Origin of the sequence: Megasphaera vaginalis (ex Bordigoni et al. 2020), assembly GCF_900240295.1 — a bacterium.
In the GTDB taxonomy this organism is placed as follows: domain Bacteria; phylum Bacillota; class Negativicutes; order Veillonellales; family Megasphaeraceae; genus Megasphaera; species Megasphaera vaginalis.
Window position 1 is genome coordinate 1 of record NZ_OEQB01000006.1, and the last position, 54,289, is coordinate 54,289.

Genomic DNA, 54,289 nt, shown 5'->3' on the forward strand with positions numbered 1-54,289 from the left:
CGATTGAAGTAGGACTTCGATTCGCTATTCGGGAAGGCGGCCGTACCGTCGGAGCCGGCGTCGTATCGGAAATCGAAGAATAAGCAGGGAAGCAGTGCCAGAATAAGCGAAAAGCACTTACGTTGTCAAAAGACAACGTAAGTGCTTTTTTTTGTCTTACATTCGGCGGCAATTGACGGGGTAAGTACGCGTTTTACTGATGCAAAAAAAAGCGGGAAAAGGCCTTGTTAAAGGGAAAATAATCCTTGCATAACGGCCGGATTTGTAGTAAACTAATCAAGTACGCAACAGTGGGATAGGTGCGCCTGTCTGCCTGTTCGTATGACAACTATGATATAGGATGTTGCCTGCATGGCAGGGAAACTTCTATGGAGCAGTCTATTCAGTGAAATAGACGTTAGGAGGAATTGAGTAATGGCAAAACAGGAAAGAATCAGAATTCGCCTCAAAGCGTATGATCACAAGACCTTGGATCAGAGCGCGGCGAAAATCGTCGATACGGCGAAACGGACAGGTGCAATGGTATCCGGTCCGATTCCTTTACCGACGGAAAAAAACATTTTCACGATTCTGCGTTCACCACATGTAAACAAGGATTCTCGTGAACAGTTTGAATTGCGCACGCATAAGCGTTTGATCGACATTTTGGAGGCTTCCAATAAGACGGTCGATGCGCTGATGCGGCTGGATCTTCCGGCAGGCGTGGACATTGAAATCAAATTATAGGAGGAGGTGCGATTATGTCTAAAGCTATTTTGGGTAAGAAATTGGGGATGACACAGGTTTTCACAGAAGAAGGCGCTGTCGTTCCCGTAACAGTTGTTGAAGCTTCCCCGAATGTAGTTGTACGCGTTAAGACAGTTGATACAGACGGCTACAATTCCATTCAGCTCGGTTATGGCGAAATAAAAGAAAAACATTTGACCAAACCGGTAAAAGGACAGTTCGACAAAGCAGGTGTAAATCCTGTTAAGTATCTGCGCGAATTCCGTTTGACAGATACGCCGGAATATACGGTAGGCCAAACTCTGGCAGCTGATATTTTCGCAAACGGCGATCTCGTCGACGTAATTGGCACCAGTAAAGGAAAGGGTTTTGCTGGTACGATCAAACGTCACGGTTTTCACCGTGGGCCAATGGGTCACGGCTCCAAGTCTCATCGTGAACCCGGTTCTCTCGGACCCATGACCAGTGGTGGCGGCGGTAAAGTCATCAAAGGTAAGAAACTTCCTGGACAATTGGGCGGTAATCAGGCAACGATTCTTCATCTGTCTGTCGTCAAAGTTGACATGGACAAAAACCTGATTTTGGTCAAAGGCGGCATTCCGGGCCCGAAAGGCAGCCTGGTAATGATTCGTGAAACCGTAAAACCCCAATAGTATTGTCAAACAGGAAGGAGGATATCAATAATGCCAAAAGTAAATACGTATGATATTACCGGCGCACAGACCGGTGAAATGGAATTAAATGAAAGCGTATTTGGCGTTGCAGTCAATGAAGCCGTCATGAGACAGGCCGTACTGCGTCAACTTGCCAATGAACGCTTGGGCACACATGCAACTAAAACCAGAGGCTTAGTTCGCGGCGGCGGCAGAAAGCCTTGGAAACAAAAAGGAACCGGCCGGGCCCGTGTAGGCAGCAGCCGCAGTCCTTTGTGGGTTGGCGGCGGTACCGTTTTCGGTCCTCATCCCCGTTCTTACGAACAGAAAATGCCGCGGAAGGCAAGACGTCTTGCCGTTAAGTCCGCTTTGAGCGACAAAGTGAATACGAATGAATTGTTTATCCTTGATGAAATCAATTTAGCTGCTGCAAAAACCAAAGAAGTTGTAGCCATCGTCAATAACTTTAAGTTTTCCGGAGAAAAAGTTCTCTTTATTACGGACGGCGATGAAGTAATGACGCGTTGTGCGCGCAATGTACAGGGAGTTAAAGCGATTTCTGCGGAAGGTATGAACATCTTCGACTTGCTCCACTATACGAAATTATTCGTCACGAAGAGCGCTGTCGCCAAGATTGAGGAGGTGCTCGCATAATGGATATGCATGATCTCTTGTTAAAACCGGTTATTACCGAAAAATCGACAATGATGATGTCAGACGGTAAATATACCTTTAGAGTGCCGCTCCATGCTAACAAGATCGAGATTCGCAAGGCCGTTGAGAAGATTTTTGACGTAAAAGTTAAAAGTGTAACGACGCTTCGTATAATGGGAAAATACAAACGCATGGGTAAATTCGTAGGTAAACGCCCGGATTACAAAAAAGCTATTGTTACCCTCAAAGACGGCGAAACAATCGAATTCTTTGAAGGCTAAGCATAACGGATAAAAAGGAGGAGGCACTATAATGGCCATAAAATCATTTAAACCGTATTCTGCCGGCCGTCGTTTCATGACTGTTTCGACATTTGATGAAATCACGACGTCCAAGCCGGAAAAATCCTTGCTTTCAAAAGTTACCAGCAAGGGCGGCCGTAACAACAGCGGCAGAATGACGGTTCGTCATCAGGGCGGCGGTCATAAACGCCGTTACCGGTTAATTGATTTCAAACGCACGAAGGATAATATTCCAGCAAAAGTAGCTACTATCGAATATGATCCGAATCGTTCCGCCAATATTGCATTGCTTTTCTATGCAGATGGCGAAAAGAGATATATTATTGCTCCGAACGGGTTGAAGGTTGGCGATACTGTTGTCAGCGGTCCCGAATCGGATATTAAGATCGGCAATGCGTTGCCTTTGGGGAATATTCCTCTCGGTACGCAGGTCCACAATATTGAACTGAAAATCGGCAAAGGTGCACAGCTCGTTCGCTCCGCCGGTTCTTCCGCACAGCTTGTGGCTAAAGAAGGAAATTACGCGCTGCTCCGTCTTCCTTCCGGCGAATTACGTCAGATTCATGTAAACTGCCGTGCTACCATCGGCATTGTCAGCAATACGGATTATGAAAATCTGACAATCGGTAAAGCCGGTCGCTCCCGTTGGCTCGGCATTCGTCCCGGCAACCGCGGCGTTGTTATGAATCCCTGTGATCATCCTCATGGCGGTGGTGAAGGCAAGTCCCCTGTCGGTCGTAAACGTCCGGTTACACCTTGGGGCAAGCCTGCATACGGCGTGAAGACGCGCGATGCTAAAAAAGCTTCCAGCAAGTTTATTGTGAAGAGACGTAAATAAGTTCGGAGAAAGGAGATAGTTAAGTGTCTAGATCCGTTAAAAAGGGCCCATTCGTGGCAGCGCATTTGTTAAAGAAAATCGATGCGATGAATGAAGCAAATGAAAAGAAAGTTGTTAAAACTTGGTCTCGGTCTTCGATGATACTGCCGAGTTTTGTAGGCCATACCATTGCCGTTCATGACGGACGCAAGCATGTGCCTGTATATATTACGGAAGATATGGTAGGCCATAAGCTTGGTGAATTCGCACCGACGCGTACCTTTAAAGGCCACGCCAAAGCCGAAAAAGTAACAGGATAAGGGAGGTAAATATTGATGGAAACAAGAGCTATTACTAAGCATATCCGCATAGCCCCCCGTAAAATCCGAATCGTTGCTAATTTAATTCGGGGTAAAAAAGTCGGCGAAGCCTTTGCTATTTTAAAATTTACGCCGAAAGTGGGATCGCGAGTCGTTGCCAAAACCCTTCGTTCGGCAGTAGCCAATGCGGAACATAATTTTGATATGAACGTTGACAGCTTGTACATCTCGGAAATCTTTGTCGATCAGGATTCGACGATGAAACGTATTCATCCGCGCAGCCGCGGACAGGCTTTCAAAATTTTGAAAAAATCCAGTCATGTGACTGTCGTAGTAAAAGAAAGAGCATAAGGAGGGAAACGTAGTGGGTCAAAAAGTTAATGCCCATGGATTCCGAGTTGGCGTTGTCAAACCTTGGGATGCTAAATGGTATGCTGAAAAAGATTATGCAGCACTCTTGAATGAAGACGTACGGATCCGTGAATTCTTGAAGAAACAGTTGTTCATTGCAGGCGTTTCTCGTATCGAAATCGAACGTTCTGCGAAACGCATCAAATTAGTTATTCATACGGCCAAGCCGGGCATGGTTATCGGTCGCGGCGGCGCCGGCATCGAAGATATCAAAAAAGCCCTTAAAGCGTTTACGGATAAAAATGTTGATGTAAATATCGCTGAAATCAAGCAGGCTGAATTGGATGCCACCTTGGTGGCTGAAAACATTGCCGGACAGCTCGAACGCCGTATCGGCTTCCGCCGTGCCATGAAACAGAGTATCGGTCGCACGATGCGCATGGGCGCCAAGGGCGTTAAAATCATGTGCTCCGGTCGTCTGGGCGGCGCCGAAATCGCTCGTTCCGAAAGCGTTCGCGACGGTTCCATTCCTTTGCATACGATTCGTGCCGATATTGATTACGGTGTGGCGACAGCGCATACGACTTATGGCTGCATCGGCATTAAATGTTGGGTTTACAAAGGGGAAATCTTGCCGGAAGCTAAAAAAGCTCCGCAGAATAAACGCGAAGGGAGTGATCGCTGATGTTAATTCCAAAACGAGTAAAGCATCGTAAACAGTTCCGCGGCCGCATGAAGGGTAAAGCGCAGCGCGGCAATAAAGTTGCTCACGGCGAGTATGGTTTGGTTGCTTTGGAACCGGCTTGGATTACCAATCGGCAGATCGAAGCATCCCGTATTGCCATGACGCGTTATATCAAACGTGGCGGTAAAGTTTGGATTAAAATTTTCCCGGATAAGCCGATTACGGCAAAACCGGCGGAAACTCGTATGGGTTCCGGTAAGGGCTCTCCCGAATACTGGGTAGCCGTTGTCAAACCGGGCCGTATACTTTTTGAAATGGGCGGCGTGAGTCCGGAAATCGCGCGCGAAGCTATGCGTCTTGCCGGTCATAAGCTGCCGATCAAAACGAAGTTTGTCATAAAAGGTCAGGAATTAGGTGGTGAACAAAATGAAGGTTAAAGAAATCCGCGCCCTCAGTGCTGCCGAAATGGATGAAAAGGTAGTCAGTCTTAAAGAAGAATTGTTTAACCTCCGTTTTCAGCATGCAACCGGCCAATTGGAAAATCCGAAGCGCATTGGCGAAGTCAAAAAGACCATTGCCCGCATCAAGACGGTGCAGCGTGAAGCAGAACTGAAAGCGCAAGCGTAAGTATATAATTGGGAATCTGAAAAGGAGGTTGTACGCACAGATGGAAAGAAATGAACGGAAAATTCGTTTAGGTAAAGTTGTCAGCGATAAAATGGACAAGACCGTTGTTGTTGCTGTCGAATATAAAGAGCAGCATGATCTGTACAAGAAGCCGATGATCACAACTGTCAAATTCAAAGCGCATGATGAAAACAACGAATGCCATGTCGGCGATATCGTACGTATTGAAGAAACGCGTCCCTTATCCAGACAGAAACACTGGAGAGTCGTAACAGTCGTAGAAAAAGCTCAGTAAGCTTATATTTTAGGAGGTTAAACCATGATTCAGCAAGAAACTATGTTGAATGTTGCCGATAACACCGGTGCCAAAAAGATTTTGTGCATCCAGGTCATGGGTGGCTCATATCGTAAATATGGCAATATTGGCGATATCATCACTGCGTCTGTTAAAGATGCAACACCCGGCGGCGTTGTCAAGAAGGGCGACGTCATCAAGGCCGTTATCGTTCGTTCTAAAAAAGGATTACGCCGTCCTGATGGTTCTTACATTCGTTTTGACGAAAATGCAGCCGTCGTAATCAATGCAGATAAGAGTCCTAAGGGCACTCGTATTTTTGGGCCCGTTGCCAGAGAGCTGCGTGAAAAAGATTTCATGAAGATCATCTCCTTGGCTCCGGAAGTATTATAAGCAGGGGAGGTGTTCTATAATGGATAAAATGCATGTTAAAACAGGCGATACGGTTATGATCATCGCCGGTAAAGATAAGGGCAAGAAAGGTAAGATCATTGCGGCATATCCGAAGAAAGACCGCGTAGTCGTAGAAGGTCTCAACCAGGTCAAACGCCATACAAAACCGACACAGAACAATCCTCAAGGCGGCATCATTACGAAGGAAGCGCCTATTCATGTTTCCAATGTAATGCTCGTCGATCCCGAAAGCGGCAAACCGACCCGTGTGAAAATGGTTCAGCAAGCCGACGGTACAAAAGTTCGCACTGCCGTAAAGAGCGGCAAAGCTATCTGATAAGAAGGGAGGGCCTTGAGAGTGTCCAGATTAAAAGACAAATACCTTTCCGAAGTAGTGAAAGGATTACAGGAAAAATACAATTATAAAAACGTCATGCAGATTCCGAAAGTCACGAAAGTCGTCATCAATATGGCTGTCGGCGAAGCCGTTACGAATGCCAAGGCTTTGGATGCTGCTGTCAATGACATGACCATCATTTCCGGTCAGAAACCGATCATTACGAAAGCCAAGAAGTCCATTGCCGCATTTAAGATTCGTGAAGGCATGAATCTCGGCTGCAAAGTTACGCTTCGCGGTGAACGCATGTATGAATTTCTCGATAAGCTGATGAACCTGGCATTGCCTCGCGTGCGTGACTTCCACGGCATCAGCGCTACCGGTTTTGACGGCCGCGGCAACTATACGCTCGGTTTGAAGGAACAGCTGATTTTCCCGGAAATCGAATATGATAAAGTTGATAAAGCGCGCGGCATGGATATTACCATTGTTACGACTGCTGTCAGCGACGAAGAAGGCCGCGACATGCTGACCATGATGGGCATGCCTTTCGAAAAGCAATAAGGAGGAAATACATAGATGGCAAAGAAGTCAATGCTTGAACGTGAAAAGAAACGTGAAAAAATGGTTGCCAAATACGCTGCACTCCGGGCTGAATTAAAGGCGAAGGGTGACTATGAAGCTCTTTCCCAGTTACCTGCCAATGCTTCACCGGTGCGTCTGCATAACCGCTGCAAAGTAACGGGCCGTCCGCACGGGTATATGCGGAAATTCGGTATCAGCCGTATTACGTTCCGTGATTTGGCCTACAAGGGGCAGATTCCCGGCGTTCGCAAAGCTAGTTGGTAACTCATTAACGAAGGGAGGTTTTAAATTATGTCAATGTCCGATCCGATTGCGGATATGCTTACCCGCATCCGTAACGCCAATTCGGCATATCACGAAAAAGTGGAAATGCCTGCTTCGACGATGAAAGCCGCTGTGCTGAACATCTTGAAAGAAGAAGGGTTTGTTAAAAATTACGAAGCCGTAAACGAAGGAAAAACGTTGAAGGTCACGTTAAAATATGGTTCTAACAAAGAAAAAGTCATTACCGGCATTAAAAGAATATCGAAACCGGGGCTGCGTGTGTACGCTAAAACGGAAGAGCTTCCCCGCGTTCTCGGCGGCTTAGGTATTGCCGTTATCTCTACATCCCAAGGTGTTATGACAGATAAACGTGCTCGTAAATTAGGTCTGGGCGGAGAAGTTATCGCTTACGTCTGGTAATTATTTGGAGGTGTCAATATGTCTCGTATAGGTAGAATGCCTATTGATATCCCGGCAGGCGTAAACGTAAACCTCGACGGCACAACGATTACCGTCAAAGGTCCTAAGGGTGAACTTACCCGTACGCTCCACCAGGATATGAAGGTTACAATTCAGGACAACGTCATTACGATCGAACGTCCGTCCGAAGATAAAGAACATCGTGCATTGCATGGCTTGACCCGCGCGCTTGTTGCCAACATGGTTACCGGTGTTACGGAAGGTTTCAAAAAGGAATTGGAAATTGTCGGTGTCGGGTACAGAGCGCAGATGAAAGGAAAGAAACTCGCGTTGACGCTCGGTTTCTCCCATCCTTTGGAACTTGACGCTCCCGAAGGTATTTCCGTAGAATGCCCCAGTGCTACGCAGATCATAGTATCTGGCGCCAATAAAGAACATGTCGGCGAATTTGCCGCTAAAATCCGCGGCTATCGCCTCCCTGAACCGTATAAAGGAAAAGGGATTCGCTATGCAGGTGAACATGTACGTCGTAAGGCCGGCAAGGCTGGCACGAAGAAATAATCCCATTTAGTCCACGAAAGGAGTGAATTCCTTGAAATCCAGTAAAAATGCGATTCGCGTTAAACGCCATTGGCGTATACGCAAACATATAACAGGGACTGCCGAACGTCCGCGTTTGAATGTATTCCGCAGCCTTTCCAATATGTACGCTCAGGTCATTGATGATGTAAATGGCGTTACGTTAGTATCAGCCAGCACGCTTGACAAAGAAATTAAAGGGCAGACTGACGTCCGCGGCAATGCGGATGCGGCCAAATTGGTCGGTACGCTGGTTGCCAAACGCGCTATGGAAAAAGGCATTACCACCGTTGTCTTTGACCGCGGCGGTTACGTATATCACGGCCGTGTTGCTGCACTCGCCGAAGCTGCTCGTGAAGCAGGCTTACAATTCTAATCAAGGAGGAAATAACACATGGCAAAAGTTGACCATGCAGGTCTCGAATTACAAGAAAATGTCGTATTCATTAACCGTGTTGCTAAGGTAGTTAAAGGCGGCCGCCGTTTTTCCTTCAGTGCATTGGTTGTTGTCGGTGATGGCAACGGCAGAGTGGGTGCCGGTTTGGGCAAAGCCGGGGAAGTTCCCGAAGCTATTCGCAAAGGCGTTGAAGATGCCAAGAAAAACATGGTAACCGTTTCTTTGAAAAACGGTACAATTCCTTATCAAATCACCGGCGTTTTCGGTGCCGGCAAGGTTCTCTTGAAACCGGCTGCCGAAGGTACCGGCGTTATTGCCGGCGGTCCGGTCCGTTCCGTCCTGGAATTGGTCGGCGTTCGTAACATTCTCACTAAATCCCTCGGCTCTTCCAATCCGAACAATATGGTTCAGGCAACCATTTCCGGCTTGCGTCAATTGAAAGACGTTCGTACAGTTGCCGAACTCCGCGGGAAGACTGTAGAAGAAATTTACGGTTAATAAGGAGGATATACGACATGTCGCAAGTAAAAGTTACACTCGTAAGAAGCTTGGCCGGTCGACCCGCTGATCAGCGTGCGACGGTTGTGGCTCTCGGTCTGCATAAGACCAATTCTCAAGTCGTTAAAGAAGCGACGCCGCAGATCAAAGGCATGCTTCACAAGATAGAGCACTTGATCAAAGTAGAAGAAATCTAAAAAAGGAGGTGCAATGAATTGAAACTTCATGAAATGAGCGTAGTTCCAGGTTCCAAGAAAACTCGCACCCGTGTTGGCCGCGGTATCGGCTCGGGAAACGGTAAGACTGCCGGTAAAGGCATGAAAGGTCAAAATTCCCGCAGTGGCGGCGGTACGCGTCCCGGTTTTGAAGGGGGACAGATGCCGTTATACCGCTTGCTTCCCAAGCGCGGTTTTAAAAATGTCTGGGCTAAAGAATATGCAGAAGTCAATGTTTCTACACTGAATCGTTTTGAAGATGGTGCAACTGTCGATCCGGTAGCGTTAGTAGAAGCGGGTATTTTAAAGAATGTCCGTGACGGCGTTCGCATTTTGGGCAACGGCGATCTTGAAAAGAAACTGACTGTCCAAGCTCAGGGCTTTACCAAAACGGCCCAGGAAAAAATTGAAGCAGCCGGTGGTAAAGTTGAGGTGATCTAAGGTGTTAGAAGGCATCCAGAATGTTCTGAACGTTACGGAATTCCGGAAACGCGCAGTATTCACCTTGATCATGTTTGTTATTTTTCGGCTCGGCGTTCATATCCCGGTGCCGGGCGTAGATTCCACCGTTATTGAAAACTTGTTCAGCAGCGGCAACTTATTCGGCTTGTTGGATCTGTTTTCCGGCGGCGCATTAAGTAAGTTTTCCGTGCTGGCCATGAGTATTACACCGTATATCAATGCGTCTATCATCATGCAGCTCTTGACCTCCGTTGTGCCGAAGTTTGAACAATGGGCCAAAGATAACCAGGACGGGCGCGAAAAGATACAAAAAGTCACGCGCTACGGCACGGTTCTCTTAGGTCTCATCCAAGCGTTTGCCATGAGCTATGCGCTGAAAGTGAACAATGCCTTGGTCAGTAATAGCTGGACGATGGTGATCATGGTAGCGTTGATTCTTACGGCAGGAACCTGTTTCCTGATGTGGCTCGGAGATCAGATTACAGCCGGCGGCATCGGTAACGGCATATCGCTGATCATTTTTGCCGGGATCGTGGCCCGTTTCCCTAATGGCGTGCAGACGATGTATCAATACGTTCAGGCCGGCACCGTCAATGTCTTTCAGGCCTTGTTGTTTGCGCTGATCGCATTGCTGATGATCGTCGTTGTTATTGAAGTTACGCAAGGGCAGCGGCGTGTATCCGTACAGTATGCCAAGCGTGTAGTCGGCCGGAAGATGTATGGCGGACATACGACGCACATCCCTTTAAAGGTTAATCAGGCCGGCGTTATTCCCATCATCTTCGCCTCGTCCGTATTGATGTTCCCGATCACGGTGGCACAATTCGTCCAAAACGAAACGATTCGGGCTGTTGCGGCGTTTTTCGCTTGGGGAACGATGGCAAACACTATCTGTTATGCTTTCTTGATCATTTTCTTCACGTATTTCTACACGGCGATTTCGCTGAATATTCCGCAGTTGACGGAAAATATGCAGAAGTACGGCGGGTTTATTCCCGGTATTCGTCCGGGGCAGCCGACGGCGAAACATATTGACAGAATTATGACGAGAATTACATTAGCAGGTGCTTTCTTCCTTGCTTTTGTCGCCATTCTGCCGAATTTTATCGGCTGGATAACCGGTATTCAAGGTGTCTACTTCGGCGGTACAGCCGTACTGATTGTTGTCGGTGTGGCCATCGATACGATGAAGCAGGCGGAGTCATTGGTGCTTAATAAACAGTATCAAGGCTTTATGAAATAAAGGAGGTAGCTGGATGTACATTCTTTTAATGGGGCCTCCCGGTGCCGGTAAAGGCACACAGGCCGAACGATTAATCGAGAAGTATGGGATTCCGCAGATTTCCACCGGCGATATGTTCCGGGCGGCAGTGAAAGAGCAGACGCCTCTCGGCTTGGAAGCCAAAAAATATATGGACAACGGTCAGCTGGTTCCCGATGCCGTTACCGTCGGAATCGTTAAGGAGCGGCTGGCTAAGGATGATTGTAAGAAAGGGTTTATCCTTGACGGATTTCCTCGTACGACGTCACAGGCGGTTTCTCTCGATGCCATTCTTCGTGATCTGGGCATCAAACTCGACGGCGTTATCAATATCGCCGTTCCCGATGAAGAATTGATCAGGCGGACGACGGGGCGACAGATTTGCCGTTCCTGCGGCGCTACGTATCATTTGACATTTAAGCCTGCCAAGAAGGAAAATGTTTGCGATAAATGCGGCGGTCCTTTATACCAGCGTGACGATGACAAGATGGAAACCGTAAAAAAACGTCTCAGCGTGTATGCCGCACAGACGAAACCGCTCATTGACTACTACAAAAGCTCGAATCTCTACTTGGAAGTCGATGGACAGCAAGGTATGGAGGCTGTGTTTGACGCGATCGTGGCCAGTCTCGAAAAGAGCAAATAAAATGATCATACTGAAATCGAAACGGGAAATCGAATACATCAGGGAAGCCGGACGGATTACGGCGGACGCGCTGGTCTTAATGAGACAGCTCGCCAAGCCGGGCGTCACGACGGCGGAACTTGATCAGCGCTGTGAAGAATATATTCGCAGCCGCGGTGCTTTTCCGAGTTGCAAGGGCTACTACGGGTACCCGGCAACGATTTGTGCCAGTGTAAACGAAGAAGTCGTACACGGCATTCCCGGTCGGCGCAAGTTGAGAGATGGCGACATCATCAGCGTTGACTTGGTAGTAAATAAAGACGGCTATCACGGTGATTCGACGGTAACGATTCCTGTCGGTCGTGTCAAACCTGCCGTCCTGCAGTTGCTGAAGGTGACGGAAGAATGCCTCTATAAGGGCATTCAGCAGGCTGTTGCCGGTAATCATATTGGAGATATCGGTCATGCCGTGCAGTCCTATGCCGAATCCTTCGGATATGGAGTCGTTCGTGACTATGTCGGGCACGGTATCGGAACGGACATGCACGAAGAACCGGAGGTGCCGAATTACGGAACTGCAGATCACGGCGAATTATTGGAAAACGGCATGGTCCTGGCAATTGAACCGATGATTAATATGGGCACGGAAAAAGTTCGTCAGCTGAAAAACGGGTGGACCGTCGTTACGCAGGACAAGCAGTGGGCCGCTCATTTTGAGCATACCATTGCGATTACGGAAAACGGTCCGGAAATCCTGACATTACCGTCGTAATGGAACGGGATCAGATACGGGCAGGTACTGTCGTACAGAGCCTGGCCGGAAAAGATAAAGGTGTCCTGTATGTTGTTGTCGACAGACTGACTTATCCGTATGTGCAAATTGCTGACGGTCGAAAGTACAAATTGGATAGGCCGAAAAAAAAGAACTGCCGGCATCTGAGGATTTTGGGAGCTGTTGAAACAGTTCCTGCCAATTACAGCGACGAATGGATACGGGCCGCCGTCAAGCGGACTGCTGTGGAATTGACCAGGGAGGTATTACATGTCTAAAGAAGATGTCATTGAAGTTGAAGGCATCGTCGTTGAAGCCTTACCGAACGCCATGTTCAAAGTTAAGTTGGAAAACGACCATATTATTTTGGCACACGTTTCCGGAAAAATGCGGATGAACTTTATTCGTATCCTGCCGGGCGATCGCGTCACTATGGAACTGACGCCGTATGATCTGAGCCGTGGCCGTATTACATACCGCTTCAAGTAAGAATTACGCAGGAGGTTAACTATGAAGGTAAAACCGTCAGTAAAGAAAATTTGCGAAAAATGCAAGATTATTAAACGCAAAGGCCGTGTAATGGTTATTTGCGAAAATCCGAAACATAAACAGAAACAAGGTTAATAAACAAGGAGGTGGATGAATAGATGGCACGTATAGCCGGTGTGGATTTACCACGTGATAAACGAGTTGAAGTGGGTTTAACGTATATCTTCGGGATCGGTCTTTCTTCTTCCCAGGAGATTCTTAAGAAAACAGGGATCAGCCCTGATACCCGCGTTCGTGATTTAACGGAAGAGGAAGTACAGAAGATTCGCGAAACGATCGGATCTGACTATAAAGTAGAAGGCGATCTCCGACGTGAAGGCGCTCTTAATATCAAACGCCTGATCGAAGTTAATTCGTATCGCGGCAAGCGGCATCGTTCCGGTCTTCCTGTTCGCGGCCAGCGCACAAAGACCAACGCTCGTACTCGCAAGGGCCCGAGAAAAGCAATTGCCGGTCATAAGAAATAATACTTTTTGAGTAAGGAGGGAAACGATTTTGGCTAAAACTAATGTAAGAAGCAACAAAAGAAAAGAAAAGAAACATGTAGAATCGGGCTCAGCTCATATTCGTTCTACTTTCAATAACACGATCGTTACGATCAGTGATACTCGCGGCAATACACTGTCCTGGGCCAGCGCCGGTGAAATGGGCTTCCGCGGTTCCCGCAAGAGCACTCCTTTTGCAGCACAGATGGCTGCTGAAACGGCTGCCAAGGCTGCGATGGAATATGGGCTGCGTCAAGTGGAAGTATTTGTTAAAGGACCTGGATCCGGACGTGAAGCGGCGATTCGTGCACTGCAGGCTGCAGGTCTTGAAGTAAATGCAATCAAAGATGTTACTCCTATTCCGCATAATGGTTGCCGTCCGCCCAAGCGCAGACGCGTCTGATCTTGAGGACTTACCAACTTGGTTTTGATTCTGGAATGGGAGGATTTTCCAAATGAGTAACGATAACAATTTTAAAGTCAAATCCGTTGAAATTAAAGATGACGGCTGCTATGGAAAATTCGTATGCGAACCTCTCGACAGAGGTTACGGAATCACTTTGGGGAATAGCTTGCGGCGTGTACTTTTATCGTCACTGGAAGGTGTAGCCATTACGTCGATCAAGATCGATGGTGTCCTTCATGAGTTTTCGACGATAACCGGCGTACGTGAAGACGTTTCGGAAATAATTCTGAATCTAAAACAAGTCCGGATGAGATTTACGCGTGACGACATTCAGGAAGCGGATATCACCGTTGATATTTCAGGTGAATCCGAATTTACGGCCGCTTGCCTCAACGTTAACTCAGACATAGAAATTTTAAACCCCGATCTTCATATTGCGACGCTGGATGCGGACGCGCATATTCATATGCAGTGCCACATTGAAAGCGGCAAAGGGTATGTTCCTTCAACAAAGAACAAGAAGGATACCGATTCCATCGGTGTTATTCCTATTGACTCGATTTTCTCTCCGATTTTGCGGGCCAATTATGAAGTAAACGATGTTCGGGTAGGCAACGAAATGGATTATGATTCGTTGGTTTTGGAACTGCAGACCGACGGAAGCATTAAAGCGCATGATGCCGTTGCTTCCGCTGCCGTGCTGATGATGCAGTATCTCGATTGTTTCAAAGGTATTGCAACGGATAGCCGTGTCGATGCTATCAATCAGAAATTTGTCAATCCTGACGGGGAAGAGCCGGAAGAAACGGACGGCCCTGATATTATTGAAGAAAAAATCGACATTTTGCAACTTTCCGTTCGCGCGTCCAATTGCCTGAAACGTGCCAATATTTACACGATCGGCAACTTGATCGGCCACACGGAAGGGGATCTTGCCAAGATTCGCAATCTCGGCAAAAAATCGGTAGATGAGATTATTGAAAAGTTGAAAGACTATGAATTGGATTTGCGGTCCGGTGACGAATAGATCGAGGAGGATGAACGATGGCTTATAGAAAGTTAGGACGTGACAGCTCTGCACGTAGAGCATTACTGCGCAGCATTGTTACCTCTTTATTCCAGCATGAACGTATTGAGACGACGGAAGCCAAAGCGAAAGAACTGCGCAAAATCGCCGATAAAATGCTTACTCTTGCGAAACGCGGTGATTTGCATGCTCGTCGTCAAGTTATGGCGTACATGATGAATGAAGATGTAGTAAAAAAATTATTTGATGAAGTTGCACCGAAATATCAAGATCGCCAAGGCGGTTATACACGCATCATTAAGACCGGCGTGCGTCAAGGTGATGCAGCTCCCATGGTTATTATCGAATTGGTTTGACGCATTGATTCAGTCGGCTTCAAGGTCGCGGCTGAATGGGCCGAAGGCACTGCAGCGTAACTGTTGCAGTGCCTTTTGCATATGTGAGGAGGCTTAGAGAAATGGGTAAAAAAACGGTACTGGCAATTAACTTTTCCGATCAGCGGTATAGTTTGCTTAGCAGTGTTTGCCTTCTGCATCGGGCGGCGCTCAAGCGCGTTCATGAAGAAGATAAGGAAAAACGAGTCGGCGATATTCTGGGCTTATCTGAAGAAGAGATTCAAGCCATTGCGGCGCTGGGACAGGAAACGGACGAAGGCGAAGACGCTGCTATTGATGAAGGAGGCAATCTGCGAGAACCTGTCAAAGAAGAAGCGATTATCCTTTGTCACTTCGAAAACGGTGAAGCAAGGGACTTTCTGGATGCCATTAAAACGAGTCCGGTAAAGTATATTCCGTTGAAAGCCATGTTGACGCCAAACAATATCATTTGGCCTATCCGCATCGTATTACATGAATTGTATGGCGAGTATGAATACTTCAGAAATTTCCGAAACAGCCGAAAGAAATAACAGGAGAAACATGCATGAGACCTACGACGCTGTGTTTTCCCATCGACAGCAGAAACCACATCCTTTTAGGACGAAAGAAACGCGGCTTCGGCGCCGGTAAATGGAACGGCTTTGGCGGCAAGCTGGAACGTGGCGAGACTTTTCGGGCCTGTGCTGTTCGTGAATGCAAAGAAGAAGCTGGACTTCTGATCAAAGAAACGGAGCTGCAGCCTGTGGCTTTCTTGGATTTTCGTTTCAGCGCCGAACCGAGTTTGGATCATATCGGGTATGTCTATTTTGCTTCCCTTTATACGGGAACGCCGCGCGCGTCAGAGGAAATGGAGCCGCAGTGGTTCAGCTATGACCGGATCCCTTTCGAGTCCATGTGGGCCGGAGACCGGATATGGCTGCCGCGGCTTTTACAGGGAGAAAAACTGTCAGGATCCATACTGTTTGACCGGGATAATGAACATGTTGCTGAAATGAAATTGAAGACCGTTGAGACTGTCATTGAAATATAGAAAAAACAGCCGAAAGGCAACCTGCGGGAGGACAGGCTGCCTTTCGGCTGTTTTGTTTTTATCAGATTAGCTGTGAGCATTTTGTGCTGACAGGTAAAGAGGATTTGCGTGATAACGCTCAACTTTCATAGAGACCGGTAGGGTTTTCTGAAAGATTGATGTAAATATTTTTTGCTTGCGTATAATGCTGCAAGATCAGCTTGTCCGTTTCACGGCCGATCCCGGATTGCTTGTAACCGCCGAACGGAGCGCCTGCAGGAATGGCATTATACGTGTTAATCCACATGCGACCGGTTTCAATAGCACGGGCTACGCGGATAGCGCGGTTGATGTCGCGTGTCCACACGGCGCCGCCCAAGCCGTATTCGCTGTCATTTGCCATAGCGATAACGTCGTCTTCCGTCTTGAACTTGAGAATGCAGACGACAGGCCCGAATATTTCTTCACGGGCAATGCGCATATCATTCGTTACGTCGGCGAAAATCGTAGGACGAACGAAATTGCCTTTGTCGAGGCCGTTTTCCATGATCTTTTCACCGCCGCAGACGAGGCGGGCGCCTTCTTTTTTGCCGATTTCAACGTACTCCAGAATCTTATCGACTTGCTGTTTGTAAATTTGAGAACCCATTTGTACGCCCGGTTCCCAAGGCAAGCCGACTTTGACACGATTGAAACGTGCTGCCAATTCGTCAACGAAGCGATCATAAATATCTTCCTGAACGAAGATTCGAGAGCCGGCGCAGCAGACCTGCCCCTGGTTGAAGAGAATACCGAGTTGAGCGCCGTCCATCGCCATATCCCATTTGCAATCATTGAAGAAGATATTGGCCGACTTGCCGCCCAGTTCCAAGGTAGCAGGGATCAGTTTTTCCATGGCCGCTTTATAGACTCCGCGGCCGACTTCCGTCGAGCCGGTAAAGGCCAGCTTCTGTAAGCCCGGATGGTCGAGAAGATATTGACCGGATCCGGACCCGCTGCCGGTAATCACATTAATGACGCCAGGAGGCAGAATGCCTTCAATCAGGCGGATTAATTCAAGAACGCTGAGGGACGTATGACTTGAAGGCTTCAACACCGTCGTACAACCTGAAGCCAAAACAGGCGCCAATTTCCAGGCGGCCATGAGGAAAGGGAAGTTCCAGGGAACGACCTGGCCGACAACGCCGATCGGCTCGCGGAGAACAATGGTCATGGTGTTTTCATTGAGCATCATGGCCCGTCCTTCTTCCGTCCGTAAAGCGCCGGCAAAATAACGGAAATGATCGGCACTTAACGGAATATCGGCATTTTGCGTTTCGCGGAGCGGTTTGCCGTTGTCCAAGGTTTCGACCATTGCCAAATGTTCGGCATTGGCATCAATGATATCGGCGATCTTGAGCAGATAATTCTGCCGTTCAATGGTCGACGTCTTACGCCAGGTTTTCAATGCTTCGTGCGCAGCCTTAACCGCTTTATCAACATCTTCTTTGGTCGCTTCGGCACAGGTCGCCAGCACTTCACCGTTAGACGGATTATATGCCGTAAAGGTTTTGCCGCTGCTGGACGGCACCCACTTGCCGTCGATATAGAGATTATATACATCATTTACATACTGCTTCACAGAGATCACCTTCCTTTTTACATGAAATGCGTAAAATCAAAGCGCTGCCTTAATATCGTTTTCCAACTCTTCCGGCGTCACGCTTGATTCAAATCGTGTAACGACGGTACCGTCACGGCTGACGAGGAATTTCGTGAAGTTCCATTTAACGCCGTTGCCTTCCAGATTTTCCGGATAATGTTCAGCGACGACAGATTTGATCAACTGACCGGATTCCTTTTGAAGTTCATATCCCTTGAAGGGGGCGGCATCGCTCAAATATGTATAGAGCGGATCGGCGTTTTTACCGCGAACATCTATTTTTGCAAAGAGCGGGAACGTGACACCGAAGTTAACCTTGCAGAAGGATTGGATTTCATCGCCGCTGCCAGGTTCTTGAGCCAAGAACTGATTTGACGGGAAACCGAGGATAACGAAGCCCTGATCCTGATACTTTTTGTATAAAGCTTCCAGTCCTTCGTACTGCGGGGTAAAACCGCATTTGCTTGCGGTGTTGACGATTAAGACGACCTTACCCTTGTAATCGCTGAGTGAAACTTCCTGTCCTTGAATAGTTTTTACTTTGAAATCGTAAATCGTTGCCATTGGTATACCCTCCTGAATTTTACAAACTTATTTATCGAATACGAGAACTCGTTCATCGATCGGATCTTTGGCGATCGGATCGGGGACGGCTGTAGGATTGCCGAAAGGCATCTGCGCGATTAATTGCCATTCGGCGGGAACCTGAAATTCGTTCTTAACGGCACCGTCAATCAGCGGATTATAATGCTGCATATTGACGCCTAATCCCAAGTCGGTGAGCGCCGACCAGACGCCGAACTGCATCATGCCGTTTGCCTGCTGAGCCCAGACGGGAAAATTGTCGGCGTAAAGGGGAAATTGTTCCTGCATCGATTTTACAACGGCAGTATTATCAAAATAAAGGATTGTACCGTAAGCGGCGGCGAAGGAATTGATTTTTGCTTCTGTCGTGCCGAAATTTTCGGCCGGTACGATGGCCCGTAACGTATCCATGGCAATCTGCCAGATTTTGTCGTGCTTTTTGCCGAAAGCCACGATGACTTTACCGGACTGCATATTGAAGGCAGATGGAACTTCATGAATAACATCTTGAACTGTTTTTATAATTGCACTTTGGGCAATCGTCACATTTTTATCTAAAGCATAGTTTGTACGGCGTTTTGCAAACGCATCAATAAGAGTTGACATAGTACTCGCCTCCACAGGGAGAAAAAAATTATTAATTAACTTTTGTTATTTGTTATTATAGAACATTATCATTAATAAATCAATACCTATTTACTCTTAATTAGCAATTAATTTACACGGCAAAGAAAAACTTACATATTAAAAAAAACGATTAGTTTCTTTTAAATTTATCAATAGCACTTTATTTATAACAGAAATAACGAAATAGACAGATAAGGTGGCGGAAAGCGGATGAAACGAAGCAGTTACGGTATAATAAGCGTTGCAACTCTTTCTATATGGAGATGACGTTGATATACAGGAATATAAATATTGACCCTTAAGATATTTTATGATTATAATCACTTATAAGTAAGGAGATAATTTGATAAATTAATAATTATTGAAATATAATAAAGGAGGTGAAAATGGATGGGAATATTAAGAAATCTTGCCAAATTATCCATACAAGTATGGCGCCGTATTGACGGTATTGCCTCTACGGAATATATTTGGCATATTTTTATGCGTACTTTTCTTCGGCATGTGCTGGTTTATTTTGACCAATTGGCAGAAAAGAAAATGGACGAATTAATGCGTATGGTCTGTTCAAGCTGATTGAAAGAGTTATGGAAGTGTTGCGCCCCATCAGTCGTTGATGATTCATCAAGGACTGATGGGGCGTTTCGTTAACATACGAATATGACTGAAGAAAAATTGGCTATACTGACAGGTATTCCCAGGCATAAAGGATTGCCGTCAGGGGAAATCGTAAAAATGCTGCATGAAGCGGTGCGTTTAGTCATGAAGAAGGATATTGTCTGGGCGTATTCTGCATGGAACAGGTGTATATTTTCCAGTTTGTATGATGACACATATAAAAAAGAAAACGGATGGGAATAGCCGTAAAGGGTTCATTATATGTAATAAAAATACAGGGACAAAAACTATCTGTTTTGTTGTATATGCAATATACTTTGGCAGACGCGTGTAGTATAGTATGCATAAAGAATCTTGATAGTATTACTTGTTGTTAGGGGGTAGTCGTATGGCAAAGAAGGTTACAGAAAAAGTTACTTGGGTCGGAAAGATTGATTGGGAGCTTGCTCGGTTTCATGGGGATGAGTATTCGACGGATAAGGGCTCGTCATATAATTCATACCTGATTCGCGATCAGAAAACCGTTTTGATGGATACGGTTTGGAAACCGTTCGACAAAGAGTTTGTTGAAAATTTGAAAGCGGAAATAGACTTGAATGACATCGATTATATTGTCATGAACCACAGTGAAAGCGATCACAGCGGCGCCTTGCCGTTACTGATGAAAGAAATCCCCCATACGCCGATTTACTGCACGGCGAAGGGTGAAGCAATCATTCGCGGTCATTATCATCAGGATTGGAATTTTGTCAATGTCAAGACCGGCGATACGCTGGATCTCGGGGAAAGCCGCCTGGTTTTCATCGAAGCGACGATGCTCCATTGGCCTGATACGATGTTTACGTATATGACCGGTGAAAATATTCTTTTCAGTAATGACGGATTCGGGCAGCATTATGCCAGTGAGTTGTTGTTCAATGACAAGGTTGATCAGGCGGAATTGTACCGTGAGGCAATGAAGTATTATGCGAATATTTTGAACCTGTACAGTCCGATGGTAACGAAGAAGATCAAGGAAATTTTGGATATGAATGTGCCCGTGTCTATGATCTGTCCGAGCCACGGCGTCATTTGGCGGGATAATCCGCTGCAGATCGTTGAGGCGTATCAGCAGTGGGCGGCGGCGTACCAGGAAAATCAAGTCACGATCATTTACGATACGATGTGGAATTCGACGCGCCGCATGGCGGAATGTATTGGCGAAGGTATTCGTGAAATTGATCCGTCGATTACGGTTAAGTTGTTTAATTCGGCCAAAGAAGATAAAAACGATATTTGTACGGAAGTATTCAAATCGAAGGCCGTTCTTGTCGGTTCGCCGACGATCAATTACGGGTTCCTGTTTTCCATTGGCGGCATCATTGAAATGATGAAGGGCCTTAAATTCAAGAACAAGAAGGCGGCGGCTTTCGGCAGCTACGGTTGGAGCGGTGATGCGCCGAAGCAAATTACTGAGCTGTTGAAGGGCAGCGGTTTTGCCGTTGTGCAGGAACCGTTGCGGTGCATGTGGGTGCCTGATGATAAGGCAAAGGACTTGTGCCGGCAGTTTGGCAGGGATTTTGCCGCTTCTATATCGGATTGAATCATGGCGAAGGCGGGTTTCGGGCATGGAGCCCGCCTTGCGGCGATTAGCGGAAATGATTTAGCTTGTAATGAGACGTGTCGTCCAGGTCTCTAAAGGCGCAACAAAAAAAGATCTCAGATTTTCCTGAGATCTTTTTTTTCGTTTGGCGGAGTGGGAGAGATTCGAACTCTCGCAAGCCTTACGACCCCTAACGATTTAGCAAACCGTCCTCTTCAGCCTCTTGAGTACCACTCCATATCGGTGCTGACTTTAATAGTTTACACTGGAATAGGAGGTGTTGTCAAGAGAGAAGGGCTTACTTTTCGTTGTCCAATATTTCGTTAATGACGGCTACCTTGCGCTCCATCATATTTGTGTAGCCGGGACGAATATCGGCTTTCAGCATGACTTCTGTCCGGATCCCCTGTTCGGCCAGGGAGAAGGTGGCTTTTTTGACGACGGCCATGACATCGTCCCATTCGCCTTCGATTTCGGTGAACATGGCATTGGTACGGTTCGGGAGTCCTGATTCGCGAATGATTTTTACGATCTGAGAAACGTAAGGCGCATATTCGTCGCCCGTACCGCAGGGTGCAATGCAAACAGCAATAAGTGTGTTCATAATCATACCTCCTCGAGTGTAAACTGCGTTAAACTGATATCTTTAGGCGATGCGTTGTATAAGGCATCGAGAAAAGCAAGTTGAAAAGATCCTGTTCCGGCGGCGTGCCGTTCCGCTTCTCTGCCGGCGAAATTATATGCGGCTGTGCCGCAAAGGGCGGCGATAAATGGTGAAGCGACGGCGCTGTAAACGGCTATGACGCCGCCGAGAGAGCAGCCGCAGCCGGTAATGGATTCCATGAGGGAGGAACCGCCGTAAGAGCAGACCGCTTGCCGGCCGTCCGTGATCAGATCGACAGTGCCGGAAACGGCGACGGCGCCGCCTGTAAAGCGGGCCAGTGAAATTGCTGCCAATCGGGCGGCCTGGACCGTATCCGTCGAGTCCACACCGTGTACGTTTGACGTTTCCGTGCCGCCCGAAAGATTCCATAGGCCTGCGAGGGCAATGATTTCGGAAGCGTTGCCGCGAATTACGGCTGGCGGATAGTTTTTCAACAGCGACAGAAGCTCCGTGCGCAACGAGCCGATGCCGATGGCAACGGGATCCAGGACCCACGGCTTGTGCAGTGCGTGCAGCTTTTGCGCCGCCAGCGGCACGGTTTCCCGGTAGATCGGCAGCAATGTACCGACGTTGATATAAAACGAGGCTCCTGCCTCGGCCAGCGCCTCTGCTTCATCGGGCAGATAGATCATCGCCGCCGTACCGCCTGCGGCAAGTTGGGCATTGGCGACGAAGTTGACGGTTACCGTGTTGGTAATGGATGGCGCCAACGGCTTCAAGGCTCGGACTTTTTCGACGGCGGCGGCAATTTCCTGCCGCATAGTTTCCATTGTATACATATCGTTCATCTCCCTTGGAATGGATACTTTTATTATAATCACATCTGCAGCAGGGGGCAATGGAGATATGAAGATGATGGTTTCGGAAACCGCCCCTCAGATCGGCTATTGATTCATCTGTCATCGTATGAAATAATATATTATGTAATTATTAAAAAGTACAGATAGGGGAGAAGACGTGAAGAAACAGAAGAAAATCGCCGTCGTCAATGACGTGACGGGATTCGGCCGTTGTGCCGCCGCCGTCCAGCTTCCGTTGATTTCGGCAATGAAGGTGCAGGCCTGTATCTTTCCTACGGCAATCCTGTCGGTGCATACAGGGTTTCCTGCTTATTATATTGATGATTACGCAGAGCGGATGCCGCGGTATTTGGACAGCTGGCAGGAGAACGGACTTGTTTTCGACGGTATCCTGACCGGATTTTTGGGGTCAGTTGGTCAAGTGGATATTGTCAAAGAGTGTTTGCTTCGCGTTGGCAGAGAGGACAGCTGTATCGTTGTCGATCCGGTCATGGGCGATAACGGCAGCGTCTACGCTTCCTACACTGACGCCTTGTGTCGCGCCATGAAGTCGCTGCTGCCATATGCGACGATCGTTACGCCGAATTTGACGGAAGCCTGCCGTTTGGCGGAGCGTCCATATGTTGATGAAGAGCGTATTTCCGACAAGGAATTGATCGAATTGGCGGAAACATTGGCCGCGTCGGGGCCGTCGGGCGTCGCCATTACGGGGCTGCACAGAAAAAACTGCATGCGAACCTTGGTGTATGAACGGGAAAAAGGCGCCTCTTTTTTGGAAACGGAAAAGGTCGGCGGGGCGCGTTCCGGAACGGGCGATGTCTTTTCCGCCATTGTCGCCGCCGGCGTTGTGCAGGGGATGCCGCTGGACGATGCCGTAATGAAGGCGATGTCGTTTATTTGCCGCGTATTGCGCCATACTTTGGACGTACAGGAACCGGAAATGTACGGGTTGGTCTTTGAAGAGTTTTTAACGGAGTTATGATGAGGAGGTATTTTTGATGATCATTTATATGGCCGAGCAGGGGCGCTATCTCAGTCCGGCGGAAAGTTTGCGACATGATGCGACGCGAATGCGCAGCTTATATGTCAACTTGACGAATCGGTGCCCTTGCAGCTGTACTTTTTGTCTGCGAACGATGAAAGACATGCGCGACGATATGACCTTGTGGCTCCAACAGGAGCCGTCGGTAGAAGAAGTGAAGGAGGCCTTGGACGGGGCGCCTTGGCCGGTTATTAACGAAGTCGTGTTTTGCGGGTTCGGAGAACCGACGGAACGCTTGGAAACGGTCGTAATGCTCCTGCGCCATATCCGGGAAGCCTATCCTGCTGTCAAGACGAGGATCAATACGAACGGCTTATCCGATTTGCTTTACGGGCGCAATACGGCGAAGGATTTTGCCGGAGGTCTCCTTGATACGATTTCCATCAGCCTGAATGAATACAGTGCGGAACGATATCTGGCCGTGACCCGCAGCCGCTTCGGACTGGACTCTTATGACGCGATGTTGACGTTTGCCGAGCATTGCAAAGCCTATATTCCCCAGGTCGTCATGACCGTTGTCGATCAGGTGGAGTCACCGGCAGCAATCGAGAAGTGTCGTCAAATTTGTTCTCAGCGAGGCTTGACGTTGCGCGTGCGGCGCTATGAGGGAAATTGACAGCTGACAGTACTGTGTTCCTAGACCGGAATGTGACGCTCAACACGGCAATGCGGCGGCATAAGCCGTTCCTGTTGATTTTTACTATATGTTTTTATATAATGAAAGATAACGATTGAGCTATTTTGTATAAACAGTATCAGTTACAGTTTCCGGTGGAGGAATGCGATATGTGGAATAGAAGAATAGCATGTGTCATGGCTGTTATTGCCCTGTGTGGGACGGTAGCCGCCGGTGCGGCCGATTATTCGATTCTGGAAAAGGCGGAAAAGGTGGAAACAACGGTATACGGTTCTGCGCAAAGCGGCGCTCTGAATGACCGGATCGCCTCTTTGGATAAAGAACTCCGCGGCGGTACGGACAGCAGCAGTGCACAGGCGCGAACGGATGCGATATATAAGGAGGTCTACGGTAATTCGGGCGCCGATTTGTCGATGTTGGCCGCCGTCAATATGATGCAGTGGAAATATGCCGGGAAAGTGACCGATGAACCTTTGCTGGTGCGTGTGTCGGCCATGGAACAGGGACTCAACGGCGCTGCCGGTACGGGCCCGCTGCGCAGCCGCATCGCCTCGCTTCGGACGGCCTTGCTGGGGAACAAAAAATACACTTCGCAGCGCGTCACGATCCCGGCGGGGACTCTCGTCAAGATCCGAAATCTGGATGCCATTGATTCTGCCGTGGCGGCTGAAGGGGAGGTCGTTCATTTTTCCGTTTCAGAAGATGTTATGGTAGGCGATGTTGTTGTCATTCCGCGCGGCATGGATACGAACGGGACGATAACGAAGGCCCGCAAGGCCGGGCGGTTCGGCCGGGACGGGAAAATCGAGATTTCTTATGATTCCGTGCGCGGTGCTGACGGTTCGCCGATTCCGTTGGTTGTCGGCGAAAAGACGAAGGAAGAATACAAACGTACGGCCGGCGCTGTCGGCGCTTCGGCTGCCGGCGCCATCGTGTTGGGACCTGTTGGTCTTGTCGGCGGATTGTTTGTCAAGGGCAATAATGTGGAGATTCCGGCAGGTACGGAAATGTATGTGGAAACGAAGGCCGAAACGGAAGTCGTCGGCTTTAAGGAGGGCGGTGCTGCCGATGATATGTACTCGGCAGATCTTGCCGCGAGCGGTGTCTCGACAACGAAGAACGGCGCCGTTCCGGTGACGGGAGCTGAACCGGCACCGGCCGACAACGGTTTTGAAAAGCTGCACCGCGATATCGCCGCCGATACATCTGCTTCGTCCGGAGATGTGGTTCCCGTCAACTTGGAAACGACGGAAGGTCCTGTCGATGCCGGTACGGTTGTGAAGATTACGCCGACCGGTAACTAGATGATCAGGTGGCAGAGAATGAATAAGAAACTGACGCTTTCCGTCATGGCATTGCTGGTGCAGATGAGCGTAACAACCGTTGCGGCGGCAGATGCCGTTTCCTTGAAGGAACGTATCGAACAACCGAATAGTCGATCGACGGCGGCAGTGTCCGTGACCGATGGCATGAGCGTTATTCCCGTGGATCTGGATCGGGCGGCGCGGGATTCGGATCCGTCCCTGCCGCAGCCGCCGGTAAAGCTGACGGCAGATTCCTTGTCGGTCCGTGCTTCGGATCACCGTGTACAGGGCCGCGGCAATGTCGATGTTTACCAAGGTGTCGATGAGCTTCATACGGGCTATGTCGAAGGAAATTCGCAGTCGCAGCAGTATCACGCTCCCGGTGAAGTTCTCTACATCAGCGGCGGACAAGTTGTAAACGGTAAAGACATGGTTTATGACGGCGCGAAGAAGAGCGCTTCCATGGCTACAGTGAACGGATATGTGCAGGGGGGCGACGTTCCGTTGTATATTCGCGGCACCAGCGCCCAGTTGGATAACGGTGTCGTGTATATTCGCCGGGGCCTGATCACGACGCCTCACGCAGTAGCCGAAACGCCGGATTACTACTTGACGGGCGATGATATTCGCATTTATCCGGGGGACAGATTTACATCGGAAAATACGAAATTATGGTTTAAACATGTCTGTATTTTGACCTATGGTCATTACGAAGGCAATCTGACGCCTGAAGGCAATAAGCGCAGTTGGCTGTTTTCCTTGTTGCCGCAGCCGACATATAACAGTGATGACGGTCTCGGACTGCGAGGGGCCACGATCTTTCCGTTGAATCAAAACGGCGGCTTATCGCTGGATGTGGCGTATCAGCTGCATTTCAGCGGCGGATTCAAGCCGCAGGTCTTGCTGCACCAGCGGACGCATTACGGTGATTTCACCTTCGGATACAGCAAAGAAGAAAGTACGGACAATACCGATCACATTTGGGCTGTCAGGTGGCCTGAATTGCGGTATTATTTGCCGCGCCTCTATTTTGGCGGCTCCGGCATATATCTTGACGGCAGTGCCGCTTGGGGGCGCTGGTCCGAAGACGGGCGCAGAACGGGTTTGCATAAAGGCTATAGAGGGGAAATTTCCCATGCGCCGATAGCAATATGGAATGGCGCCGATGTACGTTTTTTTGCCGGGTATCGCCGCGACCTGTATGATGCGTATACGGCAGAACGGAGTGATTCCTATTGGGGGACCGTTTTGCATCAACGCCTTACCGATCGCCTGTGGACGACGTTGTGGTACAGAAAGCATAATATCAGCGGCTATACGCCGTATCGTTTTGATACGATCGACAAACCGCGGCAAAAAGGCATTTCTCTCGGATACGTGTTGACGCCGCGCGATACGTTTATCTTTTCCTTGGGAAAAGATCTGGACAACGGCGACATTTCCGAACGCAATTACACATGGGTGCGTGATCTGCATTCTTTTGTTGCAACGGTGACGTATAAACAAATAGAAAAACAATGGGATGTTGCCGTTATCGCCAAGGATTTCGACTTATAAATCAAGACTGTCATTCTGCAGAGAATGACAGTCTTTTTACTCCTTTTTTACACGAACGTGTTCATGTACGGCCCTTTTGCTAGTATAATATAAAGAAATATAGGCTTAAGCATTGATGGTATAGGATGTGATCTGATGGCATTGATTTACTGCGTAGAAGACGATGAAAGTATTCGTGAGCTGATTGCGTACGCCCTAAAGGCACAAGGGTTCGAAGCGGTGGCTTTCGGCGACGGGAAAGACTTTTGGGAAGGGCTCAAGCGGGAGATTCCGGATCTGCTGCTTCTGGATATTATGCTGCCCGGTGAAAGCGGTATCGAAATTTTGGAAAAACTGCGCAATAATGGTGATTATAAGCATATTCCCGTTATTATGCTGACGGCTAAGACGAGTGAGTACGATGTGGTCAAGGGGTTGGATAAGGGAGCTGACGATTATGTCTGTAAGCCCTTTGGCATTATCGAACTGATTTCCCGGATTCGGGCCGTATTGCGGCGGCGTCCGGGAGAGAATTTGAATAACGCCGTATATTCGTATGGACCCATTGTTTTAAATACGGACAAGCATGAAGTACGTGTTGACGGGGAACTTTGCCGTCTGACGGCGAAGGAATTCGAGTTACTGCGATACTTGCTGGTCAATATCGATATCGTCCTCAAACGGGATCAGATTATGGAAGCCGTTTGGGGCTTTACCTATGCCGGAGAAAGCCGTACCATCGATATGCATGTCAAGAGCCTGCGCCATAAGCTGGGCAACGGCGGCTCCGTCATCAGGACGGTACGCGGCGTAGGCTATGTCGTAGGTGGTCATTCGTGAAACGGCGCGTATACTTCAGCCTTCTTCTGATGGGGATTCTCTGCATCTTTTTAACGGCTGCCGGCTACAGTTGGGTTTTCTGGCAGTCGACGGAAGAGCAGTCGGCAGAAGAACTGCGCAGCGCCATCGCCTGTGTTTCCGTCGGCTTGAAAGAAGCGCCTGATAAAGACGCTTACTTGGCTCACGTCGTTTCCCAAGCGCGGGGGAACTTGCGTATTACGTGGATCGATAAGAGCGGCGATATTCTTTATGAATCCGACTATGACAAGGGAAAAATGGAAAACCACATGGCGCGGCCTGAGGTAAAGGAGGCTATTGCGACCGGCTCCGGCATGGCGATCCGCGATTCACAGACCTTATCCAAGGCATTGTATTACACGGCCCTGCGTCTGGACGATCAGTCCGTCCTGCGCGTCAGCACGGAGCGGAATACGCTGTACAGTCATCTGTTTGCCAGCCTGCCCATCTTGATTACCCTTATCGGACTGACCGTTCTGGCTTGTGTCATCATTTCGCATCGGTTGACGGAATCTCTCCTGGAGCCGTTGCGGCGGACTGCCAGAATCATCGAGCGGATCAATCTTTCGTCTCGGGAAGCGCAGGACGGCACCGCGGCTATGCCGACATCGGAACAGCTTCTTATCGAATATGACGAGATTCAGCCGCTGATTCACAAGATCGTTGAGCAGGGAAGGCAGATAAACGCCGATGTCCGGAGTTTGGAGCAACAGAAAAACACGGTCCGGCTGATGATGGAGAATCTTACGGAAGCCGTCGTGCTGACAGATAAAGACGCCAATATTCTCGGCATCAACGGTGTTGCCAAGCAGTTTCTGAATGTTAAGCAGCATCTGGATGTCTGCGGTTTGCCGTTGCCTAAAATCTTTCCCGAAGTGCCGTGGCAGCAGCTTTTGCACGAAAGGCTTCCCGATGACGGGATACGCCGCAAATTTTTGCGTCAAAGCCGCCAATATGAACTCATCATCCAGCGCGTGTATGATGACGGCGAATTTTACGGCGTAATTTTTATCGTCATTGACGTTACGGAGCGGGAACGGCGGGAACAGCTGCGCCGGGAGTTCACGTCCAACGTAACTCATGAATTGAAGACGCCGCTGACTTCGATAAGCGGTTTTGCCGAAGTGTTATCAGCCGGTTTGTATCAAAGCGATGCCGATGTTCACCGGTTTGGGCGCCGGATCCATGAAGAGGCGCAACGGCTTTTGGGCATGATTCAGGAAGTTATTCATCTTTCGCATATTGAAGAAGGAAGAAAAAGGAAGGAACCGGAAAAAGTCGTTCTTAAGGAATTGGCGGAAGATATTATCAATTTCATTTCACCGCTGATTTCCGATAAGCAGGTGACTGTACACTGTCAGATGGAAGCGGCGATGATCTGGGGAGATAAAGCGTTATTGCGTGAGCTTTTGATGAATCTCATCGACAATGCCGTCAAGTACAACCGCCGCGGCGGCCATGTGTACATCAACATCGCCGCAATCGGCGGCAAGGTTCTCCTCACTGTGCGCGATACGGGGATCGGTATTCCCGAGGATAAGCAGCAGCAGGTCTTTGAACGATTTTACCGTGTTGACGACAGCCGTTCGCAGAAAATCGGCGGCAGCGGTTTGGGATTGGCGATCGTCAAGCACATTGCCGAACAGCATCAGGGCCAAATACGGCTGCAGAGCAGAGAGGCCGAGGGGACGGAGATCAGCATCCTTTTCCCGGCGGCAAGATAATAATCGTATATACAGTAGCGTGGCTCCCTTGTCGGGGAGCCACTTTTTACAAAACTTTACATAGCGTATATGGAAACCTTACAGGTCCTTGATACCATAGGGATGTAGCAAAGAGACATGCAGTCAGCATACTTAAAGGAGAGGATTTATAATGAAATTGAAAAAATTGGTGCTCGTCGCTTTGGCAGCAATGATGGTTCTGGGCGCAGCCGGCTGTGGCAGTCAGGGCGGCGATGACAAGGGCAAGAAAGCGCAAGCCGTTTCCGGCAGCATTACGGGCTCCGGTTCATCGGCGCTGCTTCCTTTGGTCAAAGATGCCGCGGAAAAATTCAAAGCTGAAAATCCCGATGTATCAATCAGTCTGAATGCCGGCGGCTCCGGCACGGGCTTGAAACAGGTTGCCGACGGATCCGTTGATATGGGCAACTCCGATGTTCCGGCAGAAACCAAGTTATCGGCGGAACAGGCGGGCAAGTTGGAAGACCATAAGATCTGTGTCATGACGGTGGCCACAATCGTTCATCCCGACATTGCAACGGTTGTAAAATCGTTGACGCAACAGCAGCTGCAGGATATCTTCACGGCAAAGATCACGAACTGGAAAGACGTCGGCGGTCCGGATCAGGCTATCGTGCTCGTTACACGGCCCAAGACTTCCGGTACCCGCGCGCTCTATCAGAAATATGCCTTGAACGGACAGGAAGAAAGCAGCAACAAGACGTTGGAAACGGATAACTCCGGCATCCTCGTTCAAAGCGTTGCGCAAAATCCCGGTTCCATCGGCTATGTAGCTCTTCCGTACGTAGTGAACGACAAGAGCGTCGGCACCATCGCCATTGACGGTGTAGAACCTACTTTGGCCAATACGTACAGCGGCAAATACGCCGTATGGGGCTATGAACACGTATACACGAACAAACAGCCGAAAGATGCCGTAAAAGCCTTCATCGACTACATGCTATCCGATAAATACGGTCAGCGGATTGAAGAACTCGGTTACGGTGTCAGCAGCAAGATGCAGACTAAAGACGTTCATTAAGGAGGAAGTTCATGTCAACGCTCGATTTAGCTGCTTCACGAGCTAAAAGGCATGAAACCATTGCCCGCACACTGATATCAGTGTGCGGCATTGCTTCTGCCTTTGTACCTTTTTTTATCGGCGCCTTTCTGTTTTGGAAGGGCAGCGATACGTTCCTCGTGTTTCAGCATGGATTAACGGAATTTCTCTTTTCCGGGCAATGGGCTCCGAGTGATACTGCCGAAGGCGGCGGGATGATCGGTGCCGGCATGTTCTTGGCCGGGTCCCTGGTTACCTGTTTGCTGGCTTTGTTGATTTCGCTGCCGATCAGCATGGCGACTTCGATCTTCATGACGGAGATCGCCGAACCGAGGACACGCCGGCTTATACAACCGGCAGTGGAACTATTTACGGGAATTCCGTCAGTCGTATACGGCTGGATCGGCTTGACTGTATTGGTACCGTTTTTGCGGAAACTGTTCCCGATGCCTTTCGGCTTTTCCGTATTGGCTGCCGGCTGCGTGTTGGCAGTCATGATCTTTCCGACGATTACGACGATGGCCGCCGACGCGATGACGGCCGTACCGAATGCATGGCGTGAAGCGTCCTACGGACTGGGCGCGACGCGTTGGGAAACGATACGCAATATCGTCCTGCCGGCGGCCAGTGGCGGCATTTTTACGGGCATTATTTTAGGTTTGGCGAGAGCTTTGGGAGAAGCTTTGGCTGTAGCGATGGTTATTGGCCAGATGAAAGTTTTCCCGACGTCCCTCTTCCTGCCGGCCAGCACCTTGACGACGGCCATTGCTTCCGATATGGGCGGAGCGATGGAAGGCGGCGAATACAGTGCTGCCCTTTGGACAATGGCGCTTCTGCTCTTCATTTTATCGTTCGTGTTTATTTATCTCATTCACAGAATTCACAGTGCATCCGAATTGAAAGGACGGTCATAAAGCGATGAATTTGGCTCATAAAAAACGGGTCGATAAAATAATGACCTTGCTTCTCTTCGGCGGTGCGGCTTTCTCCGTCATCCTCCTCATTGCCTTTGTCGGCTTTGTCATCGGTCAGGGTTTCGGCGGCATGAAGCTGTCTATGCTGTCATTCTCCGGCAGCGGCTTGGGCAATATGTTCTTTAATACCATATATTTGGTGTTCCTGGCCCTCATCGGCAGCGCCATAACGGGAATTCCTGCCGGTATCTTTTTGGCCGAATATGCCGGTCACGGAAAGATTACCGAGTGGGTTCGCATGGCTGTTGAAACGTTGGCTTCCTTGCCGTCTATCGTTGTCGGGCTGTTCGGGTACTTGGCATTCATCGTTTTGACCGGATCGCAGTGGAATTTGTTTGCCGGCGCCATGGCCGTTTCCATTCTGACCCTGCCTTTGGTCACATCCGTTACGGAAGATGCATTGCGCAATTTGCCGGACAGTTATCGGCAAGGCAGTCTCGGTCTCGGCGCGTCTCATTGGCAGACTATTTGGCGCGTGCTCTTGCCGGCGTGTTTTCCGCGGATCATGACCGGTCTTATTATGGCGGCTGGACGAGGGTTCGGTGAAGCGGCGGCGTTGATGTTTACAGCCGGCATGTCGACGGATATCAACTGGAACAACTGGGACATCATGTCACGGACGTGTCCGCTTAACCCCTTTCGACCGGGCGAAACGCTGGCACTTCATATTTGGTCGCTGCGTACGGAAGCGCTGCATCCCGACGCCGTTCAATTAGCAGGCGCTTCTTCCGCCATTTTGATGATACTGGTCGTATCTTTCAGCTTGGCGGCCCGCTATCTCAGTTGGCGGATTGACAGAAAATTAGGAGGAAATAAATGATGACGGATTTGACGACGACACTGGGCGGTGCAGGGACGACGATCTCGGCCGGCAAATATACCGCTGCCGACATCGGTGATATGGCGGCGGAGAAATCGCAGGAATACACGTTTGATGTCAGCGGGCTCGACTTGTTCTACGACAAGACGCAGGCCTTGAAAAACGTTAATATGAAAATCAAGCAGCATGAGATCACGGCGCTGATCGGGCCTTCAGGGTGCGGTAAATCCACCTTTCTGAAGACGCTGAACAGAATGAATGACCTGATTGAATGCTGCCACGTTACGGGAAAAATTCTCTTTGAAGGAAAAGATATTTTCAGCGAAATGGATGCGCTGGCCTTGCGCTATCGGGTCGGGATGGTTTTTCAGCAGCCGACGCCGTTTCCGAAAAGCGTTTTTGAAAATGTCGCTTACGGGCCGCGTGTCCAAGGTATTACCAACAAAAAGGAATTGGCGCAGATCGTTGAAGAAAGTCTGAAGCAGGCCGTTATTTGGGATGAAATGAAGGACCGCCTTCACGAAAGCGCACTGGGCCTTTCCGGCGGTCAGCAGCAGCGGCTTTGCATCGCCCGCACCTTGGCGGCGCGGCCGTCCGTTATCCTCATGGATGAACCGACATCGGCCTTGGACCCGATTTCCACGCAGAAGATCGAAGATTTGGCGCTTGAATTAAAGCAAAAATACACGATCGTCATCGTGACGCACAGCATGCAGCAGGCAAAGCGTATTTCCGATAAAACCGGCTTTTTCCTCTTAGGAGAACTGGTTGAATTTTCGAATACTGTCGACATGTTTACGCAGCCGTCGAATGAGAAGACGGAAGCCTATATTACGGGCCGGTTCGGATGATGGAGGCAACGGAATGTTAGAAGTATATGAACTGAAAATAAAAGAGCTTGAAGAAAAAATCAATCAGCTCAGCGCGGCCATTGAAACGGCCGTCGATAAAACCTGGGAAGGGATCGAGTCGATGGATGAAAAGATCGCCGACGAAGTATACCGCGGCGATGATCTGATCGATTCCTTGGTGCGGGACTGCATGAAAGAGGACATGACTATCAGTCTGATGCAGAGTCCTGTCGCCGCCGATTGGCGCAAATTAATGGCAACTTTTAAAATCCTCTCCGATTTGGAACGTATTGCCGATCATTGCGCCGATATCAGTCATTACGTCCTTCATTTGAAACGGTTTCCCCCGGTACCGCAGCCGCCGTCACAACTGAAAGAGATGTATGACGTCATGCGGGCCATGGTGCGTGAATCAATTGCGATGTATAAAGGCGAAGGGCAGGAACGGGCCGAGTTGATGAAGGATCGCGATGACATGGTGGATACCGCTTTCAGCAACAGTGTCGAAGAAATTTCCCGTTACTTGACGGAAACACCGGATTATGCGCATCAATATGTGGATTACCTGTCTATTATCAAGTATATTGAACGGATGGCGGATCATGCCAATAATATTGCCGAATGGGTTATTTACCGGGAACGCAATGAGATTCTGGCGTAAGTTTTGATCAGGGAGTGCGAAAATAGCTCCTTTTGTACGGTTGCCGTGCGCGTTTGGGTGTATGAAACGGAATATTAATAAAAAAAAGACAGATATCAGTCGATATCTGTCTTTTTTTTATTAATATTCCGGAGGCATTGATTTCTTTGTACGCGGCAGGGAGAGTGATTCACCGGGAGATTCGTGATATTTCACAGGCGGTGCGGTAAAGCCTTTGCCGACGACTTCACTGGCATCGCTGATGATGATGAATGCCTGCGGATCTATCTTATTTACCAGCTCTTTGACCTTGGAAACCTCTGTCAACTTGATAACGGCGTAGATAATTTCCTTTTCCTGCATCGTGTAAGCGCCTTTGCCGGCCAAGTACGTAGCGCCGTGGCCGATGTAACGCATGAGGATTTTGGCAATCGTTTCGGATTGATTGGAAATGATCAGCACCGATTTGCGTTGCTGCAACCCGACGACGACTTTATTGGTTATGTACGTGGAAATAAAGGTGGCGGAGAAGGTGAGCACTGCGAGTTCCAAGGAGAACATGTAGGCTGCAAACAGCAGGATGACCGTATTTAAAGCCATTACGGCATTGCCCATTTCCAGCGAATAGAATTTTTTGATAATGGCGCCGAGAACATCCAATCCGCCTGTGTTGCCGTTATACTTGTAGATGATTCCCATGGCGATCCCGTTTAGGATACCGCCGGCGATGGCGGCAATGATCGGCTCCTGTATCAACTGCGTTTGGCTCGTGAAGGACATGGCGTCGATCATGGCAGAGTAAATAAAGGTGCCGATAATACTTAACAAGGTATAGCTGCGCCCCATGTATTTATAACAGCCGATCATGATGGGGACGTTGATCAGCAGGTTGCTGATGCCGATGGGAAATCCCAGGGCGTAATACAGCATGATTGCCACGCCGCTGATGCCGCTGCTGAGCAGGTGGTGAGGTAAAAAGAACGCATTGATACTGATTGCGGACAGGAGACTGCCGACAGTGGTTGCGACGTAGGGAATCGCCGCGGCTTTCCAGGAAAACGGTTCGGAATTACTCATGATGTTACCGCCTTTTCTGCCAATTACAAATGATTGAAAATAGTGTAAAATGTAGCTATAATGAAAAAGTATGTACTGTGAAAAGGATTATTGAAAATCCGAAAGATCGTCGCCTGCTTATTATTATAGCATGAACCCTTATGACATAGAAAGCACTGCGGCGGCAATGAGATGGGAGATAACGATGATTGAAGAAACAGGCTGCGGCAAGATCAACCTGGCCTTGGCCATTACGGGGCGACGACCTGACGGGTATCATGAAATCGATACGGTGTTCCAATCGATTGCGCTTCATGATACGATACGCTTAACGGAAGCCGAACGGTTCACGCTCACCTGTTCGGATAAAATGCTTCCTTGCAATGAAGAAAATTTGGCTTATCGCGCTTATCAAGCCCTGCTGCCTTACCGCTCGGGCGACCGGGGGGTTCATATCCACATTGAAAAGCGGCTTCCCGTTGCCGCAGGGCTGGCCGGAGGAAGTGCGGATTGCGCCGCCGTCCTGCGTGGATTGAACAGGCTTTGGGAGCTGGGGCTTTCGTCGGACGCGTTGGCTCGTATCGGCGCCGGTCTCGGTGCTGATGTTCCTTTTTGTGTTTACGGCGGCACGATGCATGGCCGCGGCATTGGGGAACGATTGGAGGCGTTGCCGCCGCTGCCGCCTTGGCAGGTCCTGCTCGTTCATCCCCGCTTGGAGGTGCACACGAATCAGGCCTATGCCCTTTACGATAAAAGAGACGATATTCGGGAGATTAGCGTCGAAGCGGTTGTTGCTGCTGTGCGGCAGCGAAATTTCCGAAATCTCCTGGCGGCAATAAACAATACCTTTGAGGACCTTGTCGTGCCGCAGCACGCGGTTCTTATCGAATTGAAGAGGATACTGAAGGCGGCCGGTTTCGCCGCCTTATTGTCGGGAAGCGGGCCGACCTTTTTTGCCTTATTATCGCCTGAGCATCAACATGAAAATATGCAGGAGCGCTTTGGAACGCTTTGCGGCGATGCCGATATATTTTTGACCACCTTAGCTAAAGGAGACGGAACTTCATATGAAGAGTAATGTGAGACATCGGACCTTGGAACCCATTAAACTGGATGCCTATAAGCCGTTGCGTGAAGTTGTCAGCCAGGCGTTGCGGCAGGCGATTAAAGACGGGGTTCTGTTGCCCGGCGAACGATTGATGGAGATTCAGTTGGCAGAAGAATTGGGCGTCAGCCGGACGCCGATACGCGAAGCCATACGGATACTCGAACAGGAAGGCTTTATTGTCATGGTACCGCGGCGCGGTACCTATGTCGCCGATATTTCCTTAAAAGATATTGCGCAAGTTTTCGAAATTCGCAGCGCTCTGGAAGAGTTGGCGGCAGGATTGGCGGCAGAACGGATCACGCCTGATGAATTGGAACAGTTGGAACGGATTCTGGTAGAGATTAATGAATTCATTGCCCACGATGAATTTGACAAGATCGTCGATGCCGATATTCGTTTTCACGAGATACTTTATCAGGCCAGCCGCAATGACCGGCTAGTTGATATCCTGCATAATTTGCGGGAACAAATGCTGCGTTTCCGTTCCATTTCCATGCACTATCCGGGGCGGTTGGCCGCAACCTGGGAAGAGCATCGCCGCCTGGTTGAATTCATTGCCGACAAAAACAGCTCCATGGCCCGAAAAGTGGCTAAGAAACACATGGAAAATTCGGAAAAAACATTATTGAAGGGGATCAGCAAAGACGAGGCATCAGCCCGTATTGTTCATGAATTATTTCCGCATTGAGGGGGAAGGGGTCTGCTATGTTGACACAAATTTTTTCGTTATTTCACAAAAAAACGGAAACGATGGATGAATTTGAAGAATTTCTTTTTGTACTGGCAACGATTTTATTCGGCCTGCTCTTTGTTCGCGTTTTAGTCGCGCTGATTATGGGGCGCTGGAATTTATTTTAAGGAGTCGATCGGTTTATGAAGACATATGCTTTGCCTTGCGGTAAAGAGACAGAAACGGTTTCATTAGATGAAACACATGTTCTCTATGACCTGCACGGCCGTAAGACGGCGGCCGTGACAGATGAAACGGCCGCTATCCGGCAGGCGTTGCGAGCGCCTGTCGGCAGTGCGCCGCTGCGTGAATTGGTGCGTCCAGGAGAGACAGTCGCCATCGTCGTCAGTGATATTACCCGCTTGGTTCATACGGCGCAGATGCTGCCGGTCATTGTAGACGAATTAAACGCTGCCGGCGTAGCTGACCGCGATATTACCGTTGTCATTGCGCAAGGGACGCACAGGGCGCATACACCTGAAGAGGATGTGATCGTTTGCGGCGAAGAAATGGTCCGCCGGCTGCGTATTGTGCAGCATGACTGTTTCCATAAAGAAAACCAGTCCTACGTCGGCAAGACGAGTTGCGGCAATGACGTGTACTTCGACCGCGCCGTCGTCGCTGCCGACAAGGTTATTTTGACCGGCGCCGTGTCTTTCCATCCTATGGCCGGTTTCGGCGGCGGCCGCAAAGCCTTGTTGCCGGGGGTGGCCGGCTATGATACGATCATGTATAACCATTCGCTGGCCTTGACGGAAACTGTCGGCGGCGGCTGCAATCCGGCCTGCGAGACGAGTCTGTTGACCTGCAATCCGCTTCATCAGGATATGTATGAAGCGGCAGCTCTTCTGGAACCGACATTTCTGGTCAATACCGTGTTCACTGCAGACGGCGACCTTTACGAAGTGGTTGGCGGTCATTGGCATGAAGCCTGGAAAAAAGGCTGCGACGATTTGTTGGCTATTTCCAGCGTGCCGATTACGCAGCAGGCGGATATCATCATCGGCTCCGCCGGCGGCTATCCGAAAGACATGAACCTCTATCAGAGCATGAAAGCGCATATGAATGCTGTTTTTGCGGCAAAACCGGGCGGAATTATGATCTTTACGCTCGACTGTCCCGATATTAAAGAACCGGCTATTTTTACCGATTGGTTTTTCCGCAGCGATATGGATGCTTTTGAGCGGGATTTGCGTGCCGACTTCACGATTCCCGCCTTTGTCGCTTTCAAGAGCCGCGGTATTATCAATTCGATGAAGCGTGTATACGTCGTCACGCGACCTGAAAACCATGACATTATCCGGCAGAGCGGGCAGATTCCGGCGCATTCATTGCAGGAAGCCTGGGAAGATGCCGTCAAAGAGATCGGCAAAACCGATTATACTGTGACGATTATGGGTCATGCCGCGGCTACTTTCCCGGTTTTGACCGAAACCTGAGCAGGCAATACGAAAAAAAGCAAGCTGATTCTTGACGGGCAGTTTGCTTTTTTTTCGATTTCTAAGAAATACATAAAAAAGTAAAAATAGACAAGACAAAACCGCAAACGTGTACTATAATAAATGACGATATTCCCGTTGCGAAGAAGGGAATTATCGTTGCAAGTCTTGTTGTCTTACTCGTAAGGAGATGGAGAGCGATGAAACAATATCAGCCCGTAACAGAAGAGGTTATTCAGGCTTTGCGCCGTATTGTCGGTGAAAAATATGTCAAAACGGACGCCGCCGTGTTGGATGTATACAAATCGGATGAGAGTTTGGCGCCGTCTTTCTGGCGGACGCCGGAAGTCGTCGTGTTGCCTGCCAATACGCAGGAAGTCGCCGCCGTCATGAAAGTAGCCAATGCCTTTGCTGTTCCCGTGACGCCGCGCAGTGCCGGTACGAGTGTCAGCTGCGGCGCCGTTCCGGCATACGGGGGAATCGTTCTTCTCATGGAGCGGATGAATCGGATTCTTGAAGTCAATGAAGAAGGGATGTACATGGTTGTCGAGGCCGGTGTACGGACGATTGACATCCAGAATTTGGCCCGCTCCAAGCAGCTCATGTACGCCGGCGATCCCTGCAGCTCCGACAGTTGTCTGATCGGCGGTAACTTGGCCACGAATGCCGGCGGCAATAAGGCGGTTCGTTACGGGACGACGCGGCATCAGGTGTATGCCATCGAAGTGGTGTTACCGAACGGTAAAATTGCCAATTTGGGAGCGCCGCTGAAGAAGTGTTCCACCGGTTTTTGTCTCGATCAGCTGATTATCGGCTCGGAAGGAACGCTGGGAATCATTACGAAAGCGACGCTGAAACTTGTGCCGCTCAGTCCGTATAAGTTGGATGTTCTCGCCGTGTTTACCGATCTTGCCAAGGCGACGGCGCTGGTGCCGCAGCTTGTCAAGGCGGGATTGAATCCTACATCCGTCGAATTTATGGACAATAATTTTGTCCGCAGTGCCAGCGATTACAGTGAATTGCGGCTGCCGCACTACGAAGACGGTTTTTACGATATCATTTCAATTGAAACCTTCAATGAGACGGAATTGGATGAAAAAATGGAAAAGCTGGCGGCTATTTGTGAACAATGCGGCGCTACCGATATCGTTGAAGCTGATGACCGCGTCTGGAAGGTTCGTCGGAATTGTCTGGAAAGTACGCGCGTATTTTCCAAAGTTGCGACTTCGGAAGACCTGGTTGTCCCTGTTACAAAGATTGCCGATTGCATACAACATTTGGTGGAAGAGAGCAAAAACTATGATTTCCGCGTTTTTTGTCTGGCCCATGCCGGAGACGGCAATCTGCATTTTCAGATTTTGCAATGCGATTTGAGCGATGACGAGTGGAAAAGGCAAGTTGAAGCTTTCCGTGCCGTTGCGTATCCGTATGTTTATCAATTGGGAGGACGCCTTTCGGGCGAGCACGGTATCGGTCTGAAACGGCTGGAATATATGGAACGGTATACGGATCCGGTAGAATTGGACGTGATGAGAACGATCAAAACGGCGCTGGATCCGCAGTGGATTTTGAATCCCGGCAAAGTTATGGGACCGCAATAGGGCATCAGAAAAGAGTGATTCTGTGCGAATCACTCTTCTTTTTTTGATTTTCAGGAAAGTATTGACCGCTCGTTGACTGAAAACCGGTCAAATGCGTCAACGTATGGCATGCGGCTAGTCTTTTATTCAAGTTTGATATCGGCTAATATGTACGTATCGAATCGAGATAGATGAACACCGTTTCCGATAATTGCGCTCGAGGCGTATCGTCTGTAGTATTTTACGAGACTTTGTGAAAAAAATCATTTTCTTTATCAGGCGAAATATTGTTCGGAGCGAAGTTTACTAATCTCAAAATAAAAAAAGGAGAGTAAGCATATGGAGATTATTGCAATTGTTCTTAGTTTGTTTTTATTGGTAACCTTTGCCTACCGCGGTTTTTCCGTCATCCTCTTTGCCCCGGTATTTGCACTGTTTGCTGCCGGTGTTTCCAATTTGCCGATTTTGCCCGGTTACACCGAATTGTTTATGGCTAAAGCCGTAACCTATATCAAATCGTTTTTCCCGGTCTTTCTGTTAGGCGCCGTATTTGGTAAGGTAATGGAAGAGACGGGGATGGCTCGCAGCATTGCCACCAAAACGATTCAGGTTATCGGTCGTGACAAAGCCGTATTTGCCGTTGTTTTTGCCTGTATGATTCTTTGCTACGGCGGCATTTCCATGTTCGTCTGTGCCTTTGCCGTTTATCCTTTCGCCGCGGCGTTGTTCAAGGAAGCGGATATTCCTAAACGGCTGATTCCGGCCTGCTTTATTGCCGGCGTCTTTACGGCAACGATGGACTGCTATCCCGGCTCGCCGCAGATTCAAAATATTATTCCGACGATTTACTTGGGAACGACGACGTTCTCGGCGCCTATTCTCGGTATTATCTGCGGTACGCTGCTTGTCGCTTCAAGCCTGGCGTATATTGAATGGCGCCGTAAGGCCGCTGAGAAGGCCGGCGAAGGGTATGGCGTGCATACGCTTAATGAAACGGTAATCGATCCGGAGACTTCTTTGCCTCCCTTCGCGTTATCCATTATTCCGCCGATCGTTGTTTTGGCCTTGAACTTCTATTTCTCCATGGTTTTTGCGTGGGATGAAAGCTTGTTGGCTCCTTTCCGGGCCATGAATCTGCCTTTGCTGGCCAAGAGCACGCACAACGTCGTTGCGATCTGGGCCCTCGTTATCGGTCTTTTGGTCGCCATTATTGTGGCCTGCGTTACGGGACGTAAGTTCATGTCCAAGAACACGAGCGTTAAAGCCGCTCTTAATGCCGGCGCGCTGGGTTCGCTGCTGGCGATTATGAATACGGCATCAGAAGTCGGTTACGGAAATGTCATTTCCTCTTTGCCGGGCTTCATTCATGTTGCTGATGCGCTTCTCGGTGTCGGCGCCAGTATGCCTCTTTTCAACGCCGCGTTGATGGTCAATATTCTTGCCGGTATTACCGGTTCCGCATCGGGCGGTTTGAGTATTGCTCTTGATCTGTTCGGCCAGCATTTTCTGGAAACGACGGCGGCACAGGGGATTCCGGCGGAAGTACTTCATCGTATCGTCGCCATGGCTTCCGGCGGTATGGACAGTTTGCCTCATAACGGCGCCGTCATTACGACGTTGGCCATTTGTGGCTTGACACATCGCGAGTCCTATAAGGATATGTTTGCAATTACGGTTTTAAAAGTAATCTTCGCATTTTTTGCAGTTTTCCTCTATATGGCAACCGGTATTGCCTGAGTAATATACAAAGAACCCGGAATCCGCTCGGATTCCGGGTTCTTTGTATTGTTAGAAAGAAAAACGAAAAAAAGAACGTGAAAAATATCTCATATATCGTTTAACGTTTTTTTCATAAAGATAACACCTTCCAGCGGATTATCATAATATGGAGACATTTCGCTGAACCCTAAGGCGCGATATAAATGAATTGCCGCCGGCATGGTGTGTAAAGTGTCCAATACCATTTCCGAATAGCCGTCCCCTTGAGCGAGGTGAATGATTTCGACTGCCAATTTTTTTCCGATCTGCTCTTTGCGATATGCCGGTTTGACGTAAAGGCGCTTCATTTCGCAGCGATGCGTGCTGTGTCCCGTATAAGACACGGTGCCGAGCGGTGCGCCGGTGTCGTCGATTGCCAGGAGCATGCGCCCTTTAGGCGGCAGATATTTTGCCAGCGTCCGCAGTTCCTCTGCAAGGTCTTGAAAGGTCAGATCCAGATGCAATCCTTCCGTGTACTCCATAATCAGTTCCTTTACGTCCTGCTGTCGGGATGAGCCGTCAATAATTTTCATCATCATTGCCTCCTTTGTAAAAAAAAACAAGGCATGTGACGGAATGTCGATGCCTTGTTTTTCTTATACGGTCTGACCGTATCGTGTTTATGGTGGAGATGAGGAGAGTCGAACTCCTGTCCGTACATGCCGCCCCACGAATTTCTCCGAGCGCAGACCTTGTTTGGTATGTCTGACAGCGGTCGTACAAGGACAAACTGGACTGTCATAGCCTGTGAATTTCCCGAATCGGCAGCCAGGCGATGCCGATTGGTATCCCGCTAAGTGACGTCAGCTAACTGCCCGCAGGATCAGCGGCTAGTGACGTAGTTGCCCTTAGGCAGCTAATGCAAAGTTTTCTTTTGCGTTTAATTTAAACGGTTCACCGATTTTCGGGCAGATGAAACCCCGGCTCGCTATTCGTGATACAACCATATACGTCGAAACCTTTACATCCCCATGAAAAAGGGATACATCGGTACAAAATCAGTATAGCATAACGGACGGTGCAGCTGCAATACTGCACCGTCCGTTATTGTATTTATTTTGCAGATTCGCTTTGTTTGCCCTGTTTCAAGTCACGTAATTTTCCCTGCTCTTCAGGCGGTAAGGCAAGACCGCAGCAGCCGCCTGATGTGGAATTTACAAAACCGCTGCATACCTTCTTCAAGGCGTTGTGAACTTCTTTGGCTTTATCCAGCATAATGTTACCCCCCTCTTTCTTCTTGCAGAGAGCATAACCGACTCTCTGACTATAGTATACGGGAAATCAGGAAAGAAAGATAATTCTTTTTACGTATGATTAAGTACAAAACGGGTAATTGCTTCCGCGACGGCTCCTTCGTTATTGGTTGCCGCCGTCACGACGTCACAGTCTTCGCGGATTGCTTCATGGAGGTTGGCGACACCGACGCCCAATCCGGCGGCGCGGAGCATGGCGGCGTCATTGATATTATCGCCGATGGCCAGCGTTTCCGCATACGGAACATGGAGAAGATCAGCCAGTTTATAGAGCGCGGCGGCTTTGGTAACGCCTTCATTGGCGAACTCCAGATAACGGTTACTGGAAAAGCTGACACAGACGGAACGCAGAAGGGGTTGCAGTTCTTTTTGCAGGTTTTGCAAGTAAGTCATGTCGGGATGCATGTAAATCAATTTTACAATATCCTGTCCGGCCAGAAAATCCAGGCTTCTTTCCGTTGTTTCCGTAAAGGCCATGCGGCCGTTTAAAAAGTGGATTTCAGCGGCACTGGGCCGATAGATATAGACAGTATCCGCCGTATACGCATGCAGGCAAAGACCGTATGCTATCCCTTTTTCATAGAGAGCCGCCGCCGTTGTAAACGGCAGAGGATTCCAATATAGACGCCTGTTGCTTTTGTTTTCCGTAATGCAGCCGCCGTTGAACGAAATGACATATTCTTTTTCCTGCTGCCAAAGTCCCGTGCTTTTCAGGACGCCTTCTAACGATGCATAGCCCCGTCCTGTGGCCGGAACGAATTTGACGCCGGCACGGCGGGCTGCGGCAATGGCTTCGATGTTGCGCCGGCAAATGGTGGCGTCGCTGGACAACAAGGTTTCATCCATGTCGCAAGCGATAATTTGATAAGCGGTCATGATTTGCTCCTTTTTGGTTAGTTATTGTTAAGTCTAGCATGAAACGATACGGCCGTAAAGAAAGTCGTCGCTAACTCCATATGGATTTACAGGGGCCCTTTGGCGTATAATGAAAAGCAGAAGGTTATGCGGAGAGAGGGAACAACATATGAAACGAATAGTCGATGATGCGAGGTTGATCTTTAAGTGCTGCACCCTGTATTATGAAGATCGCCTGGGGCAGCAGGAAATTTGTCGCTTACTGGGCGTCTCCCGGCCTACGGTATCGCGGATGCTGAAGCTTGGCCGAGAGCGGGGAATCGTCAAGATCGAAGTTATCAACCCCGCTGCTGTGGAATACGGTGATCTTGAGCGACAGTTGGAGAAAACATTCTGCCTGCAAGAAGCCATTGTCGTCGGCAACAGCCGTCTGGAAGCGGCCGGCGATCATATCAGCCGCGCCGTAGGAAGCGCTGTTCTCACCTATTTGAATCGCATTTTGGAAGACGGGCAGTACATCGGTGTGACGATGGGGAGGTCGCTGCAGAATGTCGTAACGTCGCCGTATAACGGCGGCAATCCCATTCATTGTACCTTTGTGCCGATCATCGGCGGCGTCGGCGAAAACCAGCTGGAAATGCATTCCAATTATCTGGTCACTAAATTCGCCGAATTGTACGGTGCTTCGTGTTTACAGTTTTTTTCGCCGGCCCTCTTTTCCGACAAAACGGTTCTGGAAGGATTTAAACGGGAACAATCGATACGCAGCATCTTTGCCGTTTTTGATCGTCTGGATGTTGTCCTCGTCGGGATCGGTGTGCCGAGCAGCACCTATTCCACCGTCTTTTACATGGACTATGTCGCGCAGGATATGTTGGAAGCGTTTTCGGCGCAAGGTGCCGTCGGTGATATTTGCTTGCAGTACTATGACGCTGTCGGCGGCACGGCGGCTTTTCGGCCGTATAATGAACGGGTGGCGGGAATGGAACTGGCGGCGTTGAAAAAAGTGCCGCGCCGCATCGGGATCGTGGCCGGCACGCAGAAAGCCGGCGCCGTTCTCGGGGCTGTTCGCGGCGGGTATGTTAACACGTTGATTACCGACGCGGCTTGCGCTGAAGCGATTTTACAGGCGGCGGCGAACTGTCGTCGCGAAGCATGACAAGAAAGGATTTTTATATGAAATATTATACTGAAATCACGACTATCGGCACGGAAGCCTGGGATCTCTTCACCGATCAGGACACGCGTTCGCTGATTCTTTTCGGCGCTTCGGCTCCGACTGAATTGGCGGAGATCTCCGTTTTGCACCGGCCGGCCGGACTTTTCGCTCCCATTGCTGTCGGCGATACGGCCGTTATCGGTGATAAAGCCTTCTCCGTTACGGCCGTCGGCAGTGAGGCCATGCATACGCTGCAGGAGTTGGGGCATTGTACGCTCTGCTTTAAAGGCGGCAAGGTGCCGGAGCGGCCGGGCTGTATTATGTTGGAAGGCGATGAACGATTGCTCCGAGCCGATTTGGCGGCGGGAAAAACGATCGAATTTTATTGACCTGTCGCCGCTTGGCGATTTACGGAGAAGATTTGCAGAATCGGGAAGGAGAACGTATTTATTGTGCTGAATATGGATATAAAACTGCTGCGCCGGGAAGAGAGCGGTCAAATTATCAGGACCGGCATTGTCGGCGCCGGTCAGATGGGGCGCGGCATGGTTTCGCAGATGACCTTGATGAAAGGGATCAGACCGTCGCTGGTCGCCGATCACAGCTTGGAGAAAATCATCGGCGCCTTTCATCTTGCCGGCATTGATGACGGCGATATTGCCGTTGCCGGCACCGTAGCGGAAGCCAACCGCTACTTGGAACAAGGTCGTTATGTTGCCGTTGAAGACAGCGAAATTGTTTCTCAAGCTGACGGCATCGACTGCGTCGTCGATGTTACCGGTGTACCTGAAGCGGGTGTAAAGATCGCCGTTGATTCCATGAACAACGGCAAACATGTCGTTATGATGGATGTTGAAACGGACGTTGTTGTCGGCCCGTATTTGAAACGCCTCGGTGATTGCAACGGTGTTATTTACACCGGGTCCGCCGGCGATGAGCCGGGAGCGGTCATGGAATTATACAGTTTTGCCCGCGCGATGGGGATGGAAGTCAAGGTCATAGGCAAGGGCAAAAACAATGTGATTGATTATGAATGCAATCCCGACACGGTTCGTGCGGAGGCGACGCAGCGCAAAATGAGTCCCCGTATGCTCTGTTCTTTCAAGGACGGGACGAAGACGATGGTGGAAATGACGGCCATGTCCAATGCGACAGGGCTGGTGCCCGATGTTATCGGCGGTCACGGACCGCAGGCGTCGGCTGCGAATTGCTGCGCCGATTTGAATCGGCTCTTCAGGCTGAAAAAAGACGGCGGTATTTTAAACCGCCACGGTGTCGTCGAATATGTCAACGGTATCGCGCCGGGCGTTTTTGTAACGGTGTCAACGGCAAATCAAGAGATCGCCTTTGAACTGGATTATTTGAAAGTAGGTCCCGGTCCGCTCTGGACCTTTTATCGGCCGTATCATCTCTGCAATTTGGAAACGCCCCTGACCGTGGCTAAGGCGGTTATTGACGGCGAAGCGACACTCGTTCCGATGGACGGGCCCGTCAGTGAAGTCGTTACTGTGGCCAAGAAAGATCTGCGTGTCGGCGAACATCTTGACGGCATCGGCGGCTGGACAACGTACGGGTCGATCGCGACGGCGGCGGAAACGTACCGCAGCGGCTATGTCCTTTACGGCCTGGTCAACAAGAACGCAGTCGTTACGCGACCGGTCAAAAAGGGGACGCTGCTGACCATGGATATGGTTCGGCTTGACAGGACAACGCAGCTTTATCAAACGCGCCTGGCTCAAGATCGTTTTTACGGCAAGGGGACGCTTTTACGGCAGGAGTAAGGTAGGATGGTAGAAGCGCTTTACTCGTTGCCGAATTTGTATTATCCTGTAGATGGACTGCTATACAGAGGCAAGGTATAGCCATTTTACATAAAAGAGGGAGAGACTACAATGATCAATGAACAACTGGCGCAGCATGCCGCACACGTACGCACAAACGTTGTCAAGATGCTGACCGAAGCAAAATCAGGGCATCCCGGCGGATCCCTTTCCATCGTCGATATACTGCAAGTATTATATTTTGAAACGATGCATATCGATCCGAAAAATCCGAAAATGGCTGATCGCGATCGTTTTGTCCTTTCCAAAGGGCATAGCGCTCCCGGTCTCTATGCGACTTTGGTTGAACGAGGCTTTTTCCCGGAAGACGAATTATGGAAGCTCCGCAAGTGTAACGCCATGCTTCAAGGGCACCCCGATATGAAGCATACGCCCGGCGTCGATATGTCGACAGGTTCTCTCGGCCAAGGGTTGTCCGCGGCCAACGGCATGGCACTGGCTGCGAAATTGGATAAAGCGGACTGGCGCGTTTATGCTATCTGCGGTGACGGTGAGATCCAGGAAGGGCAGATCTGGGAAGCGGCCATGTCGTCGGCTCATTATCAGCTGGATAACCTTACCGTTTTCATTGACCACAACAAGCTGCAGATCGACGGCGCTAATGAAGACGTCATGTCGGTCATGCCGATAGCTGAAAAATTCCGCGCCTTCGGTTGGCATGTGCTGGAAATTTCCGGTCATGATTTTGACGCTATTCGTAGCGCTCTCGCCTTGGCAAAAAATACGAAAGGTCGCCCGACAGCCATTGTTGCCGAAACGGTGAAGGGCAAAGGCGTGTCGTTCATGGAAAATGAAGTAGGCTGGCACGGTAAAGCTCCGAACGGGGAACAATGTGCGCAGGCGGTTAAGGAATTGGGAGGCGAAGCATAATGGGGACAGCTACACGTGCGGCATATGGCAAGATGCTGAAAACGGAACTCTATAAAAATCCGGACGTTGTCGTCCTGGATGCCGATCTCGGCAATGCAACGAGATCGATCAGCTTTAAGGAAGTCGCGCCGGAACGGTATTTCGATATGGGAATTTCCGAACAGGATATGATGGGGACGGCTGCCGGACTGGCCGCTGCAGGCAAGATTCCGGTGGCCAGCACGTTTGCCATCTTCGCGGCAGGGCGTGCATTTGAGCAGATTCGCAATTCCATCTGCTATCCGAAGCTCAACGTCAAGATCTGCGCTACCCATGCGGGACTTACTGTCGGCGAAGACGGCGGGACGCATCAGGCGGTGGAAGATATTTCTCTGATGCGCAGCTTGCCGAATATGACTGTCATCAATCCTGCCGATGCCAAAGAAGCGGAAGAAGCCGTTAAAGCGATTGTCGCGTATGACGGCCCTGTTTACGTCCGTCTCGGCAGAGCGGAAGTGGAAGATATTCATGGCGCCGACTATACCTTCCGCTGGGGTAAAGGGGAGATCCTGCGTGACGGTGACGACGCCGTCGTTTTCGCTACGGGCATCATGGTCGGTAAGGCTTTAGCGGCGGCAGATGCATTGGCTGCCGAAGGAATGCAGATTCGTGTCGTCAATATTCATACGATCAAGCCGATCGACGCCGAATTAGTTATCGCCTCGGCGCGGAAAACGGGGAAAGTGGTTACTGCTGAAGAACACAGCGTTATCGGCGGCCTCGGTTCTGCCGTCGCCGAAGTACTGGCCAGATACGCGCCGACAAAACAGGCTTTCGTGGGTATTCAAGATACGTTCGGTGAATCCGGTTCGCCGAAGGACTTGTTGGAAAAATACAGTCTTACGGCCGATGAGATCGTCAAAGCCATAAAAAGTTTATAATTGTCCGGGAAAATTGGGGAAGACCTCTGCCGCTTTGCGGCAGAGGTCTTTGGTGTCCAGTGGAAGTAAGGTATACTAAAAGCAACTTGAACCGGTGTTAGGAGGCGGAAAATGGAAAAAAAAGTTGATCTGATGAGTTTACAGAACGGTAGTGATGTGCGCGGCATTGCCGTCGCCGGCGTTACCGGCGAAGACGTAAATTTGACGGCTGATGCAGTCAACCGGATAGCCGCCGGTTTTGCAGCTTTTTTGGCAGCAAAAACGGGTAAAGCCGGCAGTGCGTTAAAGATCGCCGTCGGTCATGACTCGCGCGTTTCGGCGGCAACGATGAAACACGGCGTTTTGAGCGGGCTGGCGGCACAGGGTGTACAGCCTTTTGATTGCGGCTTGGCGTCGACGCCGGCCATGTTCATGTCCATCGTGTTTGCTGAGACGGCAATGGATGGTGCCGTTATGATTACGGCAAGTCATTTGCCCTTTAACCGTAACGGGCTGAAATTTTTTACCGCTGACGGCGGCCTGGAAAAAGACGAGATTACAGAAGTTCTGCGCCGGGCTTCGGACTTGTCGGCAGGCGTTGCAGATACGTCGTCTGTGCCGCAGTTGGCGATTCTCGATCTATATGCCGCGCACCTGCGCCGGCTGATCAGCGGCGCACTTGGTCTCGATGAAGCGGCGGAACCGCTTGCCGGCATGCACGTCGTTGTCGATGCTGGTAATGGCGCCGGCGGCTTTTTTGCGACAGCTGTTTTGGCTCCTCTCGGCGCCGATATTGCCGGCAGTCAGTTTCTTGATCCGGACGGAACTTTTCCCAATCATGTTCCCAATCCTGAAAATAAGGAGGCCATGGCATCCGTCAGTCGTGCCGTTCGTGAGGCGCAAGGCGATTTGGGCCTTATTTTTGATACGGACGTCGACCGCATGAGCGCTGTCCTGTCGGACGGCAGAGAAATAAACCGCAATGCGTTGATTGCCATGATGGCGGCCATTTTAGCGCCTCTTTATCCGGGCAGTACGATCGTTACCGATTCCGTTACGTCCGATGAGTTGACTGTGTTCCTGGAAACTCATTTGGGGTTGAAGCACCATCGGTATATGCGCGGTTATAAGAATGTGATCAATGAATGCCGGCGGTTGAACGGGCAGGGGATCGTCTCGCCGCTGGCGATTGAAACTTCTGGCCATGGCGCATTGCGTGAAAACTATTATCTCGACGACGGCGCTTATTTGGCCGTCAAACTCTTGGTGGCGGCGACGCAGGCCAAACGTGCCGGGAGTTCTCTGGATGAAATCATTGCGGCGCTAAAGGAGCCGGCAGAGTCTGCCGAATACAGATTACGGATTACGACAAGGGAAGGGGTGCAGGCTTACGGACAGGAAGTCTTGCGGATTTTTGCCGCCAGAGCGACAGCTGCAGGTATTACGTTGGCCGAACCGTCTTATGAAGGCGTGCGCCTCGTTTTTCCCAAGGGCTGGGCGTTGCTGCGCATGTCTCTGCACGATCCCAATATGCCTTTGAATGTGGAAAGTAAAGAACGCGGCGACTGTGCATTAATACGCCGCCAGCTGAGGCCTCTGCTCACCGGTTTGGCCGGTCTGGATACGGAGGTCTTGCAGGAATAACGATTAATTCCATAGAGTTATTAATCATCGATTGTTGATGCTAAAATATCAATATTTACGTTTGTTCTATATAAAAATATTGAAAAAATAATGATATCGTGGTACGCTATGTCAGGGTAATGACAGGAATATGGATGCAGACTGTTTCCATATGTTATCGTCTCTGACGTTAATTGAACCTGAAAATACATTACTTGTATTTTCAGGTTTTATTTTTTTGCTGGAAAGGACGGTATCATGTCGCTGGAATTATTTTTTATTATTCTTTTTGCCTTGATGATCATGCAGGTGATCGGAACTCATTTTCAGATAAAAGCGTATCGAAGGGCAATTCATCGCCTTCATAAAAAGGGGCATATCGGAATTGGCGGTAAACGTTCCCGCTTCGGGCCCGGTCAAATCGTAATCATAGCCTGCGACGGCCGTGGCGCCATTACGGGCGGAGAAATGATGAGCGGTATGACCGTTTTCAGCCGTTTCCAGGAGATCCCCGATATTTCAGGCAAATCAATTTATGAAATGGAACGACGTTATTCGGCGGCAGGTCGAAGAGCGCGTCACCTTTACGCCGGACACCTGCAAGCGGTGCAGGCCTTGGTCAGTAGACTGGAGACAGGCGGACAGTAAGGGGCGAAGGATGATACTCATAACGAGAAGAGAGTGAAGGTGGACTACAATGGAAATTATTGCTTCCTGTGCCAATGGCTTCATGGACTTATTCAAAGCCGGCGCAGTTACGTTTACCGGCTTTGTCACGGCCATTATTCCGCTGATTATCGTTTTAATGACGGCAGTCAATTCCGTTATCAAACTGATTGGCGAAGACCGTTTTTTTTCGTTCGCCCAAAGAGCGACGCGGTACCGGATCACGAGATACACTGTCGTTCCCGTGTTGTCGATTATTTTTCTGGGCAGCCCTATGTGCTTTTCTTTCGGGCGATTTGTGGAGGAAAAATATAAACCGGCTTTTTATGACGCGGCAGTCAGCTTCGTTCATCCTGTGACGGGGATCTTTCCTCATGCCAACGGCAGTGAACTCTTCGTCTATATGGGGATTGCCGCAGGGATCCAAACCTTGGGGTTCCAACTCGGTGAACTGGCTGTTCGGTATTTTTTAGTCGGTATCGTCGTCATTTTGCTGCGCGGTATCGTTACGGAGCAGATTTATGCGTATATGTGCCGTAAAACCGGCCGCAAGGTATAGGAGGAACGTAATGTATTGTACAGCAGTTGTCAGAAACGGCGCAGGCGGTTGGGGCGGACCGCTGACCATCACGCCGACGGAACACAAGCATAAGATTGTCAGCATCACCGGCGGCGGTATTCACCCGTTGGCCGCGGAGCTGGCCGAATTGACCGGATGTGAAGCTGTTGACGGATTTACGACAGGCGTTCCTGACGGAGAAATTTTAGCCGTCGTCATCGATTGCGGCGGCACAGCCCGCTGCGGCGTGTACCCGAAAAAAAATATCCTTACGATCAATACGGTTCCGGTAGGAAAGATCGGGCCGTTGGCACGTTTTATTACGGCAGATCTGTATGTATCGGGCGTGACTTCAGACTGTATTTCCCGTCAGGCCGATGCGGCGCAGGCGGCGCCTATCCGTGCTCGGGAGGGGCGGGCGATAAGCGGCGAAGCGATTGGCGCCGCTCAAACGGCGCAGAAGCGCAATATCGTTACGCGCATCGGCATTTCGATTGGCCGAATCGTCAATATCTTTTATGCCGCCGGCAGGGAAAGCATTGACATTACCATCAAAAGCATCTTGCCGTTCATGGCTTTTGTCAGCATGATTTTGGGCATTATCAGCGCTTCCGGCATCGGCGGCATCATTGCCAATACCATCTCGCCTGTAGCCGGTACGCTGCCGGGAATGCTTGTCATTTCGTTTATCTGCGCGATTCCGTTCGTTTCGCCTATTCTCGGACCGGGTGCCGTTATCGCCCAAGTAGTCGGCACGCTTTTGGGGGCGGAGATCGGCTTGGGGCATATTCCGCCACAATATGCGCTGCCGGCGTTGTTTGCGATCAACGCGCAGGTCGGCGCCGATTTCGTGCCGGTCGGTCTCAGCTTGGGGGAGGCTGAGCCGGAAACGATCGAGCTGGGCGTGCCTGCCGTTTTGTATTCCCGCGTCATTACGGGGCCGCTGGCCGTCTTGATCGCTTATGCAGCCAGCATCGGTTTGTATTGAGTGCAACTGTTGAACGCTCTGCCCGTCAAAGGCAGAGCGTTTTTTTTCGTTTCTTTCCAGATGGTTGATGACGCATTGCGTTTTTGGCCTTGACTATTTGTCTTTTTATTGTATGATAGATACGTAGATGTTGGCACTCTGCGGTATAGAGTGCTAATTCAAGAAAAGGAGCTGGTATTATGGCAAAAGAAACGTATGAGTTTCAAGCGGAAACGAAACAACTGTTGGATCTTATGATCCATTCCATTTATACGAATCACGAGATTTTTCTGCGGGAATTGATTTCCAATGCTTCCGATGCGATTGATAAGCTGCATTATCAATCACTGACGAACGGCGAACTGCTGGAAGGCGATACGGATTTCGTCATTCATTTGACACCTGATGCGGAGCAGAAGACGTTGACCTTGTCCGACAACGGGATCGGTATGGACCGTGAAGAATTGATTGCCAATTTAGGTACGATCGCGCAATCGGGGACGAAGGCCTTTCTGGAACAGCTGCGCCAGGCTAAGGACAAGGATGAACATGTTTCCGATAAGGAGCTGATCGGCCAATTCGGCGTCGGCTTCTACTCGGCCTTTATGGTGGCCCGGTCCGTTGCCGTCGTTACGCGGAAAGCCGGCCAATCGCAGGCGTACCGTTGGGAATCGAGCGGTGACGGCGCCTATACGTTGGAAGAATGCGAAAAAGAAAAACACGGCACCGAAATCATCGTGACCTTGCAGGATGCTTTTTGCGCTGCCGGCAGCGATGAAAACTATACGGATACGTATACGTTGCAGCGTCTGGTCAAAAAGTATTCGGATTACATCCGTTATCCGATTACGATGAATTTCGTCATTGAAGAAGTTCCGAAAGATGCCGAAGGCAAACCGGTGGAAGGGGCTGCGGCGGAAAAACGAAACGAGTTGCGGACATTGAATTCGATGCAGCCTTTGTGGACCCGCAGCAAATCGGACATCAAGCCGGAAGAGTATAAGGACTTTTTCCAACACCAATTCTACGAATGGGATGAACCGATGGAGATTTTCCATACGAAGGCGGAAGGCGCCGTCGAATATACGTCGCTTCTCTTCATTCCCGGCAGTGCTCCGTTCAATCTGTATTACAGTGATTATGAACCGGGCATCCAGCTGTATTCCCGACACGTATTCATTATGGACAAATGTAAGGACCTGTTGCCAGACTATCTCCGGTTTGTAAAGGGGCTCGTCGATTCGCCGGATCTGTCTTTGAATATTTCCCGTGAATTATTGCAGCAGAGCCGCGAATTAAAACTTATCGGCAGAAATCTGGAAAAGAATATTCTCAAGACGTTGACGAGAAAAATGGATAAGGAACGCGAAAGCTATGAAAAGTTCTGGGCCGAATACGGAAAATCGTTGAAAATAGGTATTTACAGCGGCATGATGAGCGGCGAGAACAAGGTGGATAAGTTAAAGGATCTGCTTCTGTTCATGTCGTCTAAAGACGGCAAGCTTTGCTCCTTAAAGGAATATACGGCGCGCATGAAAGACGGTCAGGAAAAGATCTATTATGCGACAGGCAAGGATAAGGCGGCCATCGACGGGTTGCCGCAAATGGAATTGCTTCGCGAACGGGATCTGGAAGTGTTGTACATGCTTGACCCTGTCGACGAATTTGCCGTTGAAGCCGTTGGCGAATATGCAGGAAAGAAATTTCATTCTATCAGCCGCGGCGATCTGGATTTGGAAGACGAGGCGTTCAAGGCGGAAAAGAAGAAAAATGAAGATATGGCCAAGTCGAATGAAGCTCTTCTCAGCGATATGAAGTCGGTTTTGGACGGCAAGGTCGTCGACGTCCGTCTCTCGAACCGCCTGAAGACCGGC

At 49.6% G+C, this 54,289-nt stretch carries 72 protein-coding genes, 1 tRNA gene and 1 other RNA gene (1 of these 74 cut by a window edge); 63 read left to right on the top strand and 11 right to left on the bottom strand.

The window, feature by feature from the left end; genetic code table 11:
- The 34 genes from C0977_RS08150 to C0977_RS08315 all read left to right on the top strand — a co-directional run.
- Positions 1-83, top strand: an 83-nt coding sequence (locus C0977_RS08150; RefSeq protein WP_145995089.1) for a hypothetical protein, incomplete at its 5' end; no start/stop codon positions are given.
- Between the two features lie 331 nt (positions 84-414).
- A complete protein-coding gene (gene rpsJ, locus C0977_RS08155; RefSeq protein ID WP_006791160.1) occupies positions 415-726 on the top strand; it encodes a 30S ribosomal protein S10 in 312 nt (103 codons plus the stop codon).
- Positions 727-740: 14 nt separating this feature from the next.
- Positions 741-1,379 (top strand): 50S ribosomal protein L3, encoded by a 639-nt coding sequence (gene rplC / locus C0977_RS08160; protein ID WP_023053320.1) that lies wholly within the window; start codon positions 741-743, stop codon positions 1,377-1,379.
- A gap of 30 nt (positions 1,380-1,409) precedes the next feature.
- Positions 1,410-2,033 carry a 50S ribosomal protein L4 gene (gene rplD / locus C0977_RS08165; RefSeq protein WP_023053342.1) on the top strand — a complete coding sequence of 208 codons (624 nt, stop codon included), beginning with the start codon at positions 1,410-1,412 and terminating at the stop codon, positions 2,031-2,033.
- Complete coding sequence (rplW, locus tag C0977_RS08170) at positions 2,033-2,314, top strand: 50S ribosomal protein L23 (protein WP_023053343.1); 282 nt, start codon at positions 2,033-2,035, stop codon at positions 2,312-2,314. Before rplD ends, rplW begins: the two co-directional genes overlap by 1 nt.
- A gap of 31 nt (positions 2,315-2,345) precedes the next feature.
- The gene (gene rplB / locus C0977_RS08175) at positions 2,346-3,173 is read left to right on the top strand and encodes a 50S ribosomal protein L2 (RefSeq protein ID WP_023053335.1); all 828 of its coding nucleotides are present in this window, start codon (positions 2,346-2,348) and stop codon (positions 3,171-3,173) included.
- A gap of 23 nt (positions 3,174-3,196) precedes the next feature.
- Entirely contained in the window at positions 3,197-3,472 is a 276-nt protein-coding gene (gene rpsS, locus C0977_RS08180) for a 30S ribosomal protein S19 (protein ID WP_023053329.1), read from the top strand.
- Positions 3,473-3,487: 15 nt separating this feature from the next.
- Complete coding sequence (rplV, locus tag C0977_RS08185; protein ID WP_023053351.1) at positions 3,488-3,823, top strand: 50S ribosomal protein L22; 336 nt, start codon at positions 3,488-3,490, stop codon at positions 3,821-3,823.
- Between the two features lie 13 nt (positions 3,824-3,836).
- On the top strand, positions 3,837-4,508 hold the full coding sequence (rpsC, locus tag C0977_RS08190; RefSeq protein WP_023053308.1) for a 30S ribosomal protein S3: 672 nt from the start codon (positions 3,837-3,839) through the stop codon (positions 4,506-4,508).
- Complete coding sequence (gene rplP / locus C0977_RS08195) at positions 4,508-4,945, top strand: 50S ribosomal protein L16 (protein WP_023053318.1); 438 nt, start codon at positions 4,508-4,510, stop codon at positions 4,943-4,945. The genes rpsC and rplP overlap by 1 nt, the downstream gene beginning before the upstream one ends.
- A complete protein-coding gene (gene rpmC, locus C0977_RS08200) occupies positions 4,935-5,135 on the top strand; it encodes a 50S ribosomal protein L29 (protein ID WP_023053323.1) in 201 nt (66 codons plus the stop codon). The genes rplP and rpmC overlap by 11 nt, the downstream gene beginning before the upstream one ends.
- Positions 5,136-5,175: 40 nt before the next feature.
- On the top strand, positions 5,176-5,430 hold the full coding sequence (gene rpsQ / locus C0977_RS08205; protein ID WP_023053316.1) for a 30S ribosomal protein S17: 255 nt from the start codon (positions 5,176-5,178) through the stop codon (positions 5,428-5,430).
- A gap of 24 nt (positions 5,431-5,454) precedes the next feature.
- Entirely contained in the window at positions 5,455-5,823 is a 369-nt protein-coding gene (gene rplN / locus C0977_RS08210) for a 50S ribosomal protein L14 (RefSeq protein WP_023053325.1), read from the top strand.
- Between the two features lie 28 nt (positions 5,824-5,851).
- A complete protein-coding gene (rplX, locus tag C0977_RS08215; RefSeq protein ID WP_196806846.1) occupies positions 5,852-6,160 on the top strand; it encodes a 50S ribosomal protein L24 in 309 nt (102 codons plus the stop codon).
- A gap of 21 nt (positions 6,161-6,181) precedes the next feature.
- Positions 6,182-6,724, top strand: a complete 543-nt coding sequence (rplE, locus tag C0977_RS08220) for a 50S ribosomal protein L5 (protein WP_023053348.1) — start codon at positions 6,182-6,184, stop codon at positions 6,722-6,724.
- A gap of 15 nt (positions 6,725-6,739) precedes the next feature.
- Positions 6,740-7,009, top strand: coding sequence for a 30S ribosomal protein S14 (gene rpsN, locus C0977_RS08225; protein WP_006943125.1), 270 nt, complete (start codon positions 6,740-6,742; stop codon positions 7,007-7,009).
- Positions 7,010-7,036: 27 nt separating this feature from the next.
- A complete protein-coding gene (rpsH, locus tag C0977_RS08230) occupies positions 7,037-7,429 on the top strand; it encodes a 30S ribosomal protein S8 (protein ID WP_023053340.1) in 393 nt (130 codons plus the stop codon).
- An 18-nt stretch (positions 7,430-7,447) separates the two neighbouring features.
- Positions 7,448-7,990, top strand: a complete 543-nt coding sequence (gene rplF, locus C0977_RS08235) for a 50S ribosomal protein L6 (protein ID WP_023053321.1) — start codon at positions 7,448-7,450, stop codon at positions 7,988-7,990.
- A gap of 31 nt (positions 7,991-8,021) precedes the next feature.
- Entirely contained in the window at positions 8,022-8,384 is a 363-nt protein-coding gene (gene rplR, locus C0977_RS08240; protein ID WP_023053311.1) for a 50S ribosomal protein L18, read from the top strand.
- Positions 8,385-8,402: 18 nt separating this feature from the next.
- Entirely contained in the window at positions 8,403-8,903 is a 501-nt protein-coding gene (gene rpsE, locus C0977_RS08245; RefSeq protein ID WP_023053345.1) for a 30S ribosomal protein S5, read from the top strand.
- A gap of 17 nt (positions 8,904-8,920) precedes the next feature.
- A complete protein-coding gene (rpmD, locus tag C0977_RS08250; RefSeq protein ID WP_023053315.1) occupies positions 8,921-9,100 on the top strand; it encodes a 50S ribosomal protein L30 in 180 nt (59 codons plus the stop codon).
- An 18-nt stretch (positions 9,101-9,118) separates the two neighbouring features.
- The gene (gene rplO, locus C0977_RS08255) at positions 9,119-9,559 is read left to right on the top strand and encodes a 50S ribosomal protein L15 (protein WP_023053314.1); all 441 of its coding nucleotides are present in this window, start codon (positions 9,119-9,121) and stop codon (positions 9,557-9,559) included.
- Between the two features lies 1 nt (position 9,560).
- Positions 9,561-10,823 (top strand): preprotein translocase subunit SecY, encoded by a 1,263-nt coding sequence (gene secY, locus C0977_RS08260; RefSeq protein ID WP_023053328.1) that lies wholly within the window; start codon positions 9,561-9,563, stop codon positions 10,821-10,823.
- 13 nt (positions 10,824-10,836) lie between these two features.
- The gene (locus C0977_RS08265; RefSeq protein WP_023053306.1) at positions 10,837-11,487 is read left to right on the top strand and encodes an adenylate kinase; all 651 of its coding nucleotides are present in this window, start codon (positions 10,837-10,839) and stop codon (positions 11,485-11,487) included.
- 1 nt (position 11,488) lies between these two features.
- Positions 11,489-12,238, top strand: a complete 750-nt coding sequence (gene map, locus C0977_RS08270; RefSeq protein WP_101913064.1) for a type I methionyl aminopeptidase — start codon at positions 11,489-11,491, stop codon at positions 12,236-12,238.
- A complete protein-coding gene (locus tag C0977_RS08275) occupies positions 12,238-12,516 on the top strand; it encodes a KOW domain-containing RNA-binding protein (protein ID WP_101913065.1) in 279 nt (92 codons plus the stop codon). The genes map and C0977_RS08275 overlap by 1 nt, the downstream gene beginning before the upstream one ends.
- Positions 12,509-12,727: a translation initiation factor IF-1 gene (gene infA / locus C0977_RS08280; protein ID WP_023053313.1), complete on the top strand. Its 219-nt coding sequence runs from the start codon at positions 12,509-12,511 to the stop codon at positions 12,725-12,727. Before C0977_RS08275 ends, infA begins: the two co-directional genes overlap by 8 nt.
- Positions 12,728-12,748: 21 nt before the next feature.
- Entirely contained in the window at positions 12,749-12,862 is a 114-nt protein-coding gene (gene rpmJ / locus C0977_RS08285; RefSeq protein WP_007391661.1) for a 50S ribosomal protein L36, read from the top strand.
- Positions 12,863-12,885: 23 nt separating this feature from the next.
- Entirely contained in the window at positions 12,886-13,254 is a 369-nt protein-coding gene (rpsM, locus tag C0977_RS08290) for a 30S ribosomal protein S13 (protein ID WP_023053339.1), read from the top strand.
- A 25-nt stretch (positions 13,255-13,279) separates the two neighbouring features.
- Positions 13,280-13,675 (top strand): 30S ribosomal protein S11, encoded by a 396-nt coding sequence (gene rpsK, locus C0977_RS08295; protein ID WP_196806847.1) that lies wholly within the window; start codon positions 13,280-13,282, stop codon positions 13,673-13,675.
- Between the two features lie 52 nt (positions 13,676-13,727).
- Positions 13,728-14,705, top strand: coding sequence for a DNA-directed RNA polymerase subunit alpha (locus C0977_RS08300; protein ID WP_023053349.1), 978 nt, complete (start codon positions 13,728-13,730; stop codon positions 14,703-14,705).
- A 17-nt stretch (positions 14,706-14,722) separates the two neighbouring features.
- Positions 14,723-15,061: a 50S ribosomal protein L17 gene (rplQ, locus tag C0977_RS08305; RefSeq protein ID WP_023053331.1), complete on the top strand. Its 339-nt coding sequence runs from the start codon at positions 14,723-14,725 to the stop codon at positions 15,059-15,061.
- 101 nt (positions 15,062-15,162) lie between these two features.
- A complete protein-coding gene (locus C0977_RS08310) occupies positions 15,163-15,612 on the top strand; it encodes a DUF3783 domain-containing protein (protein ID WP_101913066.1) in 450 nt (149 codons plus the stop codon).
- A gap of 14 nt (positions 15,613-15,626) precedes the next feature.
- On the top strand, positions 15,627-16,112 hold the full coding sequence (locus tag C0977_RS08315; protein ID WP_101913067.1) for an 8-oxo-dGTP diphosphatase: 486 nt from the start codon (positions 15,627-15,629) through the stop codon (positions 16,110-16,112).
- 118 nt (positions 16,113-16,230) lie between these two features.
- On the opposite strand, the gene C0977_RS08320 is transcribed toward C0977_RS08315, so the two are convergent.
- The 3 genes from C0977_RS08320 to C0977_RS08330 are packed head-to-tail and all read right to left on the bottom strand — an operon-like array spanning position 16,231 to position 18,924.
- On the bottom strand, positions 16,231-17,712 hold the full coding sequence (locus C0977_RS08320) for an aldehyde dehydrogenase family protein (RefSeq protein WP_023053309.1): 1,482 nt from the start codon (positions 17,710-17,712) through the stop codon (positions 16,231-16,233).
- Between the two features lie 36 nt (positions 17,713-17,748).
- Positions 17,749-18,297, bottom strand: a complete 549-nt coding sequence (locus C0977_RS08325) for a glutathione peroxidase (RefSeq protein WP_101913068.1) — start codon at positions 18,295-18,297, stop codon at positions 17,749-17,751.
- Between the two features lie 27 nt (positions 18,298-18,324).
- Complete coding sequence (locus C0977_RS08330) at positions 18,325-18,924, bottom strand: nitroreductase family protein (protein WP_101913069.1); 600 nt, start codon at positions 18,922-18,924, stop codon at positions 18,325-18,327.
- A 411-nt stretch (positions 18,925-19,335) separates the two neighbouring features.
- Here C0977_RS08330 and C0977_RS08335 point away from each other — a divergent pair, with 411 nt between their 5' ends.
- The gene (locus C0977_RS08335) at positions 19,336-19,521 is read left to right on the top strand and encodes a hypothetical protein (protein ID WP_023053324.1); all 186 of its coding nucleotides are present in this window, start codon (positions 19,336-19,338) and stop codon (positions 19,519-19,521) included.
- Between the two features lie 430 nt (positions 19,522-19,951).
- Positions 19,952-21,145: an anaerobic nitric oxide reductase flavorubredoxin gene (locus tag C0977_RS08345; RefSeq protein WP_101913071.1), complete on the top strand. Its 1,194-nt coding sequence runs from the start codon at positions 19,952-19,954 to the stop codon at positions 21,143-21,145.
- A 146-nt stretch (positions 21,146-21,291) separates the two neighbouring features.
- Here the strand turns inward: C0977_RS08345 and C0977_RS08350 are convergent.
- The 3 genes from C0977_RS08350 to thiM form a co-directional block, all read right to left on the bottom strand.
- Positions 21,292-21,382 (bottom strand) — tRNA-Ser (locus tag C0977_RS08350).
- A gap of 61 nt (positions 21,383-21,443) precedes the next feature.
- Positions 21,444-21,749, bottom strand: a complete 306-nt coding sequence (locus tag C0977_RS08355; protein ID WP_023053312.1) for an MTH1187 family thiamine-binding protein — start codon at positions 21,747-21,749, stop codon at positions 21,444-21,446.
- Between the two features lie 2 nt (positions 21,750-21,751).
- Positions 21,752-22,588 carry a hydroxyethylthiazole kinase gene (thiM, locus tag C0977_RS08360; protein ID WP_101913072.1) on the bottom strand — a complete coding sequence of 279 codons (837 nt, stop codon included), beginning with the start codon at positions 22,586-22,588 and terminating at the stop codon, positions 21,752-21,754.
- A 178-nt stretch (positions 22,589-22,766) separates the two neighbouring features.
- Between thiM and C0977_RS08365 the strand changes: the two genes are divergently transcribed.
- The 11 genes from C0977_RS08365 (at position 22,767) to phoU (ending at position 34,073) form a co-directional block, all read left to right on the top strand.
- A complete protein-coding gene (locus C0977_RS08365; RefSeq protein ID WP_101913073.1) occupies positions 22,767-23,591 on the top strand; it encodes a pyridoxamine kinase in 825 nt (274 codons plus the stop codon).
- A gap of 16 nt (positions 23,592-23,607) precedes the next feature.
- The gene (locus C0977_RS08370) at positions 23,608-24,267 is read left to right on the top strand and encodes a TatD family nuclease-associated radical SAM protein (RefSeq protein ID WP_023053347.1); all 660 of its coding nucleotides are present in this window, start codon (positions 23,608-23,610) and stop codon (positions 24,265-24,267) included.
- 170 nt (positions 24,268-24,437) lie between these two features.
- On the top strand, positions 24,438-25,592 hold the full coding sequence (locus C0977_RS08375; RefSeq protein ID WP_145995086.1) for a hypothetical protein: 1,155 nt from the start codon (positions 24,438-24,440) through the stop codon (positions 25,590-25,592).
- Positions 25,593-25,610: 18 nt separating this feature from the next.
- Complete coding sequence (locus tag C0977_RS08380) at positions 25,611-27,149, top strand: hypothetical protein (protein ID WP_101913075.1); 1,539 nt, start codon at positions 25,611-25,613, stop codon at positions 27,147-27,149.
- A gap of 135 nt (positions 27,150-27,284) precedes the next feature.
- A complete protein-coding gene (locus tag C0977_RS08385; protein WP_023053333.1) occupies positions 27,285-27,968 on the top strand; it encodes a response regulator transcription factor in 684 nt (227 codons plus the stop codon).
- Positions 27,965-29,710, top strand: coding sequence for a sensor histidine kinase (locus C0977_RS08390; RefSeq protein ID WP_101913076.1), 1,746 nt, complete (start codon positions 27,965-27,967; stop codon positions 29,708-29,710). The genes C0977_RS08385 and C0977_RS08390 overlap by 4 nt, the downstream gene beginning before the upstream one ends.
- A 151-nt stretch (positions 29,711-29,861) precedes the next feature.
- Positions 29,862-30,749 carry a phosphate ABC transporter substrate-binding protein gene (locus tag C0977_RS08395; protein WP_023053338.1) on the top strand — a complete coding sequence of 296 codons (888 nt, stop codon included), beginning with the start codon at positions 29,862-29,864 and terminating at the stop codon, positions 30,747-30,749.
- Between the two features lie 11 nt (positions 30,750-30,760).
- Complete coding sequence (gene pstC / locus C0977_RS08400; RefSeq protein WP_101913077.1) at positions 30,761-31,681, top strand: phosphate ABC transporter permease subunit PstC; 921 nt, start codon at positions 30,761-30,763, stop codon at positions 31,679-31,681.
- Positions 31,682-31,685: 4 nt separating this feature from the next.
- Positions 31,686-32,561 carry a phosphate ABC transporter permease PstA gene (gene pstA, locus C0977_RS08405; RefSeq protein ID WP_023053332.1) on the top strand — a complete coding sequence of 292 codons (876 nt, stop codon included), beginning with the start codon at positions 31,686-31,688 and terminating at the stop codon, positions 32,559-32,561.
- Positions 32,562-32,641: 80 nt separating this feature from the next.
- On the top strand, positions 32,642-33,412 hold the full coding sequence (pstB, locus tag C0977_RS08410; protein ID WP_234987629.1) for a phosphate ABC transporter ATP-binding protein PstB: 771 nt from the start codon (positions 32,642-32,644) through the stop codon (positions 33,410-33,412).
- A gap of 13 nt (positions 33,413-33,425) precedes the next feature.
- The gene (phoU, locus tag C0977_RS08415) at positions 33,426-34,073 is read left to right on the top strand and encodes a phosphate signaling complex protein PhoU (RefSeq protein WP_101913078.1); all 648 of its coding nucleotides are present in this window, start codon (positions 33,426-33,428) and stop codon (positions 34,071-34,073) included.
- Positions 34,074-34,193: 120 nt separating this feature from the next.
- On the opposite strand, the gene C0977_RS08420 is transcribed toward phoU, so the two are convergent.
- A complete protein-coding gene (locus C0977_RS08420) occupies positions 34,194-35,129 on the bottom strand; it encodes a YitT family protein (RefSeq protein WP_023053391.1) in 936 nt (311 codons plus the stop codon).
- Positions 35,130-35,313: 184 nt separating this feature from the next.
- Here C0977_RS08420 and ispE point away from each other — a divergent pair, with 184 nt between their 5' ends.
- The 6 genes from ispE to C0977_RS08445 all read left to right on the top strand — a co-directional run bounded on the left by ispE (position 35,314) and on the right by C0977_RS08445 (position 41,702).
- Positions 35,314-36,186 (top strand): 4-(cytidine 5'-diphospho)-2-C-methyl-D-erythritol kinase, encoded by an 873-nt coding sequence (ispE, locus tag C0977_RS08425; protein ID WP_101913079.1) that lies wholly within the window; start codon positions 35,314-35,316, stop codon positions 36,184-36,186.
- Complete coding sequence (locus C0977_RS08430; protein WP_023053386.1) at positions 36,176-36,904, top strand: GntR family transcriptional regulator; 729 nt, start codon at positions 36,176-36,178, stop codon at positions 36,902-36,904. Before ispE ends, C0977_RS08430 begins: the two co-directional genes overlap by 11 nt.
- A 17-nt stretch (positions 36,905-36,921) precedes the next feature.
- On the top strand, positions 36,922-37,074 hold the full coding sequence (locus C0977_RS11035) for a hypothetical protein (RefSeq protein WP_023053375.1): 153 nt from the start codon (positions 36,922-36,924) through the stop codon (positions 37,072-37,074).
- A 15-nt stretch (positions 37,075-37,089) separates the two neighbouring features.
- A complete protein-coding gene (gene larA / locus C0977_RS08435; protein WP_101913080.1) occupies positions 37,090-38,385 on the top strand; it encodes a nickel-dependent lactate racemase in 1,296 nt (431 codons plus the stop codon).
- Positions 38,386-38,585: 200 nt separating this feature from the next.
- Complete coding sequence (locus tag C0977_RS08440) at positions 38,586-39,986, top strand: FAD-binding oxidoreductase (RefSeq protein WP_101913081.1); 1,401 nt, start codon at positions 38,586-38,588, stop codon at positions 39,984-39,986.
- A 318-nt stretch (positions 39,987-40,304) separates the two neighbouring features.
- Complete coding sequence (locus C0977_RS08445) at positions 40,305-41,702, top strand: GntP family permease (RefSeq protein WP_101913082.1); 1,398 nt, start codon at positions 40,305-40,307, stop codon at positions 41,700-41,702.
- Between the two features lie 89 nt (positions 41,703-41,791).
- Here C0977_RS08445 and C0977_RS08450 read toward each other — a convergent pair whose 3' ends face one another.
- The 4 genes from C0977_RS08450 to C0977_RS08460 all read right to left on the bottom strand — a co-directional run bounded on the left by C0977_RS08450 (position 41,792) and on the right by C0977_RS08460 (position 43,852).
- On the bottom strand, positions 41,792-42,262 hold the full coding sequence (locus C0977_RS08450; protein WP_234987624.1) for a GNAT family N-acetyltransferase: 471 nt from the start codon (positions 42,260-42,262) through the stop codon (positions 41,792-41,794).
- A gap of 84 nt (positions 42,263-42,346) precedes the next feature.
- Positions 42,347-42,694: a transfer-messenger RNA gene (gene ssrA / locus C0977_RS08455) on the bottom strand.
- An 82-nt stretch (positions 42,695-42,776) separates the two neighbouring features.
- The gene (locus C0977_RS10890) at positions 42,777-42,938 is read right to left on the bottom strand and encodes a hypothetical protein (protein WP_023053393.1); all 162 of its coding nucleotides are present in this window, start codon (positions 42,936-42,938) and stop codon (positions 42,777-42,779) included.
- A gap of 89 nt (positions 42,939-43,027) precedes the next feature.
- Entirely contained in the window at positions 43,028-43,852 is an 825-nt protein-coding gene (locus C0977_RS08460; protein WP_101913084.1) for a Cof-type HAD-IIB family hydrolase, read from the bottom strand.
- Between the two features lie 148 nt (positions 43,853-44,000).
- Here C0977_RS08460 and C0977_RS08465 point away from each other — a divergent pair, with 148 nt between their 5' ends.
- From C0977_RS08465 to htpG, 10 genes are all read left to right on the top strand, one after another.
- Positions 44,001-44,990 (top strand): sugar-binding transcriptional regulator, encoded by a 990-nt coding sequence (locus C0977_RS08465; protein ID WP_101913085.1) that lies wholly within the window; start codon positions 44,001-44,003, stop codon positions 44,988-44,990.
- Between the two features lie 17 nt (positions 44,991-45,007).
- The gene (locus C0977_RS08470) at positions 45,008-45,379 is read left to right on the top strand and encodes a PTS glucitol/sorbitol transporter subunit IIA (RefSeq protein ID WP_101913142.1); all 372 of its coding nucleotides are present in this window, start codon (positions 45,008-45,010) and stop codon (positions 45,377-45,379) included.
- A gap of 72 nt (positions 45,380-45,451) precedes the next feature.
- Complete coding sequence (locus tag C0977_RS08475; protein ID WP_234987630.1) at positions 45,452-46,771, top strand: NAD(P)H-dependent oxidoreductase; 1,320 nt, start codon at positions 45,452-45,454, stop codon at positions 46,769-46,771.
- A 111-nt stretch (positions 46,772-46,882) separates the two neighbouring features.
- Positions 46,883-47,701, top strand: a complete 819-nt coding sequence (locus tag C0977_RS08480; protein ID WP_101913087.1) for a transketolase — start codon at positions 46,883-46,885, stop codon at positions 47,699-47,701.
- A complete protein-coding gene (locus C0977_RS08485; protein WP_101913088.1) occupies positions 47,701-48,621 on the top strand; it encodes a transketolase family protein in 921 nt (306 codons plus the stop codon). The genes C0977_RS08480 and C0977_RS08485 overlap by 1 nt, the downstream gene beginning before the upstream one ends.
- Before the next feature lie 111 nt (positions 48,622-48,732).
- On the top strand, positions 48,733-50,244 hold the full coding sequence (locus C0977_RS08490) for a phosphomannomutase/phosphoglucomutase (RefSeq protein WP_234987625.1): 1,512 nt from the start codon (positions 48,733-48,735) through the stop codon (positions 50,242-50,244).
- A 237-nt stretch (positions 50,245-50,481) separates the two neighbouring features.
- Positions 50,482-50,871: a transcriptional regulator GutM gene (locus C0977_RS08495; protein WP_023053383.1), complete on the top strand. Its 390-nt coding sequence runs from the start codon at positions 50,482-50,484 to the stop codon at positions 50,869-50,871.
- 49 nt (positions 50,872-50,920) lie between these two features.
- A complete protein-coding gene (locus tag C0977_RS08500; protein ID WP_023053367.1) occupies positions 50,921-51,448 on the top strand; it encodes a PTS glucitol/sorbitol transporter subunit IIC in 528 nt (175 codons plus the stop codon).
- 10 nt (positions 51,449-51,458) lie between these two features.
- Positions 51,459-52,436, top strand: coding sequence for a PTS glucitol/sorbitol transporter subunit IIB (locus C0977_RS08505; RefSeq protein ID WP_101913089.1), 978 nt, complete (start codon positions 51,459-51,461; stop codon positions 52,434-52,436).
- Between the two features lie 179 nt (positions 52,437-52,615).
- Positions 52,616-54,289 carry the 5' portion of a molecular chaperone HtpG gene (htpG, locus tag C0977_RS08510; RefSeq protein WP_101913090.1) on the top strand. Its footprint extends 282 nt past the window's final position, so 1,674 of the gene's 1,956 nt are visible here — the first part of the coding sequence; its start codon is at positions 52,616-52,618; its stop codon lies off the right edge, out of view.

Excerpts from the sequence above, each read along its gene's own strand:
- C0977_RS08475 (WP_234987630.1), top strand. The coding sequence starts at position 45,452 with ATGGATATAAAACTGCTGCGCCGGGAAGAGAGCGGTCAAATTATCAGG.
- rpsN (WP_006943125.1), top strand. The coding sequence starts at position 6,740 with ATGGCAAAGAAGTCAATGCTTGAACGTGAAAAGAAACGTGAAAAAATG.
- rplX (WP_196806846.1), top strand. The coding sequence starts at position 5,852 with ATGCATGTTAAAACAGGCGATACGGTTATGATCATCGCCGGTAAAGAT.
- rpsJ (WP_006791160.1), top strand. The coding sequence starts at position 415 with ATGGCAAAACAGGAAAGAATCAGAATTCGCCTCAAAGCGTATGATCAC.
- C0977_RS08345 (WP_101913071.1), top strand. The coding sequence starts at position 19,952 with ATGGCAAAGAAGGTTACAGAAAAAGTTACTTGGGTCGGAAAGATTGAT.
- C0977_RS08460 (WP_101913084.1), bottom strand. The coding sequence starts at position 43,852 with ATGACCGCTTATCAAATTATCGCTTGCGACATGGATGAAACCTTGTTG.
- rpsQ (WP_023053316.1), top strand. The coding sequence starts at position 5,176 with ATGGAAAGAAATGAACGGAAAATTCGTTTAGGTAAAGTTGTCAGCGAT.
- thiM (WP_101913072.1), bottom strand. The coding sequence starts at position 22,588 with ATGTATACAATGGAAACTATGCGGCAGGAAATTGCCGCCGCCGTCGAA.
- rplC (WP_023053320.1), top strand. The coding sequence starts at position 741 with ATGTCTAAAGCTATTTTGGGTAAGAAATTGGGGATGACACAGGTTTTC.
- rpsM (WP_023053339.1), top strand. The coding sequence starts at position 12,886 with ATGGCACGTATAGCCGGTGTGGATTTACCACGTGATAAACGAGTTGAA.
- C0977_RS08380 (WP_101913075.1), top strand. The coding sequence starts at position 25,611 with ATGAATAAGAAACTGACGCTTTCCGTCATGGCATTGCTGGTGCAGATG.
- C0977_RS08430 (WP_023053386.1), top strand. The coding sequence starts at position 36,176 with ATGAAGAGTAATGTGAGACATCGGACCTTGGAACCCATTAAACTGGAT.
- C0977_RS11035 (WP_023053375.1), top strand. The coding sequence starts at position 36,922 with ATGTTGACACAAATTTTTTCGTTATTTCACAAAAAAACGGAAACGATG.
- pstB (WP_234987629.1), top strand. The coding sequence starts at position 32,642 with ATGGCGGCGGAGAAATCGCAGGAATACACGTTTGATGTCAGCGGGCTC.
- C0977_RS08355 (WP_023053312.1), bottom strand. The coding sequence starts at position 21,749 with ATGAACACACTTATTGCTGTTTGCATTGCACCCTGCGGTACGGGCGAC.
- C0977_RS08300 (WP_023053349.1), top strand. The coding sequence starts at position 13,728 with ATGAGTAACGATAACAATTTTAAAGTCAAATCCGTTGAAATTAAAGAT.
- C0977_RS08495 (WP_023053383.1), top strand. The coding sequence starts at position 50,482 with ATGTCGCTGGAATTATTTTTTATTATTCTTTTTGCCTTGATGATCATG.
- C0977_RS08335 (WP_023053324.1), top strand. The coding sequence starts at position 19,336 with ATGGGAATATTAAGAAATCTTGCCAAATTATCCATACAAGTATGGCGC.
- rplF (WP_023053321.1), top strand. The coding sequence starts at position 7,448 with ATGTCTCGTATAGGTAGAATGCCTATTGATATCCCGGCAGGCGTAAAC.
- C0977_RS08465 (WP_101913085.1), top strand. The coding sequence starts at position 44,001 with ATGAAACGAATAGTCGATGATGCGAGGTTGATCTTTAAGTGCTGCACC.
- C0977_RS08500 (WP_023053367.1), top strand. The coding sequence starts at position 50,921 with ATGGAAATTATTGCTTCCTGTGCCAATGGCTTCATGGACTTATTCAAA.
- larA (WP_101913080.1), top strand. The coding sequence starts at position 37,090 with ATGAAGACATATGCTTTGCCTTGCGGTAAAGAGACAGAAACGGTTTCA.
- pstC (WP_101913077.1), top strand. The coding sequence starts at position 30,761 with ATGTCAACGCTCGATTTAGCTGCTTCACGAGCTAAAAGGCATGAAACC.
- C0977_RS08440 (WP_101913081.1), top strand. The coding sequence starts at position 38,586 with ATGAAACAATATCAGCCCGTAACAGAAGAGGTTATTCAGGCTTTGCGC.
- C0977_RS08480 (WP_101913087.1), top strand. The coding sequence starts at position 46,883 with ATGATCAATGAACAACTGGCGCAGCATGCCGCACACGTACGCACAAAC.
- C0977_RS08385 (WP_023053333.1), top strand. The coding sequence starts at position 27,285 with ATGGCATTGATTTACTGCGTAGAAGACGATGAAAGTATTCGTGAGCTG.
- C0977_RS08370 (WP_023053347.1), top strand. The coding sequence starts at position 23,608 with ATGATCATTTATATGGCCGAGCAGGGGCGCTATCTCAGTCCGGCGGAA.
- rpsH (WP_023053340.1), top strand. The coding sequence starts at position 7,037 with ATGTCAATGTCCGATCCGATTGCGGATATGCTTACCCGCATCCGTAAC.
- rpmC (WP_023053323.1), top strand. The coding sequence starts at position 4,935 with ATGAAGGTTAAAGAAATCCGCGCCCTCAGTGCTGCCGAAATGGATGAA.
- rplD (WP_023053342.1), top strand. The coding sequence starts at position 1,410 with ATGCCAAAAGTAAATACGTATGATATTACCGGCGCACAGACCGGTGAA.
- rplW (WP_023053343.1), top strand. The coding sequence starts at position 2,033 with ATGGATATGCATGATCTCTTGTTAAAACCGGTTATTACCGAAAAATCG.
- rplQ (WP_023053331.1), top strand. The coding sequence starts at position 14,723 with ATGGCTTATAGAAAGTTAGGACGTGACAGCTCTGCACGTAGAGCATTA.
- rpsE (WP_023053345.1), top strand. The coding sequence starts at position 8,403 with ATGGCAAAAGTTGACCATGCAGGTCTCGAATTACAAGAAAATGTCGTA.
- phoU (WP_101913078.1), top strand. The coding sequence starts at position 33,426 with ATGTTAGAAGTATATGAACTGAAAATAAAAGAGCTTGAAGAAAAAATC.
- map (WP_101913064.1), top strand. The coding sequence starts at position 11,489 with ATGATCATACTGAAATCGAAACGGGAAATCGAATACATCAGGGAAGCC.
- infA (WP_023053313.1), top strand. The coding sequence starts at position 12,509 with ATGTCTAAAGAAGATGTCATTGAAGTTGAAGGCATCGTCGTTGAAGCC.
- C0977_RS08505 (WP_101913089.1), top strand. The coding sequence starts at position 51,459 with ATGTATTGTACAGCAGTTGTCAGAAACGGCGCAGGCGGTTGGGGCGGA.
- C0977_RS08315 (WP_101913067.1), top strand. The coding sequence starts at position 15,627 with ATGAGACCTACGACGCTGTGTTTTCCCATCGACAGCAGAAACCACATC.
- rplN (WP_023053325.1), top strand. The coding sequence starts at position 5,455 with ATGATTCAGCAAGAAACTATGTTGAATGTTGCCGATAACACCGGTGCC.
- C0977_RS08420 (WP_023053391.1), bottom strand. The coding sequence starts at position 35,129 with ATGAGTAATTCCGAACCGTTTTCCTGGAAAGCCGCGGCGATTCCCTAC.
- rpmD (WP_023053315.1), top strand. The coding sequence starts at position 8,921 with ATGTCGCAAGTAAAAGTTACACTCGTAAGAAGCTTGGCCGGTCGACCC.
- C0977_RS08265 (WP_023053306.1), top strand. The coding sequence starts at position 10,837 with ATGTACATTCTTTTAATGGGGCCTCCCGGTGCCGGTAAAGGCACACAG.
- C0977_RS08490 (WP_234987625.1), top strand. The coding sequence starts at position 48,733 with ATGGAAAAAAAAGTTGATCTGATGAGTTTACAGAACGGTAGTGATGTG.
- rpmJ (WP_007391661.1), top strand. The coding sequence starts at position 12,749 with ATGAAGGTAAAACCGTCAGTAAAGAAAATTTGCGAAAAATGCAAGATT.
- C0977_RS08310 (WP_101913066.1), top strand. The coding sequence starts at position 15,163 with ATGGGTAAAAAAACGGTACTGGCAATTAACTTTTCCGATCAGCGGTAT.
- rplP (WP_023053318.1), top strand. The coding sequence starts at position 4,508 with ATGTTAATTCCAAAACGAGTAAAGCATCGTAAACAGTTCCGCGGCCGC.
- C0977_RS08445 (WP_101913082.1), top strand. The coding sequence starts at position 40,305 with ATGGAGATTATTGCAATTGTTCTTAGTTTGTTTTTATTGGTAACCTTT.
- C0977_RS08450 (WP_234987624.1), bottom strand. The coding sequence starts at position 42,262 with ATGATGATGAAAATTATTGACGGCTCATCCCGACAGCAGGACGTAAAG.
- ispE (WP_101913079.1), top strand. The coding sequence starts at position 35,314 with ATGATTGAAGAAACAGGCTGCGGCAAGATCAACCTGGCCTTGGCCATT.
- C0977_RS08330 (WP_101913069.1), bottom strand. The coding sequence starts at position 18,924 with ATGTCAACTCTTATTGATGCGTTTGCAAAACGCCGTACAAACTATGCT.
- rplB (WP_023053335.1), top strand. The coding sequence starts at position 2,346 with ATGGCCATAAAATCATTTAAACCGTATTCTGCCGGCCGTCGTTTCATG.
- rplV (WP_023053351.1), top strand. The coding sequence starts at position 3,488 with ATGGAAACAAGAGCTATTACTAAGCATATCCGCATAGCCCCCCGTAAA.
- pstA (WP_023053332.1), top strand. The coding sequence starts at position 31,686 with ATGAATTTGGCTCATAAAAAACGGGTCGATAAAATAATGACCTTGCTT.
- C0977_RS08375 (WP_145995086.1), top strand. The coding sequence starts at position 24,438 with ATGTGGAATAGAAGAATAGCATGTGTCATGGCTGTTATTGCCCTGTGT.
- C0977_RS08325 (WP_101913068.1), bottom strand. The coding sequence starts at position 18,297 with ATGGCAACGATTTACGATTTCAAAGTAAAAACTATTCAAGGACAGGAA.
- C0977_RS08470 (WP_101913142.1), top strand. The coding sequence starts at position 45,008 with ATGAAATATTATACTGAAATCACGACTATCGGCACGGAAGCCTGGGAT.
- C0977_RS08275 (WP_101913065.1), top strand. The coding sequence starts at position 12,238 with ATGGAACGGGATCAGATACGGGCAGGTACTGTCGTACAGAGCCTGGCC.
- C0977_RS08485 (WP_101913088.1), top strand. The coding sequence starts at position 47,701 with ATGGGGACAGCTACACGTGCGGCATATGGCAAGATGCTGAAAACGGAA.
- C0977_RS10890 (WP_023053393.1), bottom strand. The coding sequence starts at position 42,938 with ATGCTGGATAAAGCCAAAGAAGTTCACAACGCCTTGAAGAAGGTATGC.
- C0977_RS08395 (WP_023053338.1), top strand. The coding sequence starts at position 29,862 with ATGAAATTGAAAAAATTGGTGCTCGTCGCTTTGGCAGCAATGATGGTT.